48 protein-coding genes, 1 tRNA gene and 2 pseudogenes (1 of these 51 only partly in view) are annotated in these 57,327 nt (G+C 70.6%); 25 read left to right on the top strand and 26 right to left on the bottom strand.

Annotated features, from left to right (window positions below; all coding sequences use genetic code 11):
* Nucleotides 1-25: 25 nt before the first annotated feature.
* Nucleotides 26-367: a hypothetical protein gene (locus AMK33_RS32810; protein WP_073936652.1), complete on the bottom strand. Its 342-nt coding sequence runs from the start codon at nt 365-367 to the stop codon at nt 26-28.
* Nucleotides 368-486: 119 nt separating this feature from the next.
* Nucleotides 487-1,497: a PucR family transcriptional regulator gene (locus AMK33_RS32815; RefSeq protein ID WP_073936787.1), complete on the bottom strand. Its 1,011-nt coding sequence runs from the start codon at nt 1,495-1,497 to the stop codon at nt 487-489.
* Between the two features lie 772 nt (nt 1,498-2,269).
* Here AMK33_RS32815 and AMK33_RS32820 point away from each other — a divergent pair.
* From AMK33_RS32820 to AMK33_RS32850, 6 genes are all read left to right on the top strand, one after another.
* Nucleotides 2,270-4,309: an SPFH domain-containing protein gene (locus AMK33_RS32820; protein ID WP_073936653.1), complete on the top strand. Its 2,040-nt coding sequence runs from the start codon at nt 2,270-2,272 to the stop codon at nt 4,307-4,309.
* Between the two features lie 77 nt (nt 4,310-4,386).
* A complete protein-coding gene (locus AMK33_RS32825) occupies nt 4,387-9,264 on the top strand; it encodes a DNA repair ATPase (RefSeq protein ID WP_107425283.1) in 4,878 nt (1,625 codons plus the stop codon).
* A 163-nt stretch (nt 9,265-9,427) separates the two neighbouring features.
* Nucleotides 9,428-9,784: a hypothetical protein gene (locus tag AMK33_RS32830; RefSeq protein WP_073936654.1), complete on the top strand. Its 357-nt coding sequence runs from the start codon at nt 9,428-9,430 to the stop codon at nt 9,782-9,784.
* Nucleotides 9,781-10,257, top strand: coding sequence for a hypothetical protein (locus AMK33_RS32835; protein ID WP_073936655.1), 477 nt, complete (start codon nt 9,781-9,783; stop codon nt 10,255-10,257). The genes AMK33_RS32830 and AMK33_RS32835 overlap by 4 nt, the downstream gene beginning before the upstream one ends.
* Nucleotides 10,258-10,342: 85 nt before the next feature.
* Nucleotides 10,343-11,590, top strand: coding sequence for a cation:proton antiporter (locus tag AMK33_RS32840; RefSeq protein ID WP_073936788.1), 1,248 nt, complete (start codon nt 10,343-10,345; stop codon nt 11,588-11,590).
* Between the two features lie 267 nt (nt 11,591-11,857).
* Nucleotides 11,858-12,325 (top strand): hypothetical protein, encoded by a 468-nt coding sequence (locus AMK33_RS32850; protein WP_143203885.1) that lies wholly within the window; start codon nt 11,858-11,860, stop codon nt 12,323-12,325.
* Nucleotides 12,326-13,541: 1,216 nt separating this feature from the next.
* On the opposite strand, the gene AMK33_RS32860 is transcribed toward AMK33_RS32850, so the two are convergent.
* From AMK33_RS32860 to AMK33_RS32870, 4 genes and pseudogenes are all read right to left on the bottom strand, one after another.
* The gene (locus AMK33_RS32860) at nt 13,542-14,483 is read right to left on the bottom strand and encodes an IS3 family transposase (RefSeq protein WP_201263123.1); all 942 of its coding nucleotides are present in this window, start codon (nt 14,481-14,483) and stop codon (nt 13,542-13,544) included.
* On the bottom strand, nt 14,450-14,605 hold the full coding sequence (locus AMK33_RS44220) for a hypothetical protein (protein WP_235618270.1): 156 nt from the start codon (nt 14,603-14,605) through the stop codon (nt 14,450-14,452). Before AMK33_RS44220 ends, AMK33_RS32860 begins: the two co-directional genes overlap by 34 nt.
* Before the next feature lie 27 nt (nt 14,606-14,632).
* Nucleotides 14,633-14,818, bottom strand: a pseudogene (locus AMK33_RS44225) (transposase); the annotation flags it as partial.
* 99 nt (nt 14,819-14,917) lie between these two features.
* A complete protein-coding gene (locus tag AMK33_RS32870; protein ID WP_235618266.1) occupies nt 14,918-15,712 on the bottom strand; it encodes an alpha/beta fold hydrolase in 795 nt (264 codons plus the stop codon).
* A 316-nt stretch (nt 15,713-16,028) separates the two neighbouring features.
* On the opposite strand from AMK33_RS32870, the gene AMK33_RS32875 reads away from it, so the two are divergent.
* Nucleotides 16,029-16,631 (top strand): restriction endonuclease, encoded by a 603-nt coding sequence (locus tag AMK33_RS32875; RefSeq protein ID WP_073936659.1) that lies wholly within the window; start codon nt 16,029-16,031, stop codon nt 16,629-16,631.
* Nucleotides 16,632-17,192: 561 nt separating this feature from the next.
* Here AMK33_RS32875 and AMK33_RS32880 read toward each other — a convergent pair.
* From AMK33_RS32880 to AMK33_RS32890, 3 genes are all read right to left on the bottom strand, one after another.
* Nucleotides 17,193-17,266, bottom strand: a tRNA-Pro gene (locus AMK33_RS32880).
* Nucleotides 17,267-17,299: 33 nt separating this feature from the next.
* Nucleotides 17,300-18,088 (bottom strand): Pr6Pr family membrane protein, encoded by a 789-nt coding sequence (locus AMK33_RS32885; protein WP_073936660.1) that lies wholly within the window; start codon nt 18,086-18,088, stop codon nt 17,300-17,302.
* Between the two features lie 110 nt (nt 18,089-18,198).
* On the bottom strand, nt 18,199-19,125 hold the full coding sequence (locus tag AMK33_RS32890; protein WP_073936661.1) for a metallophosphoesterase: 927 nt from the start codon (nt 19,123-19,125) through the stop codon (nt 18,199-18,201).
* A gap of 116 nt (nt 19,126-19,241) precedes the next feature.
* Between AMK33_RS32890 and AMK33_RS32895 the strand changes: the two genes are divergently transcribed.
* A complete protein-coding gene (locus AMK33_RS32895) occupies nt 19,242-19,706 on the top strand; it encodes a GatB/YqeY domain-containing protein (RefSeq protein ID WP_073936662.1) in 465 nt (154 codons plus the stop codon).
* A gap of 1,464 nt (nt 19,707-21,170) precedes the next feature.
* Here AMK33_RS32895 and AMK33_RS32900 read toward each other — a convergent pair.
* The 5 genes and pseudogenes from AMK33_RS32900 to AMK33_RS32925 all read right to left on the bottom strand — a co-directional run bounded on the left by AMK33_RS32900 (nt 21,171) and on the right by AMK33_RS32925 (nt 26,286).
* A complete protein-coding gene (locus tag AMK33_RS32900) occupies nt 21,171-21,533 on the bottom strand; it encodes a hypothetical protein (RefSeq protein WP_079195056.1) in 363 nt (120 codons plus the stop codon).
* 172 nt (nt 21,534-21,705) lie between these two features.
* Nucleotides 21,706-22,521 carry a hypothetical protein gene (locus AMK33_RS40830; RefSeq protein WP_143203886.1) on the bottom strand — a complete coding sequence of 272 codons (816 nt, stop codon included), beginning with the start codon at nt 22,519-22,521 and terminating at the stop codon, nt 21,706-21,708.
* A 267-nt stretch (nt 22,522-22,788) separates the two neighbouring features.
* Complete coding sequence (locus tag AMK33_RS32910; protein WP_079195058.1) at nt 22,789-23,124, bottom strand: response regulator transcription factor; 336 nt, start codon at nt 23,122-23,124, stop codon at nt 22,789-22,791.
* 183 nt (nt 23,125-23,307) lie between these two features.
* Nucleotides 23,308-23,867, bottom strand: a pseudogene (locus AMK33_RS41825) (hypothetical protein).
* Nucleotides 23,868-23,970: 103 nt separating this feature from the next.
* Nucleotides 23,971-26,286, bottom strand: a complete 2,316-nt coding sequence (locus tag AMK33_RS32925; RefSeq protein WP_073936665.1) for a transglycosylase domain-containing protein — start codon at nt 26,284-26,286, stop codon at nt 23,971-23,973.
* Between the two features lie 430 nt (nt 26,287-26,716).
* On the opposite strand from AMK33_RS32925, the gene wblA reads away from it, so the two are divergent.
* Nucleotides 26,717-27,055 (top strand): transcriptional regulator WblA, encoded by a 339-nt coding sequence (gene wblA, locus AMK33_RS32935; RefSeq protein WP_201263129.1) that lies wholly within the window; start codon nt 26,717-26,719, stop codon nt 27,053-27,055.
* Nucleotides 27,056-27,111: 56 nt separating this feature from the next.
* Here the strand turns inward: wblA and AMK33_RS32940 are convergent, their stop codons facing one another.
* Nucleotides 27,112-28,530: an ArsA family ATPase gene (locus AMK33_RS32940; protein ID WP_073936667.1), complete on the bottom strand. Its 1,419-nt coding sequence runs from the start codon at nt 28,528-28,530 to the stop codon at nt 27,112-27,114.
* A gap of 142 nt (nt 28,531-28,672) precedes the next feature.
* The gene (locus AMK33_RS32945) at nt 28,673-29,650 is read right to left on the bottom strand and encodes an ArsA family ATPase (protein WP_073936668.1); all 978 of its coding nucleotides are present in this window, start codon (nt 29,648-29,650) and stop codon (nt 28,673-28,675) included.
* A 127-nt stretch (nt 29,651-29,777) separates the two neighbouring features.
* Between AMK33_RS32945 and AMK33_RS41830 the strand changes: the two genes are divergently transcribed.
* The 4 genes from AMK33_RS41830 to AMK33_RS32965 all read left to right on the top strand — a co-directional run bounded on the left by AMK33_RS41830 (nt 29,778) and on the right by AMK33_RS32965 (nt 32,831).
* On the top strand, nt 29,778-29,939 hold the full coding sequence (locus tag AMK33_RS41830; protein WP_003975360.1) for a DUF4177 domain-containing protein: 162 nt from the start codon (nt 29,778-29,780) through the stop codon (nt 29,937-29,939).
* Nucleotides 29,936-30,403: a RidA family protein gene (locus tag AMK33_RS32950; protein ID WP_073936669.1), complete on the top strand. Its 468-nt coding sequence runs from the start codon at nt 29,936-29,938 to the stop codon at nt 30,401-30,403. The genes AMK33_RS41830 and AMK33_RS32950 overlap by 4 nt, the downstream gene beginning before the upstream one ends.
* Before the next feature lie 719 nt (nt 30,404-31,122).
* Nucleotides 31,123-32,004 (top strand): NUDIX hydrolase, encoded by an 882-nt coding sequence (locus AMK33_RS32960; protein ID WP_073936671.1) that lies wholly within the window; start codon nt 31,123-31,125, stop codon nt 32,002-32,004.
* Nucleotides 32,001-32,831 (top strand): MBL fold metallo-hydrolase, encoded by an 831-nt coding sequence (locus AMK33_RS32965; RefSeq protein WP_073936672.1) that lies wholly within the window; start codon nt 32,001-32,003, stop codon nt 32,829-32,831. Before AMK33_RS32960 ends, AMK33_RS32965 begins: the two co-directional genes overlap by 4 nt.
* Nucleotides 32,832-33,073: 242 nt before the next feature.
* On the opposite strand, the gene AMK33_RS32970 is transcribed toward AMK33_RS32965, so the two are convergent.
* Nucleotides 33,074-33,748, bottom strand: coding sequence for a Crp/Fnr family transcriptional regulator (locus AMK33_RS32970; protein WP_004928297.1), 675 nt, complete (start codon nt 33,746-33,748; stop codon nt 33,074-33,076).
* A gap of 335 nt (nt 33,749-34,083) precedes the next feature.
* Here AMK33_RS32970 and nth point away from each other — a divergent pair, with 335 nt between their 5' ends.
* The 3 genes from nth to AMK33_RS32985 all read left to right on the top strand — a co-directional run bounded on the left by nth (nt 34,084) and on the right by AMK33_RS32985 (nt 37,126).
* Nucleotides 34,084-35,088: an endonuclease III gene (gene nth / locus AMK33_RS32975; RefSeq protein WP_073936673.1), complete on the top strand. Its 1,005-nt coding sequence runs from the start codon at nt 34,084-34,086 to the stop codon at nt 35,086-35,088.
* A gap of 91 nt (nt 35,089-35,179) precedes the next feature.
* A complete protein-coding gene (locus AMK33_RS32980; RefSeq protein ID WP_073936674.1) occupies nt 35,180-35,881 on the top strand; it encodes an NUDIX hydrolase in 702 nt (233 codons plus the stop codon).
* Nucleotides 35,882-35,926: 45 nt separating this feature from the next.
* Nucleotides 35,927-37,126 (top strand): MarP family serine protease, encoded by a 1,200-nt coding sequence (locus AMK33_RS32985; protein WP_073936675.1) that lies wholly within the window; start codon nt 35,927-35,929, stop codon nt 37,124-37,126.
* 14 nt (nt 37,127-37,140) lie between these two features.
* Here the strand turns inward: AMK33_RS32985 and AMK33_RS44230 are convergent, their stop codons facing one another.
* From AMK33_RS44230 to AMK33_RS33015, 6 genes are all read right to left on the bottom strand, one after another.
* A complete protein-coding gene (locus AMK33_RS44230; RefSeq protein WP_073936676.1) occupies nt 37,141-37,323 on the bottom strand; it encodes a hypothetical protein in 183 nt (60 codons plus the stop codon).
* A 105-nt stretch (nt 37,324-37,428) separates the two neighbouring features.
* On the bottom strand, nt 37,429-38,379 hold the full coding sequence (locus AMK33_RS32995) for an alpha/beta fold hydrolase (protein ID WP_073936677.1): 951 nt from the start codon (nt 38,377-38,379) through the stop codon (nt 37,429-37,431).
* Entirely contained in the window at nt 38,376-38,864 is a 489-nt protein-coding gene (locus tag AMK33_RS33000) for a phage holin family protein (protein WP_073936678.1), read from the bottom strand. The genes AMK33_RS32995 and AMK33_RS33000 overlap by 4 nt, the downstream gene beginning before the upstream one ends.
* 71 nt (nt 38,865-38,935) lie before the next feature.
* Nucleotides 38,936-40,372, bottom strand: coding sequence for a Na+/H+ antiporter NhaA (gene nhaA, locus AMK33_RS33005; protein WP_073936679.1), 1,437 nt, complete (start codon nt 40,370-40,372; stop codon nt 38,936-38,938).
* A 175-nt stretch (nt 40,373-40,547) separates the two neighbouring features.
* Nucleotides 40,548-42,503: an acetate--CoA ligase gene (gene acs / locus AMK33_RS33010; RefSeq protein ID WP_073936680.1), complete on the bottom strand. Its 1,956-nt coding sequence runs from the start codon at nt 42,501-42,503 to the stop codon at nt 40,548-40,550.
* A gap of 197 nt (nt 42,504-42,700) precedes the next feature.
* Entirely contained in the window at nt 42,701-45,142 is a 2,442-nt protein-coding gene (locus AMK33_RS33015) for a SulP family inorganic anion transporter (RefSeq protein ID WP_073936681.1), read from the bottom strand.
* A 248-nt stretch (nt 45,143-45,390) separates the two neighbouring features.
* Here AMK33_RS33015 and AMK33_RS33020 point away from each other — a divergent pair, with 248 nt between their 5' ends.
* Nucleotides 45,391-46,662 carry a polysaccharide deacetylase family protein gene (locus AMK33_RS33020; protein ID WP_073936682.1) on the top strand — a complete coding sequence of 424 codons (1,272 nt, stop codon included), beginning with the start codon at nt 45,391-45,393 and terminating at the stop codon, nt 46,660-46,662.
* 3 nt (nt 46,663-46,665) lie between these two features.
* Here the strand turns inward: AMK33_RS33020 and AMK33_RS33025 are convergent, their stop codons facing one another.
* Nucleotides 46,666-47,646: an ATP-binding protein gene (locus tag AMK33_RS33025; protein ID WP_073936683.1), complete on the bottom strand. Its 981-nt coding sequence runs from the start codon at nt 47,644-47,646 to the stop codon at nt 46,666-46,668.
* Between the two features lie 101 nt (nt 47,647-47,747).
* On the opposite strand from AMK33_RS33025, the gene AMK33_RS33030 reads away from it, so the two are divergent.
* The gene (locus AMK33_RS33030) at nt 47,748-48,572 is read left to right on the top strand and encodes an oxidoreductase (RefSeq protein ID WP_073936684.1); all 825 of its coding nucleotides are present in this window, start codon (nt 47,748-47,750) and stop codon (nt 48,570-48,572) included.
* Between the two features lie 392 nt (nt 48,573-48,964).
* Here AMK33_RS33030 and AMK33_RS33035 read toward each other — a convergent pair whose 3' ends face one another.
* Nucleotides 48,965-49,798, bottom strand: coding sequence for an HAD family hydrolase (locus tag AMK33_RS33035; RefSeq protein ID WP_073936685.1), 834 nt, complete (start codon nt 49,796-49,798; stop codon nt 48,965-48,967).
* Between the two features lie 560 nt (nt 49,799-50,358).
* On the opposite strand from AMK33_RS33035, the gene ssd reads away from it, so the two are divergent.
* The 7 genes from ssd to AMK33_RS33070 all read left to right on the top strand — a co-directional run bounded on the left by ssd (nt 50,359) and on the right by AMK33_RS33070 (nt 55,456).
* A complete protein-coding gene (ssd, locus tag AMK33_RS33040) occupies nt 50,359-51,486 on the top strand; it encodes a septum site-determining protein Ssd (protein WP_073936686.1) in 1,128 nt (375 codons plus the stop codon).
* Nucleotides 51,483-52,688, top strand: coding sequence for a TadA family conjugal transfer-associated ATPase (locus AMK33_RS33045; protein ID WP_073936687.1), 1,206 nt, complete (start codon nt 51,483-51,485; stop codon nt 52,686-52,688). The genes ssd and AMK33_RS33045 overlap by 4 nt, the downstream gene beginning before the upstream one ends.
* Complete coding sequence (locus AMK33_RS33050) at nt 52,685-53,560, top strand: type II secretion system F family protein (RefSeq protein ID WP_073936688.1); 876 nt, start codon at nt 52,685-52,687, stop codon at nt 53,558-53,560. Before AMK33_RS33045 ends, AMK33_RS33050 begins: the two co-directional genes overlap by 4 nt.
* Nucleotides 53,557-54,345: a type II secretion system F family protein gene (locus AMK33_RS33055; protein WP_073936689.1), complete on the top strand. Its 789-nt coding sequence runs from the start codon at nt 53,557-53,559 to the stop codon at nt 54,343-54,345. Before AMK33_RS33050 ends, AMK33_RS33055 begins: the two co-directional genes overlap by 4 nt.
* A gap of 67 nt (nt 54,346-54,412) precedes the next feature.
* Complete coding sequence (locus AMK33_RS33060; RefSeq protein ID WP_073936690.1) at nt 54,413-54,622, top strand: DUF4244 domain-containing protein; 210 nt, start codon at nt 54,413-54,415, stop codon at nt 54,620-54,622.
* Complete coding sequence (locus AMK33_RS33065; protein ID WP_073936692.1) at nt 54,609-54,974, top strand: TadE family type IV pilus minor pilin; 366 nt, start codon at nt 54,609-54,611, stop codon at nt 54,972-54,974. Before AMK33_RS33060 ends, AMK33_RS33065 begins: the two co-directional genes overlap by 14 nt.
* Complete coding sequence (locus tag AMK33_RS33070) at nt 54,971-55,456, top strand: Rv3654c family TadE-like protein (protein ID WP_073936694.1); 486 nt, start codon at nt 54,971-54,973, stop codon at nt 55,454-55,456. The genes AMK33_RS33065 and AMK33_RS33070 overlap by 4 nt, the downstream gene beginning before the upstream one ends.
* A 296-nt stretch (nt 55,457-55,752) precedes the next feature.
* Here the strand turns inward: AMK33_RS33070 and AMK33_RS33075 are convergent, their stop codons facing one another.
* Nucleotides 55,753-57,327 carry the 3' portion of a DEAD/DEAH box helicase gene (locus AMK33_RS33075; RefSeq protein ID WP_079195060.1) on the bottom strand. 933 nt of this gene lie beyond the right edge of the window, so only the last 1,575 of its 2,508 coding nucleotides appear in the window; its start codon lies off the right edge, out of view; its stop codon occupies nt 55,753-55,755.

The following is a 57,327-nucleotide window of genomic DNA, read 5'->3' on the forward strand; positions in this document are numbered from 1 at the left end:
CCCACCAAAGTCACCGGTATTGCCCCTAGTGCTGCGGTCGCGCAGGTTCGACGCGGCCGACCTCCCGAGCTGCTTTGTCCTTGCGCTCCGAGAGCAGGAACAGGACCACGGCGGCGGCGATGGGGGCGAAACCGGCATTGGTGCAGGCCATGACGGTTCCGTAAGAGGCATCGGTGATCCGGGGGAGGACGTTGAGGAGTGCGAAGGCGTAACAGCACAGCGAACCGTAGGCGCGGAGCCGCATCCCGGCCTGTCGCTTCCGCAACCACGGCGGTGTCCACCCCGCCAGGATCGCTATCGACATCGGCGGGATGAGCGCGGTCGACACGACCACCGCCATCCAGTAGTACAACGGATCGCCGTTCAACCCGCCCCCTCCGTGTGTGGCTACCAGCCTATGGAGGGGAGCTGCGCGCCGTCCATGCGGACGTCTGGAGTTCCCCGGTGATACGTCCTGCTCGGTTTCCGAGTCCTGTCAGCCCGTGCTCACACGTCGTCGGGCCAACCGAGCAGTCGGGCGCCGATCACCGCTGTCTGCAAGGTGTACCGGTGGACGGAATCGGAGGGGTCGGCCCCGGTCAGTTTGTGGATGCGTTCCAGCCGATAGGTGAAGGCTCGCACGCTCAGACCGAGACGCCGTGCCGCCTCTGCGGCGACGCAGCCCGCGTCGAAGTACGCCGTCAGCGTCTCGACCAGCGGACGAGCGCCACCGCGCGCGTCCTGCAGCGGCCCGAGGGCGCTTTCCACGAGGTCTGCCATCGCCTGCCGGTCCCGCGTCAGGACCGGGTAGACGAGAAGATCGGCCGCGCGCAGCACCGGCTCCTGGATGTCCAGCCGCTTGGCGAGATCGAGGGCGTTGAGGGCCTCTTCGTAGGAGTGGACGACCCCACCGGCGCCCGGGTGAGGACGCCCGATGGCGACTCGCCCTCCGTCGGTGGCCGCGTATGCCTGTTTGGCGAAGAACGACAGTACGTCGTCCTGTTCACCGGGTGCGACGCAGACCAGTCGGCCGTCCTTGGTCGTGAGCAGGATGCGTCGCTCGCCGAAGCGGGCGACCACGGCACTCTCCACCTGCCGGGCGGCAGGGTGAGTGTCCTCGACCGGCGTCCCGCCCTGAGCGACGGCGACAGCGTGGGCGCGGGAGAGCAGCAGGCCGAAGTGCTCGGCGCGCTCGGCGAGGCGACCGAGGTCGCTGCGTCCGTAGAGCAGGTCGTCGATGAACTCCCGGCGTACCGCTTCCTCCTGCCGTACGGCGAGCAGCTGGGCGCGCTCGTGTCCCTCTGCGAAGGCGTCGATCGCCTGCTCGACGGCGGCGAGTACGTGGCCACCCGACGTGGGCGCCAGCGTGGGCCAGGTGTCGCGGGCCACGGACACGTGCCGGCGTACGAGAGCCCGCAGCCCGAAGCCGGCTTCCGCGGCGCGCTCACCACGGGCTCGCAGAGACTCCAACTCCTTGCGGGTGAGGCGACGGCCCGTCGCACATACCTCGGCCAGCATCTGGGCGTACCCCTCCAGATAGTCGTCGGGTATCTCCCGCCCTGCCACTCGTCCTCCTGTTTTCTTGACGCCTTGCGAACGTTCTCCTGACGCACGCCGGACAAGAGTGACAGATCGTGGGGGCGCGAGGTGATACGGAGGGGGCGCCGATCCGGGAGACGAGGACAGACGGCCGTACTGCGCGGAAGTCATGGTGCCGCCCTGCAATCGGGATCGTGGCCGTGGTCCTCCCGTGTGCTGTGCACCTCCGCCTTCCCCGGACATGAGCGCGGTCACGCCCCGCTCGTGCCGTCGCCCGGCATCAACAGGGCGTAAAAATTGCCGTATTGCGGCAATGCGGCATGGAGCATGCCTAGGTCAAGATGAGTGCGGCAGAAGCAGGGGGTGGCCCCGATGCCGGGGCCCGGCAATGGGCGTCGGCACCGGGACCCGTGGACCGGATCGGGGGTGAGGACGTGGCACGGGTTGACGATGCCGCCGTACAGTTCCTCACCTTCCCCGGCATCACGCCCTCGGTGGCCGGGCCCTGCGTACCGTCGGCGCTCCTGTCAAGCCGGGACTGGGCACGGTCGCGTGCCTTTCCTGCCGGGCTGGGCCACGCATACCGCGGGCGACGACGGCTGGGCACGGCGAACAGTTCACCGTACGACCCTGGCAGTCGCCACCACCGCGGCTGAGCCGTAGCCGACGCGGACGCGTCCGCCCTCAGCCGAACGGGCCGCCCCGCCTCTTCGCGGAGGCGCCAACTCTTCGCAGACTTCGAGGACTTCCTATGGATTACCGCACCCTGGGCATCGGCGTGCTCGTTTGCATCCTGATCGCAGCCGCTGTGCTGTTCGTCGTCGCCCGGTTGTTCCGCAAGGTGGAGCAGGGCAAGGCGCTGATCGTCTCCAAGATGCGCAAGGTCGACGTGACCTTCACCGGGCAGGTCGTGCTGCCGGTGCTGCACAAGGCCGAGGTGATGGACATCTCGGTGAAGACCATCGAGATCACCCGGGCCGGCAAGGAAGGGCTGATCTGCCGGGACAACATCCGCGCGGACATCCGCATCTCGTTCTTCGTCAAGGTGAACAAGACGGTCGACGACGTCATCAAGGTCGCCCAGGCCGTCGGCACCGCGCGGGCCAGTGACCGCAACACGCTGCAGGAGCTGTTCCACGCCAAGTTCTCCGAGGCGCTGAAGACCGTCGGCAAGCAGATGGACTTCACCGACCTCTACACCAAGCGCGAGGAACTGCGGTACCGGATCATCGAGGTCATCGGCGTCGACCTCAGCGGTTACCACCTCGAGGACGCGGCGATCGACTACCTGGAGCAGACGCCGCTGACCCAGCTCGACCCGGCCAACGTCCTCGACGCGCAGGGCATCCGCAAGATCACCGAGCTGACGGCGGTGGAGCACGTCCGCACCAACGAGGCCCAGCGCAACGAGCAGAAGGAGATCACCCGGCAGGACGTCGACGCCCGCGAGGCGATCCTGGAACTGGAGCGCCGGCAGGCCGACGCCGAGAGCAAGCAGAAGCGGGAGATCGAGACCGTCCGCGCGAGGGAGCAGGCCGAGACGGCGCGGGTGGTGGAGGAGGAGCGGCTGCGGGCGCAGTCCGCCTTCCTCAAGACCGAGGAGCAACTGGGTATCCAGCGCGAGAACCAGGGCCGCGAGGTCGCGGTCGCGCAGAAGAACCGCGAGCGGGTCATCGCCATCGAGAACGAGCGCATCGAGAAGGACCGCCTCCTCGAGGTCATCGCCCGCGAGCGGGAGACCCAGCTGACCCGGATCGCTGCCGACAAGGAGGTCGAGGCGGAGAAGCGGGAGATCGCCGACGTCATCCGGGAGCGAGTGGCCGTGGACCGTACGGTCGCCGAGCAGGAGGAGGCCATCAAGAAGCTCCGTGCCGTGGAGGAGGCGGAGCGGCAGCGGCAGGCCGTGATCATCGCCGCGGAGGCCGAGGCGCAGGAGAAGCTGGTCAAGGACATCAAGGCCGCCGAGGCCGCCGAGCAGGCAGCCACGCACCGCGCCGCCGAGGAACTCACCCTCGCCGAGGCCCGGTTGAAGACCGCAGACCTCGACGCGCAGGCCAAGCTGCGGCTGGCCGAGGGCATCCAGGCGGAGTCCGCGGCCGAGGGACTGGCGGCCGTGCAGGTCCGCGACAAGGAGGCCGACGTCATCGAGAAGGCCGGCCGTGCGGAGGCCGGGGCCACCGAGGCACGGCTGCGGGCGGAGGCCGAGGGCGCCAAGGCCAAGGCACTCGCGGAGGCCGCGGCCGTCGGCGAGAAGCTGAAGGCGGAGGCCGCCGGCCTCACCGAGAAGGCGGCGGCGATGGCCGCCCTCGACGAGGCGTCCCGTGGCCACGAGGAGTACCGGCTGCGGCTGGAGGCCGAGAAGGACATCCGGCTCGCCGGCCTGGACGTGCAGCGTCAGGTGGCCGAGGCGCAGGCGACGGTTCTGGCGACCGGACTGGAGAACGCGGACATCAACATCGTCGGCGGCGAGTCGGTGTTCTTCGACCGCCTGATGTCCTCCATCGCGCTCGGCAAGAGCGTCGACGGCTTCGTCCAGCACTCCGAGACCGCTCAGGCGCTGGCGAAGCCCTGGCTGGACGGAACGTCGAGCTTCACCGACGACCTCAGCCGTGTCCTCGGCTCGGTCTCCACGGCCGACGTGCAGAACCTGACCGTGTCCACGCTGCTGATGAAGCTCATGAAGACGGGCGGTGCCGACTCCGGGGCTCTGGAGCAGTTGCTGAGCAAGGCCGGTGAGCTGGGCCTCGCCGACACCCGGCTGATGGCTCTGAACGGCAGCGCCAAGGGCTGATGGACCGCGGTCGTGGAGCTGCCGCGCGGGGGGCGGCAGCTCCACGACCGCTCTTTTCGACTTCCTGAGAGGACCTCATGACCACCGCCCTGGACACGGGTACGTACGAGGTGCTGCGCGACCGCCTCACCGCACAGGCGGCCGAACTGGCCCGCCGCGCCGAGGCGCTGAACGCCCGCCGCGTCGAGGAGTTCGGTTCCCTGCGCCTGGAGCTGGCCGGCACCGAACAACTGCGCACCGAGTCGGCGTGCGTGCCGCGCGACCTCGTGTCCGTCGGTGACGTCCTGCTCTTCGGCTACAACGCAGTCCCCGGCCGCGGGGCCGATACCACCGTCGGTGACGTCTTCGCGCTGCACGACCGCACCCTGAACAGGCTGTCCGACGACGCCGTGCCCGGCCTGCTCGACGACCCCGCGTTCGTCCGGGAGTTCGCCGCGCTGCACCGGTACTTCCACCAGGCCCGGCTCCTCCGGCTCCGCCGGGTCGAGGACAAGGTGCTCGCCGTCTTCCGGACCGGCGAGAAGGCCGACGACATCCGGGTCCTGCGCTGGGCACTGTCCGACGACGGCCGGGTGTCCTTCCTGGACGCGCGTGGTGACCGCGACCACGTCCTGCCGCCCGCGCACGACTTCGCGTGGACGGTGACGACCCGCGAAGACCATGTCCTGGGCCGGCATCCGCACGTCTCCATCGAGGGTGAGGTGTTCGTCGAGACGCTGGGCGGGACGCTGACGGTCAAGGCCGAGGACGACACCGAGACGGACGACGGCGTCTACGCGGAGCCGGTGGCCGAGCCGCTGCAGTCGCTCGCCGACGCGCACATCGCGTACGCGCGGGTGGGCGACCTGATCCTGGTGGACGTCCTCCCCTACAAGGAGGACGCCCACCGCTACCTGGTGTTCAACACCCTCACCAGAACCGTCGTCCGCCTCGACGGCATCGGGCAGGCGTGCCGACGGCTGCCCGAGGACCAGGGGATCGTCTTCCCCGGTGGTTACTGCCTGGCCACCGGAACCCACCGGACGTTCGACGGTGTCGGCACCGAGGGCATGGAGTTCGAGCGGGTGGTCCGCTCCCCGAACGGCGAGGACGTCCTCTTCGCCTTCCACGCCCGCGTGGCGGGGCGCAGTCTGCTCCTGCCCTACAACGTCATCCGCAAGGAGGTCGCAGCCCCGCTGTCCTGCCAGGGCTGGGCCCTGTTCGACGACGGAGCCCTGCTCGCCCTGCGGGCGGCCGGCGCCGAGCCGCAGCGCGTGCACCCCGCTCAGCGCTGGATCTCCCCGTACGTCTCCGACACCCACGCCGCGGCCCAGCCGGCCGGCACCGGTCCGCTCGCCCGCGTCGGCAACGCCGACCTCGTGCGCGGCATCTCCGACTGTCTGTCCGTCACGCGCGCGGTCACCGAGACCACCCCGACCGGCGAGGTGTACGAGGCGCTCGTGGGGGCCTGCGCGCGGGTCGCGGACTCCCACCACTGGCTGGCCGAAGCGGACCTCGGCGCCCTGCACGAGCCGCTCACGCAGGTACGGGCCACCGCCGAACAGGTGCTGGCCGAGTTCGAGACCGTGCAGACGCTCACCCGGCAGGCGGCCGACGCGCTCACCGGGGCGGCGGCACGCGTCGCCACCGTCGTACGGCGCCTGCGCGGCGAGGCCCCGCGCAGCGCCGCGGCATGGGTCGCCGGGCTCACAGAGCTCCGGCAGGCGCAGGGACACCTGCTCACCCTCAAGGACATGCGGTACTCGGACCCCGACCGCATCGACGAGCTGGCCGCGGACATCGAGCGTGACCTCGCCTCGTTCGGGCAGCGGGCCGTGACCCACCTGGCGCACGAGGACGCCTTCGCCGACCACCGGGCCGACGTCGAGCAGCTCGTCGCCGACGCCGAGGCGATCACCACCGTGGCCGAGGCGGAGCCCGTCGCGGCCCGTCTCGACGAGCACGCCGACAACCTGCGCACGGTGACCGACGTCGTCTCCGGGCTGGACATCGGTGACGCCACCGTCCGCACAGCCGTCCTGGAGCGGATCGCCGAGGTCCTCGGAGGCGTCAACCGCGCCCGTGCCACGCTGGACGGCCGCCGCCGTGCCCTGCGGGACCGCGAGGGCCGGGCCGAGTTCGCCGCCGAGTTCGCGCTGCTCGGCCAGGCGGTCACCGGTGCCCTCGCGGCGGCCGGCACCCCCGAGGAGTGCGACGAACAGCTGGCCCGCCTGCTCGTACGGGTGGAGGACCTGGAGTCCCGGTTCGCCGAGTCCGACGACTTCCTCGCCGAGCTGGCGGACAAGCGCGACGAGGTCCACGAGGCGTTCTCCGCCAGCAAGCAGACCCTCGCCGACGCCCGTGCCCGACGTGCCGAGCGCCTGGCCGAGTCGGCCGACCGGGTGCTGGGCACGATCGTCCGCCGGGCGTCGGCACTCGCCGACACGGACGCCGTCACCACGTACTTCACCTCCGACCCGATGCCCGCCAAGGTCCGCCGTACGGCCGACGAGCTGCGCGGACTCGGGGACCAGGTCAGGGCGGAGGAGCTGGACGGCCGCCTGAAGTCCGCCCGGCAGCAGGCTCTGCGCGCGCTGCGCGACCGCACCGATCTGTACGCCGACGACGGCCGCACCGTCCGCCTGGGCGGTCACCGCTTCGCGGTCAACACCCAGCCCCTCGACCTCACCCTCGTGCCCCGTGGCGAGGGTCTGGCCTTCGCCCTGACCGGCACGGACTACCGTGCCCCGGTCACCGACCCCGAGTTCGCCGCGACCCGCCCGTACTGGGACCGACCGCTGCCCTCGGAGTCGCCCGAGGTCTACCGCGCCGAGCACCTGGCCGTCCGCCTGCTCGACGAGCACGGTTCGGCCGTTCTCGCAGCGACCGAGGACCTGCCCGCCCTGGTCCGGCAGGCGGCGGAGGCGACCTACGACGAGGGCTACGAGCGCGGTGTCCACGACCACGACGCGGCCCTGATCCTCGCCACCCTCCTGCGCCTGTACGAGGGCGCGGGTCTGCTGCGTCACGAGCCGGCCGCGCGCGCCGCCGCCCAGCTCTTCTGGGCGCACGGCACGACGGCCGAGGAACGTGACGGCTGGACGCGGCGGGCGGTGTCCCTGGCCCGGGCCCGTGACACCTTCGGACTCACCCCCGCGATCGCCGATCTGGAAGCCGAACTCGCCGGGGCGATCGGCACGCGGGCGGCAGCCGCCTACCTCTTCGAGGAGCTGACGACCGGCCCCGACGGGTTCGTGCTCAGCGCGGGCACCCGGACCCTGCTCGACAAGTTCCGCCGCACGGTGGGTGACTCCGCCTACGACGACGACCTCACCGCCCTCACCGACCCGGCCGCCCGCAGGCAACTCGTCGAGGCGTGGCTGACGTCGTACACCACGGCGACCGGCACCGACCTCGCCCCAGGCGATCTGGCCGAGGCGGTGGCCGCGGAGCTGTGCCCCGGCCTGCCCCGCTACGAGTCGGACGCGCCCCTGACCGAGACCGTCGAGGGCCTGCTCGGTACCCACCCGCGCGTCCACCACCGGACCCTGACCGTCCGCGTCGACGAGCTCATCGCCCGCGTACGGGAGTTCCGCGCCCGGGAGGTTCCCGCCCACCGGGCCTACCAGCGCCGCCGCGCGACACTGGTCGCGGCCGAGCGCAGCCGCCTCCGCCTGGACGAGTACCGGCCGCGCGTGATGCAGGCGTTCGTGCGCAGCAGGCTCATCGACGAGGTCTACCTTCCTTTGATCGGCGACAGCCTCGCCAAGCAGATCGGCACCACGGGCGACACCAAGCGCACCGACACCGGCGGACTGCTGCTGCTCATCTCCCCGCCGGGCTACGGCAAGACGACCCTCGTGGAGTATGTCGCCGACCGGCTCGGCCTGCTGCTGGTGAAGGTCAACGGCCCGGCCCTGGGCCACACGGTGACCTCCCTCGACCCGGCCGAGGCCCCGAACGCCACCGCCCGGCAGGAGATCGAGAAGATCAATTTCGCGCTGGAGGCGGGCAACAACACGCTGCTCTACCTCGACGACATCCAGCACACCTCGCCCGAGCTGCTGCAGAAGTTCATCCCGCTGTGCGACGCCACCCGGCGGATCGAGGGCGTACGAGACGGTGAGCCGCGCACCTACGACCTGCGCGGCAAGCGCTTCGCGGTGTGCATGGCGGGCAACCCGTACACCGAGTCCGGCAGCCGCTTCCAGGTCCCCGACATGCTCGCCAACCGCGCCGACGTGTGGAACCTCGGCGACGTCCTCACCGGCAAGCAGGACGCCTTCGCTCTCAGCTTCGTCGAGAACGCCCTGACCGCCAACGCGGTCCTCGCTCCGCTCGCCGGCCGTGACCGCGCCGACCTGGAACTGCTGCTCCGGCTGGCCGGGGGCGACCCGGCCGTACGCGCCGACCGGCTGGCCCACCCGTACGCGCCGGCCGAGCTGGACCGGATCACCGCGGTCCTGCGCCATCTGCTCACCGCCCGCGAGACCGTCCTCGCGGTCAACGCCGCGTACATCGCCTCGGCCGCCCGGACGGACGCCACCCGGACCGAGCCGCCCTTCCGGCTCCAGGGTTCCTACCGCAACATGAACAAGATCGCCCAGCGCATCCAGCCGGTCATGAACGACGCCGAGCTGTCCGCCCTGGTGGACGACCACTACACGGCCGAAGCCCAGACCCTGACCACCGGCGCCGAGGCCAACCTGCTGAAGCTGGCCGAGCTGCGGGGCACCCTCGCCGCCGGCCAGGCCGCCCGCTGGACCGAGCTGAAGGCGGCGTACGTCCGCACCCAGATCCTCGGCGGTTCCGAGAACGACCCCCTCACCCGAGCCGTCGCCGCCCTGGGACTGCTGGCCGACCGGGTCGCGGCCGTCGAGTCGGCCATCAACCGCGCCGTCGACCCGCGTCACCACATCGCCAACCCGGCAGCCCGGCACGCCGTCCGCCCGGCGCCGGGGAACCGGGAGGACTGACAGGGCCGCGCGGTGGCGGCAGCCACCTTCATTGCCGGATGCCGGCAAGCATCCGGCCCTGCTTTCTGCCCTGTCATGCGGATGATCTGCCGCCTCCGGACGGTCATCATGCCGAACCGGGGCGGCCCTCGCAGGGGACCCGCGTTGAGGGAGTGAGATTCGGATGATCAGTATCCAGACCGATGCGTTGGATACGGCCGAGGGAGTGCTCATGGCCGTCGCGGGGCTGGGTTGCGCATGCTTCGGAGGGCTGGCCGTGCTCCGGCCGGGCAGTCCACCGAAGCCGTTCGAGGGGCCTGTGTGGGTGGTCCGCGCCTGGGGGTTCGGTTACGTGCTGCTGGGGCTCGGTACGGCTGCCAGGATGGGTCTCATGCTGGTCGGCAAGGAGCCGGCCTGGCTGACGGCCGTGACCCATCTGGTTGCCACACCGCTGCTCATTTGCTCGATCACAGCAGCGTACGTGGTGCGGAGGCGGCGGCGCCGTCTGGCCGGGACCGCTGCCGTCGGGCGGCACAAGTGAAGCAGCCCGTCGTCTGGAGCGAGGCGGTCCTGGTGATCGCCGCCTGCTGGGTGGTCAACGGTCTGGGGTACGGGGTGTTCGCTGCCCTTGACGAGCCTCAGTTGTCCATGGCGCCTCTGATCTGCATGGGGCTGGCCCGGTGGTTCTTCGCACGTCACCGCTGTTGGCGGGCCGCGATCGCGGCGGGATTCACGGGGACTGCCGTGCTGTCCGGGCTCATGGACGTCCTGCGGCCGGGCCTGGACAAGTACGTGGCGGACGCCCTGGCCACGGGAGCGGCGGTGACGGTCGCCCTGACAGTCTTCACCTTGGCCGGCCGCGCAAGCGGCCGCAGTCAGGACTCGGCAAGCCGACTCCGGCCCGACCTGGCCCTTTCACCGACCGGCCGCTCCCCGGCCGCTCCGTTGTCTGCCGGAACGCGGCAGTGTGCGGTGGATGACGCTGCCCGCCAGGCACCTGTCAGGAAGGCGTAAGGAGCGTGTAAAGTCCGTCGCGGAGTGCCGGGAAGCCTGGTCGGCGACAGGGAACAGCTGTCTTCGTCGATCGGAGTTGGTCTTCGTGGTGCTCGTCGCGGTCTTCGGCGCCGCTCTGCTCATCGCGGTTCTTCTTTCCGGACTCGCGGCCCGGACCGTGCTGTCCACCTCCTTCCTCTTCCTGGTCGGCGGTGCGCTCGTCAGCGACGGCTTCCTCGGGCTGATCCACATCACCCCTGACAGCGACATCGTCGCGGTCACCGCCGATCTGGCGCTGTTCGCGGTGCTGTTCACCGACGGCATGCACGTGTCCTTCCCGAAGCTTCGGGAGAACTGGAAGAACCCGGCCCGTGCCCTTGGCCTCGGCATGCCCCTCGCCTTCGTCGGTATGGCGCTGATCACCCACTACCTGGTCGGGTTGGACTGGACGACCTCCTTCCTCGTGGGCGCCGTCCTGGCCCCCACGGACCCCGTGTTCGCCTCGGCGATCGTGGGCCGCAAGGAAGTACCGCCCAAGCTCCGGCAGTTGCTGAACGTGGAGAGTGGTATCAACGACGGGCTCGCCCTGCCGGTGGTGCTCGTCCTCATCGCCGTCGCAGGACCGACCAGCGGCCACGCGGAGGCGTCCTTCGGAAAGATCGCCCTGGAACTCGGGCTGGGACTGGCCTTCGGGGTGCTGCTGCCACTCCTGGTCAACGGACTCGTACGGTTCCGGCTGCTGGGAGCGGAGCCCAAGCTGCAGCCACTGCTGCCACTGGCCATCGGGATCATCCTGTACGGCGCGTGCCATCTGACCCATGCCAACCCTTACCTGGCTGCCTTCTCCGCAGGTGCCGTTCTCACCGCCGTCTCACCGGAGGCGAAGACGGCCTTCGAACCGCTGGGTGAGGCGCTCGCGGAACTGGCCAAGTTCGCCGCACTGCTGGTCTTCGGCGCACTGCTGACGCCCCAGCTCTTCGCCGACCTGTCCTTGGCCGGTTACGTGGCGGTGGTCCTGGCGATCGTGCTGGTGCGCCCGGCATCGATGATGATCTCTCTCGTCGGCACGCAGTTCGACCGACGGGAGAAGCTGGTGGCCGCGTGGTTCGGCCCCAAGGGGTTCGCGTCGGTGGTCTACGGGCTCCTCGTGCTGCAGGCCGGCATTCCGCAGGGGGAGCAGGCGTACACGCTCATCGCCGTCTGCATCGCCTTCTCGATCGTCGCTCACAGCAGCACCGACGTGCCCATCGCGAGGATCTTCGATGTCGAGGACCTGACCGGTATTCCAGAGTCGGCGAGCAGCGCGCAGACGCGGGTCGCGAGCGAGGAGAACGGGCATGTCCGTCGGCCGTGAGCACGGCGTGCGCCGACCGGAACGAGGGCTCGTGGGATGGCTGATCGGCGTGGGCGCACTGGCTGTCGTGGCCGGGAGCGTGATGTACGTGTTGCCCGGCCCCGGCTTGCCCCTCTTGGCCACGGGGGCGTTGCTCCTGCTCGGCGTGGCGGTCCTGTGGATCCTCGGACGGAGGTGGAGATGACCGCGGGGCCCTCGGAACCGTACGTGTGGCGTGCCGGATGGCCGGCCCGCGTGGCGGCTACGGGGTCGTGTCTGCTGTTCGTGGTGCTCGCTGAGCGTCCCCACGGCGGGACGCTGGCCGACCCGCGGCCCGGCGCGGTGTTCTTCGCGGTGTGGACGTCGCTGGTGGCTGGATGGCTGTGCTGCCGAGTGGGACTGTGGCGCATCACCGCGGACCGGGACGGGGTGCACATCCGCAGGATGTGGGCCGTGACGTTCCTGCCGTGGTCGAGGATCGGACGAGCGGAGCTGCGGCGCGACGGGCTGCTCGAGTTCGTGGGGGCGACGGAGATTCCGCTGGCGGGTCTGTTCGCGCCGTCATGGGCCGACAGGCTGGCGCGTCGTAGAGGAGCCGGAGTCCGAGCGGCACAGGTGCTGACCGAGATGGCGCGAAGCCCCGATCTGCGTCCGCAGGTTCGGGCAGGGCGGGCCGCGACCGGATCGGCGTTCGCTCCTCGGGCGCTGCCGCTGGCAGTCGCCGTGTTCGCCGTGGCGGAGTGCATCCACCGCTGACCCACCTGCCCGGAGGAGAGTTGGGGGCGATTACGTGAACTGGGGATTCCTGACCGGCTTCACCACGCTGTGGCTGCCCTTTGCGGTAGCCCAGTGCCGTGGCCGGACGCTTCCGTGGCTGCGTCACCGCGGGCCCGTGCGGCTGCTCGGTGCAGCGGGTCCGGCGCTGTACGGGGTGGTCGTCGTCAACACCGTTCCCCGGCTGGTCGGCGCTGTGCCGGGCACCCTGGCATACGTTATCCGGCTCGCGGGATGGGTGTCGTGGGCACGTGTCTTCCGGTCGGTCGGTGCTCCCGGAAGCCGCTGACGGCACGCACCCTCTTGACGCCTTCTTGGCGGTGGTCGGCATGGAGGGCCTGTCGAAGACTGCCGGAAGCAGGCAATGCGGGAGGCGTTCCGCATCGACACGATGGGACTGAGGGGAGCACGCGTCAGCTCCCGATGCCGGATGCCGGCGGCGGCACCGGGACGCTGACGTGCCGTGATGAGCGAGGCGGGGGACGGAGGAACGGGCATGCGAATGTTTGTCGAAGTCGCCACGACGTTCCCCGTCCTGTTCTTCACCGTCGCGTCGATCGTAGTCACGGGCTTCTGGCTGCTCGTCGTGGTGGGTGTCACCGACGCAGGGTGCTTCGACGAGGACGTCGACGCCGATGCCCTGGGACTTGGCGGGGTACCGGTCGCGGTCTCGTTCTCGGTACTGACGGCGGTTGCCTGGACCGGAAGCTTCGCTGCCGTCCTGCTGCTCGAAGCCGTTGTCTCCCGGGGCCCGGCGCGAGCGCTGACCGCCCCAGCGATCTTCCTTGCCGCACCTGTGGCCGGGTGGTGGGGGACCCGATTGCTCGTACGACCGCTGCGCCGCTGCTTTCCTCAGGGGCGTGCGCGGTGTCCTGGACACCGCCCGGAGCCCGCTGCGGGACGCTCTGCCGAATCGGCCCGTACGAGGTGGAAGGCGGGCAGCAGTGGTGACCACCCGCGGCCTGCGGGACACGCGACGCCGGACGCACGTCTTCCGTGATCGGTTCCGGTGGGACCACGACAGGGAAACCATGGACAGATGCGTCGAGGAGCGCATCGCCTGCGCACAGGCGTGTACCCGCGCGGGCGGACGCCCGTTTGTCGGAGGGCATGGTCGGCGATCTGATCGAGTGCATCCGCATCGACATGGACTGTGCCGACGAGTGCACTGTCAATCCCCTCGCAGCGTGGAGACGATCTATGCGGCCAGTCCCTCGGCGAGGGTGGCTCGGTAGTCACGTTCGTAGTCGATCGGGCTCTTGAACCCGCACACGCTGTGTAGCCGCCTGGCGTTGTAGAAGTCGGTGATCCAGGTGGCAATCTTGATGCGGGCCTCGGTGCGGGTGCGGAAGGTATGGCGGTGGACGTACTCGACTTTGAGGACGCTGTTGAACGCCTCGCTCACGGCGTTGTCGAAACAAGATCCGACTCTGCCCATGGACTGGACGATGCCGAGCTTTCGGCAAGCCCGCTTGAACCGTCGTGAGCAGTACTCGCTGCCCCTGTCCGTGTGCATGATCACGCCGCGCACGTCGCCGCCGCGGGTGGCCGCGGCCATGTTCAGGGACGCGACGACCAGGTCGGCGTCATGCCGCTCGGCCATCGCGTAGCCGAGAAGGCGACGGGAGAACAGGTCGATGACCGTCGCCAAGTACAGCTTGCCCTCGCCGGTTTCGATCTCGGTGAGATCGCCCGCCCAGACGAGACCGGGCTCCTCGGCGGTGAAGTCCCGGCGTACGAAGTCCGCGGCGGCTGGCCGCTTGCCCGGCCTCGTCAGCGACCGGCGGCGACGCACTTTCCGTCCAGCCAGCCCGAGTTCGGCCATGACCTTCGCAACCGTGTTCACCGACACTCGCCAGTCTCTGCGTACCAGCTCGATGAACACCTTCGGCGAGCCGTAGGTGCCGCCCGAGCCGTGGAAGATCTCTTCAATCTCCTCGGCCAGCTGCCGCCGGCGCACCTCACGCGCTGTCGGCGGACGATCCCGCCACTTGTAGAACCACGACTCGGACACTCCCAGCGCCCGGCAGGCGGTGCGGTAGGGAATCTTCTGCTCGGCCTTGCAGCTGCTGATCACCCGGACCGCAACGGCCGGGTCTGCCTCAGCTACTTCACCCACAAGGCCACGAATCGCTTGCACACATCACGCTCCATCTCCAACTCGCGGATGCGCTTGTCCTTCTCCCTGGCCTCGGCCCGCAGCCGCTCCAGCTCAGACCGCTCGCTCTCCCGCAGACGACCGCCGGGTGATGGCTCGGCCACCGGCCGATCCGACGACGGCGGCCCGTTGCGCCGCGCCCGCGACACCCAGCTATGCAACGTCCCCGGGTGGATGCCCAAATCCTCAGCCACTTCCGGAATCGGCTTCCCGGTCTCCGTTACGAGCGGAACTCGGCGTCGTAGATGCGCTTCCTGGATGCCATGACCCCAACTATCCCTCCGGTCACGGTCTCCACAGTAGGAGGGGAACCTCATGCCTTCACTACCCCGGAAATGTCCACGCAAGCATGGGTTGCTGACGACTCCAAGTGCTACTCTGCGTAACCGTTCGTTGGTGCGACCATCAGTGACCAGTCACCGCCCGCTGCCCTCGTCCCCGTTCATGAACGCTGCCGTCAGGGCGACCATCGCTGCCGGCTCTTCCTCGACCACGAGGTGTCCCGCTCCAGGCACGGTGATCACCGCCACGCCGAGGTGACGGGAGGCGGGCGAAGTCAGCCGGGACGGCGGCAGGAACACGTCCTGCTCGCCGGCGACCACCAGATTCGCTACTCGCCGGGATCGGGCGAGTGTCCCTTTCGGCAAGGGAAAGGGAGCGAGGCTGGAGTGGCAGGACCGGGCCACGAGCGTCATCCACTCCACATGTCCGGCTGACGGTCCATGGCCGGGCCCGTGCATCTGACGCAGGAGCGTTGCGCTGCGAGTGTTCGTGGGGCAGATGAGCCAAGGCACGGTGGCGGCGAGAACGCGGCCGGTGACCTTCAGCCGGGCAAGTCCCGCCGGCGAGACCAACAACCGTCCGCTCAGTCGGGGTGCCTCGCAGGCGAGGGCTATGGCACCGCCGAGGGAATGCCCCACCACGACGGTCGGCCCCGTGCCGACCGCGTCAAGGACGTCCTCGAGCCACCGTCCGTAGAGAGTCGGCCGGTTCGGCCCAGGGCGTTCGGGGGCACTCAGCCCCGGCTGTCCGGGCACGTCCACGGCATAGGTGGGCCACCGTGCTGCCAGTGCGGTGATCAGCGGCAGGCTCGTGGCCGCATTGAAGTTGGTGCCGGGAACCACCACCACGCAGGGAGTACGTCGACGCTGATCGGCATCCTCACCGGCCGCGACCACATGGGTCGGGCCTACGCGGGTGGACAGTGTCATGGTCCGGTGCGGCACCGGCCACCGCGCGAGTCGCTCAGCGCACCACCTGCCGACCTCTCGACGGGCAGCAGCGCTTCTGTAGATGCCGTGCATCGCCCCAGTATCGGCTCGGCTACGCCGTTCGATCCGGCCAATGGCCGACTCCGTGCTCTACACGTGCCGACCGACGTTGGTCAGACTGCCGTACCGAGGTGGCTGGGGGCGGGAGGCATGCATGACAGCTCGGCGTGGACGAGGTGCGGCTACGCGAAGGCGGAGGGCGGTCTGGCTGCAGCGGGCGTCGGCGTGTGGGGTCACCGCGATAGTCCTCCTGGTGATGTTCTGGTCGGTGGTCTGGCCCTACGTCACCGGGGCACTGCTGCTGGGTGGCGTGGGAGCGGCTGCTTGGTGGCTGTGGCGCGCTGACCGGCTGGTGCGCGAGCGGGACCGCCTCTGGCGTCAGGCCGACATGATCGATGCCGGACGACGGACGCTGACCGAGGTGGACGCGATGACCGGCACGGAGTTCGAGGAACTGGTCGCGAACCTCTGCCGACGAGACGGGTGCTCCGAGGTACACAGGGTGGGTGGCGCCAACGACAACGGAGCCGACGTCGTCGGCCGTCTTCCGGACGGCCGGAGCATGGTGATCCAGTGCAAGCGGTACGCGCCGACCAGCACGATCGCGAGCCGTGAACTGCGCGATCTGCTGGGAGCCCGGGTGCATTTCGGTGCTGACCTGGCCGTGTTCGTGACGACCACGCGGTTCAGTCGCCCGTCCGAGAAGTTCGCGTTACAGCATGGGATCCTCGCCGTACATCGTGATCACCTGGGGATGTGGAACGGGGGAGCCTCCTTGATGTCACTCGCCGAGATCAACGGTGCCGGCCAGGGGGACGCCCGGCATCGCACCCGCTGGAAGCGGGCTTACAGCAAGTAACCCCTGTGTCAGGGCAGGGAGGCAGGACCACTCCTCGTTCAGCTCCCACTCGTGTCGTACAGCCTCCATGTCGGTCAGCGGATGGCTTCCCTTCCTCGCGTCCGCCGTTCAGTGGGTTCCGCTGGTGCAGCGTCAGCCGCAGACGATGTGCCGCGTCGGTTTTCTCTTCCGGTCCCCGATTGAGCAGTACGGCCGATACCGGTGCGCTGGCGCAGCGGAGACGTTGGGGGCGATCTGCACCGGTGGGATTCGTCGAGCGCGGATCCGCGCGTGGAGCGCATGCCGGAGGCGGCGAAAAGGCTTGATCGCTTCGAGTGACGGAGGCTATTGCGGGGAGGGGTGCGGACTCACGGCCGCGGGGAGGGCTGTTGGCCGACGGTCTGGATTCGCGGACGCGCACGGCCACGACCGCTGACGCGAGCCGCGGTGCTCGGCTGCGATTGCCTCGTCCGGGAGAAGCTCATCAAGATCTTCTCCCGGATTTCTCCCAAACGATCTCCAGGAACCACTCAGGGGCCCGACCCGCTGTGCGGATCAGGCCCCTGACCTGGTACTTCACTGTCGGGGTGGCGGGATTTGAACCCACGACCTCTTCGTCCCGAACGAAGCGCGCTGCCAAGCTGCGCTACACCCCGATCGTCGCTGCTCTCGCGGCGACGACGTTTACTTTAGCCCACTGGGGGCCGGAGGCGAAATCCGGTTTTCGGGCGGTGGCGGACCGGGTTCGGGCGGGTGTGGTCCAGGGCAACGAGGAGGACGGCCAGGGCGTAGAAGGCGAGGCCCAGGAGGAGGGCGTTGGCGAGGACGTTCCGGTAGCCGTGCCGGGCGACGTCGAGGAAGGGGTAGAGGTAGCGGGCGGGGGAGCCGGGGAGGAGTTCGCCCCGGATCAGGGTGAAGGCCAGGTAGGCCAGGGGGTACAGCATCCAGGTGGCGGCCTGGCGGAGGCGGGTGCGGGCCGGCGGGGTGAGGAGGAGCCAGTCCAGCAGCGCGGCGACGGGGAGCACCGTGTGCAGGGTGTGGGCGGCGAGCGGTTCCAGCCAGCCTGCCGTCCCGGCGGTCCCGTCCGTCACCGAGAAGCGCGGGGCCGCGTCCGCCAGGAGGACGTGGTGGACCAGGGACGCCGTGATCACGTACAGCAGGGCCGCTCCCGTGATCGCGCCCGGCAGGGGGTGACGGGCGCTCCAGGCGCGGCGGGCCGAGGCGAACGTGACCACGGCCAGCAGGACCGCGCTCTGGACCGCGAAGTGGCTCAGGACCCGGGCCGGGCTGCCGAGGAGGGTCTCCAGCAGCACCGCCCCCGCCGCCAGCAGCGCCAGGACCAGGCGGTACGTCGCTGCCAGCGGGCGGCGTACCAGGGGTACGACGGCTCTGGCGGGGGCGAAGAGGGCGGCCGACGCCGGATGCGTCCGCGGCAGGGCGGGGATGTCCGGGAGGTCCCTGGGTATCGGGGCGGTCATGCACCCCAGCGTGGGGGGATGTCCGGTCCGGGGCGATGCGGGTGGGCCGGACGGGTGATCTCGGTCCCGGCCGAGGTGGGTGATCTAGGTCCCGGCCAGGACGAGTGGTCTCAGTCCCGGCCGACCAGGGTCAGCAGCGTCGCCTCCGGAGGGCAGGCGAAGCGGACCGGGGTGTAGCGGCTGGTGCCGCAGCCCGCGGAGACGTGGAGGTAGGACGTGCGGCCCTCGGACGTGTGCGTGGACAAGCCCTTCACGCGGTCCGTGTCCAGGTCGCAGTTGGTGACCAGGGCGCCGTAGAAGGGGATGCAGAGCTGGCCGCCGTGGGTGTGGCCGGCCAGGACCAGCGGGTAGCCGTCGGCCGTGAAGGCGTCCAGGGCGCGCAGGTACGGGGCGTGGACGACGCCCATCGAGAAGTCCGCCCCGTCCGACGGGCCGCCCGAGACCTCCGCGTACCGGTCGCGCTTGATGTGAGGGTCGTCCAGGCCGGTCAGCTCGATCGACGTGCCCTCGATCTTCAGGGTGCCCCTGGTGTTCGTCAGGTTCAGCCAGCCGGCCGCGTCGAAGCCGTCCCGCAGGTCCTCCCACGGGTTGTGGACCACGCCGACCGCCTGGGCGTTGCCGTTCAGGCCGTGGCGGCCCTGGACCTTCTCGATCAGGTAGCGGCCGGGGTTGCGCAGGGTGGGGCCGTAGTAGTCGTTGGAGCCGAAGACGTACGCGCCCGGGAACTCCATCAGGGGACCGAGCGCGTCGAGGACCTCGGGCACGCCCTCGGGGTCGGACAGGTTGTCGCCCGTGTTGAGCACGAAGTCGGGACGCAGGCCCGCCAGGGAGCGCAGCCAGCGCTGCTTCTTGCGCTGGCCGCCGACCATGTGGATGTCGGAGACCTGGAGCACGCGCAGGGGGCGCATCCCGGACGGGAGGACGGGGACGGTCACCCGTCGGAGGCGGAAGGAGCGGGCCTCGAAGCCCGCCGCGTACAGCAGCCCGGCGGCGCCGGCCGCCGTGATTCCCAGGGGGATTCCGTATCGCGCGCGCATGGGCCCATCGTGTCAGATCTGACGGGGTCCCTCCGAACGGCCCCAGGGAACCCTCCGGGGGAACAGGGCCTTAAATCAGTAGGCGTTCGTCGTCGCGTACCTGCGACAATCGAGCCATGACCACGCTCAAGTCGAAGCTGCAGGATGACCTCAACGCCGCGATCAAGGGGCGCGACGAGCTCCGCTCCTCGACGCTCCGGCTGACGCTCGCCGCGATCACCAAGGAGGAGGTCGCGGGCAAGGAGAAGCGCGAGCTCTCCGACGACGAGGTGCAGAAGGTGATCACCCGCGAGGCGAAGAAGCGCCGTGAGGCGGCGGAGGCCTTCGCTCAGGGCGGCCGCCCTGAGCAGTCCGAGCGGGAGAAGGCGGAGGGCGAGGTGCTGGCGCAGTACCTGCCCAAGCAGCTGTCCGACGAGGAGCTGAACGCGATCGTCGCCCAGGCCGTCGAAGAGGCGAAGGCCGCCGGGGCCGAAGGGCCGCGTGCCATGGGTCAGGTCATGAAGATCGTGAACCCGAAGGTCGCGGGTCAGGCGGAGGGCGGCCGGGTCGCCGCGGTGGTCAAGAAGCTGCTGGCCGGCTGAGGGGCCTAGCGGAGGGGGAACTGTCGACTTGTGGTCCGCCACCGGTCGTCGACACGGTCCGCTCGCCGCGGTCTGTCATACCCCTCCGGGTGCCGCCGGGGAAGCGAAGGCGTAATTACGCCAGGCTTCACCGAACCATCACTCCAGAAGATCTTCCGTGGTTGACTGAATGGAAAATGAATCAGTTGTGATTCACCTACAGTCTCCTGTTCTCGGTGCCGCGCTGAATGGATATCGGGGATGGATTTGATCTATCAGGAGTGATGCTGGTCATGCGTAGGTCCATCGGATATATCGCAGCCGTCGGTATGGCTGTCGCCGGACTCAACCTCGCGGCTGCCCCAAGTGCATTCGCCGGCGCATACGGCTGTCCTGGATCCCAAGTCGGGTCGTACAACTTGATAGGGACCAACAACGAAGTATGGTCCACTGCCTACCTGTACTACTCCTCTGCCAACGGCGGTACCAACTGTGCCGTCCTGGTGGCCAAGAAGTTCGCCGGAACGCGTCACCAGATGAAGGTCGGCATCAGACTCGGAGACGGTGCCCGCACAGAGGACGATGGAAATTACACCACGTACGCGGGGCCGGTGAGCAAGACATCGTCGAACGGTCGCTGCGTTACGCTCTCACTCTCCGAGACGGACCCGCGGAACGGCAACTGGGCCGGCAGAAGCGTGGACGACGTGGCGTGCGGATAATGCGGGCAGTGAAGTCGTCCCGGCGACATTGAGGCTGCGGTGCTGATGACGCGCCGGTCACTCGTGCGCTGAACCGAAAGCGCAGGGCGTGAACTGCTTCGACGGCGGGCGGGAGTGCGGCATGCGCGGGGCGGTCCTGGAGGGCCGCCCCGCGAACGCGCGTCCGCGTCGAAGGCCTCGATCTTCCAGCGGCACCCGGTGACGCGGACCGGTTCCCGCACTGTGGCCCGGTTCCACAGCGGCCCGCCGATCGACAGCTTCTGGCGCTGTCGTCCGCCATCGCCTGGACCGGTGTGCCCCGCTCCTTCTCACTGATCAGCCCGTGCGGTCCCGGACGCCGGGTGTGCCGCACCACCTCCCGCGCCGAGGGCGACAGCCGAGGCGCGTCCTCAACCTCGATCACGCCCTGCCAACGAGCAGGTGACCCGACCGTCCCGGCTCAAGAGGTCGTCTCTGTGAGTCGGCGGTTTCCCTGCGGTCTCCCGCTCAACCCTGTCCGGCGTAATTACGTCAATTCCCCTGTGAGGATTGATGCGTCATTCCGGGCCTGGCCCGATTGTGCGTCGGATGCGCGGACAGAATTCAATGCATGTGATTCGGGGATGATCACCTTGCGTAAGGCTCTTGCGGCCGTGTCCGGTCCGGTGGTCGCGGCTGGACTGAATCTCATGGCGGCCCCTTCGGCGTCGGCGGCCGCCGACGCGCCGTGTGCACCACGGATTCGGGTGGGCACACGGCTCTTCTCCCTCGTGCGCTCGCGCTGTCAGCAGATCAGCGACTGCGACGCGTTCTCGTTCTTCAGCGTGGAGTTGAGGTTGCCGTTGGTGCCGGCCGAGAACTTGTCCTGAGCGCCGCCGTATCCCGAGTTGTAGTGGATTACGGCGGTGCAGCTGGCCAGGTTGTTGCCGACAGCGGCGGCGTTGTTCTTGACCGGCTGGTCCGCGCCGTTGCCGCCCCAGCAACCGCTTGTCCCGTAGTGCAGGCTGTACTGGATCTGATGGGTGTTGAAGACGTAGTGGACCTGGATTCCGTCACCGGCGTAGTGGCCGGAGTAGTTTGAGATCTCGGTGTTCGAGAGGAAGCAGGCACTCAGCCACCCGCCGTTCCCGGAGTTGTAATTGAGCATGATGCAGCGACTGTTTCCGCTGGAGCTGCATTGATCTGACGAGTAGACAGTCGCCGCCGATGCGGTGGTGGGGAAGCCGAAGCTCATGGCGGCAGCAGCCGTGGTGGCGACCGCGATTACTCCTGTTCTTGCCCGGAAGCTCACGTATTTTCCTCTCTTGGCGGGTGGATGGTCAGCGGTACTCTGCTGCACGCTTAATGATCGTTTCGTTCTTCGACTTCTGTTCGTCAAGAACGAGTTGCTCTTCCTCGATCCGTTTCTTCTGCATGGTGGTCTCGGTCGAGAAATACACGTCGATCAAATGCGTGGACTTCTTGCACTCGATATCGGCGATCGCCATGGCTATCTCGGATTGAGAAGCCTCTGCGGTGCCGTTGGAGAATGCTTGGTTGAGTGCCTCCAGTGGTGTGCCGACCCGGTACCCCTTTTCCTTCATGCAGGAGGACCACTTACGGTTCACCGCCAGAACCCTGGGGTCTTGCTTGGCCCGCTGGAACGTCTCGACATTGATCTCGGCGGCCAGACTGTCGTCGTACGATCCGAGCTTGCGGTCCGTTTCGCCCCGGCAGCCGCCCTCGGGGATCCGATCGCCCTCGTACGCTCCGCCTGCGGGTGGCTTCTGTCCTGAGGCCGTGGTCAGGTCGAAGACATAATTGGCGGCAGGTCCCTGTGGCTCGTACGGCTTCCAGTCGTCGGTGGGCTCCTGCGGGAGCCGGTAACCGTGCTCTCTGGCCTCCGCCGGATCCGTGATGCCCCAACGGCGCTTCATATTTGCCGCGTTGTAGCTGTGCGGAGGGCGATTACCAGGAGCCGGAGGGTCGTAGTCGAAGCCGAATCTCTTCATGCACGCGCGATTCAGTACGTTCTTCGCATGCTGGATCGCCACTTCTTCGGGATAGGTCTGGAGATAGGGTTCGATGGGCAGAGCCAAGCCTTTGACCAGCCCTCTCTCGACCTCTGCCGCCGGCCAGTTGCTCTTGTCGGCCACGTCTCCGCTAGATTTGTCATCTCCCGCGGTTCCTTCGGCGTCCGGCGTACAGGAGACAAGACCGAGCGCGCAGACAAGAATCGCCAACCCGGCCAGGGGTGAGAAGCGGGGAACGTCTCGTCGATCCGATCTGGTCCGTGTCATACCTTTACGTCCACATGTCTATGCCCTGGAAAGCGGTCAGGTCAGAAGCCGGGAGTACGGTGTCGGCTCGGCGTCGACGCACTCGACTCCGTGTGTGAGCTCAACTGCGACGGCGGAATGTGCTCACGCCGCCCCCCGGTTCGACCTGCCGAGCAGGCCGAATTCCTGAGCCCGGGCGCCCAGGGCGACCCGCCCCGCCGCCTCCAGGCGGGTCATCAGGCCCTGTACGTGACGTTGGACGGTGCGGTGCCCCAGATTCAGACGCCTGGCAATCGAGGCATCGTCGAGGCCTGAATACAGCAAACTGAGGATCTTGAGCTCTGTCTCGCCTATGTCCGGCTTCTCGGACAACTTCGCCCCCTCGCCACCCGTCCCGTTCACATGCGTGATCACCTTACGGGGGAGCTCGGCATTCCTGAAAGAGGTACAAACTTTCACGAAGGGAGCCACATAGGTCATTAATGTTGGCGTAATTGCGCCAGCCGGGGAGGTCCATCCGGATGTCGGTCGTCCCGAAGGCATCGCCGCACTGACGCCCGGTCGGCGCGTCTCACGTAGGGCGTTCACCGTGAGCAGGAACCCTCTGTTACGGGGAGTGGAAGCGTCCCGAGAGCCGCCAGGTCATGCTGCTATGACGTCATTTCAGTTGGTGAGCCTGCGGTGGCATATGAGGGTTGCGGAGATGGCGGTGAAGGTGAGGAAGTGTTCCGGCTTGCGCTCGTAGCGTCGGTGCAGGCGTCTGCGCCGGACGGCCGGCGTCGCGGGCCGCGACGTGAGCGGATGGGCGGGATGCCGCGGACCAGTGGGGCGAGGGCCTGGCTGCCCTGGAGGTCGGCGGCGGAGACGCCGACCGACAGAGGCAGGCCGCGTCGGTCGACGATGAGGTGGATCTCCGATCCCTTCTTGCCGCGGTCGGTCGGATCCGGTCCCGTCAGCAGCCCCCTTTGAGGGCCCTCACGCTGACGGAGTCGATCGCGCACCGCGACCAGTCCAGCTCACCTCGGGCACCGGGTTCGTCCGGGACCAGGCGGTGCAGCCTGGCCCACACCCTGGCCCCGGTCCACTCGGTGAACCGCCGGAAGGCGGTCACCTCGCCGACGGTGTCCTCCACCCTGCGGGCGAACCGGTGCCGACGGCACCACCCGCTGGAACAGGGGCCACAGGTCTTCCGGCACCATCCGTTCCACAAGCGCAGCGGCCATCGCCCCGGACTGCCGCAAGATCACACCAACTGAAATGGCGTCTGAAGCTCGGTGTCAACGAGCAACTCTCCCGTGAACGGACGGCTGGAGGTGCGGAGACGGCTCAGTCGCGTCCTCCGGGGCCGGTGCCCGCCCCCCGGATGAAGCCCTCCGGGGCGGAGAAGCCCGGGTCCGGCTCGGTGTCTCCCGCGCCGCCCGATCCGTTGCCGCCCCCGTTGCCGTTGCCGCCGCTGATCAGACCGCCGATGAAACCGCCGTCGCCGTTGTCACCGTTGTTGCCGTCGTCGTCACGGTTGCCGTTGCCGTCGCCGTCGCCGTCGCCCTCGTCCTCGTCGCGGTCCTGGGCGTCCGGGATGTTGACGAGGTTGAAGGACGGGGACTCCTTGCCCGACAGGGCGCCGGTCATGGCGTCCTTCCAGATGGGGCCCGGGACCGCGCCACCGAAGACGAGCGCGTGGGGGACGCCGCCGATCGTGATGTCCTTCATCTTGACCTTCTGGGTCGCGCTGCCCACCCACACGGCGCCCGACAGGTTCGGCGTGTAGCCGACGAACCAGGCGTTCCTGCGCTCGTCCGTCGTACCCGTCTTACCGGCGTTGGCGCGGTCACTCAGGCCGGCCGCCTGACCCGTACCGGAGTCGACCACGCCCTGCAGCAGGGTGTTCACCGTGTCCGCGGTCTGCTCGCTCATCGCGCGCGAGCACGTCGACTTCGGGACCTCGAGCGACTTCTGCTCGTTGCCGATCTTCTGGGTGATCGACTCGATGGCGACCGGCGTGCAGTACATGCCCCGGGAGGCGAAGGCGGCGTACGCGCTCGCCATCGTGAGCGGCGAGAGGCCGGTGGAACCGAGGGTCATCGAGGAGGGGACCTCGGGGATCTTCTCCCCGTTGCCCTGGACCACGCCGAGCTTGTCGGTCATCGTCACCACGGGGCACATGCCGATGTCCTCGATCATCTGCACGAAGTAGGTGTTGACCGACTTGGCCATCGCGTCCTTGAGCGCGTACGGCCCCACCTCGGACTCGTTCTCGTTCTCCAGCTTCCAGTTCTTGTCGTTCACCCAGGGCTTGTCGCAGCCGCGCACGGTCGCCGGGTACGGCATCTCGAACGGGGCGGAGTAGCTCTGTGTCGGCGGCCTTCCCTCCTCCAGCGCGGCCGCCGCCACGAACGGCTTGAAGGTGGAACCCGTCGGGAAGCCGTAGTTGGAGCCGCCCATGGCGAAGTCGACCGAGTAGTTGATCACGGTCTCGTGCTGCTTGGCGTTGGTGCCGTACGGCTTCGACTGCCCCATCGCCACGATCTTGCCGGTGCCGGGTTCGACGAGGGTGGTCGCGGCGGCGACCTCGTCACTCGTGTAGATGTGGTCCTTCAGCGACTGCTGGACGGAGCTCTGGGCCTGCGGGTCGAGCGTCGTACGGATGGTCAGGCCGCCCTGGTTCCAGACCCTGGCCCGGTCCTCCTTGGTCTTGCCGAAGACCGGATCGTTGAGGAAGACGTTCCGCACGTAGTCGCAGAAGAACCCGGCGTCGTCGACCGCGGTGATGCAGCCGTTCTTCGGCCTGCTGACCTTCAGGCCCAGCGGGGCCTCCACCGCCTTGTCGGCCTCCGCCTGCGAGACGGCGCCGACCTGGGCCATCCGCCGGAGGACGACATCGCGCCGCTTCTTCGCCTCCGCCTCGTCGTTGACGGGGTCGTAGCGGCTCGGTGACTGGACGAGGCCGGCGAGGAGGGCGGACTCCTGGAGGCTGAGGTCCTTGGCGGACTTGGAGAAGTAGCGCCGGGCGGCGGCCTCGACGCCGTACGCCTGCTGGCCGAAGAAGGTGATGTTCAGGTAGTTCTCGAGGATCTTCTTCTTGCCCAGCTCCTCCTCGACCTGGATCGCGTACTTCAGTTCGGCGATCTTGCGGCCGATGGTCTGCTGGGTGGCCTGCGCGACCTTCGTCGGGTCGTCGCCGGCCTCCTCGACGAAGACGTTCTTCACGTACTGCTGCGTGAGCGTGGACGCGCCCTCGGATACCTCGCCGCTACGCGCGTTCTTGTTGAGCGCGCGCAGGACGCCCTTGAGGTCGATCGCGCCGTGCTCGTAGAAGCGCGAGTCCTCGATCGCGACGATCGCCTTCTGCATGTACGGCGAGATGTCCTTGAGGTCGACCACCGTGCGGTCGCGCGAGTAGACGGTGGCGATCTGGCCGCCGTCGGCGTCGAGGATGGTGGTGCGCTGGCTCAGCGGCGGCGTCTTGAGGTTGGCCGGGAGCTCGTCGAAGCTCTCCACCGACCCTTTGGCCGCCAGGCCCAGCGCGCCCACCGCGGGCAGCGCGATGCCGGCCATGACGGCCCCCGCGAGGACACTGACACCGAGGAACTTGGCGGCCTGCTGTGCGGGGGACAGACCACCGCCCGAGCGCTTCTTTGGCATGGGAGCAGCCTACGTTCTCATTCGCCGGACAAGCGTATATGCCTTGGCCTAAGCTGCTCTCAACTGTCACAGCAGTGAGGCCACGTATCAATACGTCCGGCGACCCCGAATCGTTCCGGATCTCCTCGATTTTTTTCGTACGAGTTTGTGTCGAGGGATGTTGAACCCGTGTCCGGATCCACCTCATGTGTCATGCGGTGTCCGTTGTGACGCAACTGAACTGACCTGAAATGCCGGGTTCGTCACGCATGTCGTCCCCTCACTCCCCCGGGTGATCTGCCGCTTACCCATAGTCCGTTCGGACCATTCAAGATTGGGCCCGCTGGGGGTGTTGCGCTGTGCCCACCTTCCGTAACGTCCTCAACTGGCGGCGGTGAATATGCCGCTGCCGCCGTGGGGGAGCCTCGATTCGGGAGAGGACGGCGCCGGTATGGGCTGGGTTACCGACTGGAGTGCGCAGGCTGCCTGCCGCACTACCGATCCGGATGAACTGTTCGTTCAGGGAGCAGCGCAGAACAGGGCCAAGGCGGTGTGCACCGGATGTCCGGTACGCACCGAATGCCTGGCCGATGCGCTCGACAACCGCGTCGAGTTCGGCGTATGGGGAGGCATGACGGAGCGTGAGCGCCGCGCACTGCTGCGCCGGCGGCCGACCGTGACCTCCTGGCGCAGGCTGCTGGAGACCGCGCGCTCGGAGTACGAGCGGGGGCCGGGTGTCGTACCGCTCAACGACGACGAGGTGTACGAGAACTACGCGGCGGTGAGCTGAGGGCCCTCGGGGGGTTCTTGCGTTCCCCTGTTTCCTCTTCTCCCCGCGGTGCTGGTCTAGGGCGTTTCGGGCAGCTCCGGCCGGTCGGCCGCGAGCCGGTCGCCGATGTCCCGCAGTCCCGCGAGGTCGTGCACATCGCCGGGCAGCGCGGCCACCTCGGTCACCGCCACCTCGGGGTGGAGCGCGGTGAAGCGGTCGCGTGTGCGCTGCTCGCGCGAGAGCAGCCGCATCCGCTCGGCGTGCAGCCGCAGCAGGCCCGCGGTGAGCCGGTCGACGGACCGGTCCGCGTCGGCGTCCGTGGTCTCAGGGCTGTCGGCGTCAGCCGTGTCTTCGGTGTGCGCAGGGGATTCGGCGGGATCGGGAGATCCGGCGGGATCGGGGGATCCTGTGGGAGCAAGGGACCCGGTGGGAGCAAGGGATTCTGAACTGCCGTACGTTTCGGGAGAGTTACGAAGTCCAGCTTTCCCGTCCACCTGATCCACAATGCGGGAGTCCTCAAGATTTTCCGCGGCGGCCAGCGCCCGCTCGGCCGACAGCCGGTCCGCGCCGCTGCCGTGCACCCGGTTGAGCACCAGCCCGGCCAGCGGCATCTCCTCCGCCGCCAGCCGCTCCACGAAGTACGCGGCCTCGCGCAGCGCGTCCCGCTCCGGGGCCGCCACCACCAGGAACGCCGTCCCGGGCGCCTGGAGCAGCTTGTACGTGGCGTCCGCGCGCGTACGGAACCCGCCGAACATCGAGTCCATCGCGGCCACGAAGGTCTGTACGTCCTTCAGCAGCTGGCCGCCGAGCACCTTGCCCAGGGCGCCCGTCATCATCGACATCCCGACGTTCAGGAACTTCATCCCCGCGCGGCCGCCGACCTTCGCCGGGGCCAGCAGGACACGGATCAGCTTGCCGTCGAGGAAGGACCCGAGCCGCTTGGGGGCGTCCAGGAAGTCCAGGGCGGAACGGGAGGGCGGGGTGTCGACCACGATGAGGTCCCACTCGTCCCGGGAGCGCAACTGGCCCAGCTTCTCCATCGCCATGTACTCCTGCGTGCCCGCGAAGCCCGCAGAGAGCGACTGGTAGAAGGGGTTGCCCAGGATCGCGGCGGCCCGGTCGGGGTCCGCGTGCCCCTCGACGATCTCGTCGAAGGTGCGCTTCATGTCGAGCATCATCGCGTGCAGTTCGCCGCCCGCGGAGTCGTCGATGCCCTTCACCCGGCGCGGGGTGTTGTCGAGCGAGTCGATGCCCATGGACTGGGCGAGGCGGCGGGCCGGGTCGATGGTGAGGACCACCACCTTGCGCCCCCGCTCGGCCGCGCGCAGGCCGAGCGCCGCCGCGGTGGTCGTCTTGCCGACCCCGCCCGAACCGCAGCACACCACGATCCGGGTGGCGGGGTCCTCGATCAGCGGGTCGATGTCGAGCGTGCGGGTGGGGGAGAGGCGGTGACGGGCCGGGTCCTGGGCCTGCGCCGGTTCCGGACGACGACTCATGACATCCCCTGCTTCCGGTGCTTCCGACTCGTGACGGGGTCGGTACGGCGGTGGTGTGTGGCGGGGCCGGTACGGCGCTGACGGTGACGGTGACGGAGGTGACGGCCGGTACGGGGCCGGGACGTACGGGCGTGGTGCTCGGTCATGACATGCCCTGTTCGCGCAGCTCCCTGGCCAGTTGGTACAGGCCGGCCAGGTCCATGCCCTCCGCGAGCAGCGGAAGCTCGTGCAACGGCACGTCGAGGTCCGTCAGCACGGCGCGCTGCTCGGTCTCCAGCGCGTACCGCTCGGCGTACTCCTCCGCCTGCGCGAGCAACGGGTCCACCAGACGCTCGGCGTGTCCCCCGCGCCGCGCGCCACCGAGGCCGGCGGACGACAGTGCCCGCGCGATGGAGGAACGAGGCACCGCCGTCGCGAGTTCCAGGCCGTCCCCGTCCAGCACCTCCGGCCGGACCATGTTCACCACGACCCGCCCCACCGGCAGCCGTGCGGCACGCAGTTCCGCGATGCCGTCGGCGGTCTCCTGGACCGGCATCTCCTCCAGCAGCGTCACCAGGTGCACGGCCGTCTCCGGAGATTTCAGCACCCGCATGACCGCCTGCGCCTGGTTGTGTATCGGGCCGATCTTGGCGAGTCCGGCGACCTCGTCGTTGACGTTGAGGAAGCGGGTGATGCGGCCGGTCGGCGGGGCGTCCATCACGACGTAGTCGTAGACGAACCGCCCGTTCCTGTCCTTGCGACGGACCGCCTCGCACGCCTTGCCGGTGAGCAGGACGTCCCGCACACCGGGCGCGATGGTGGTGGCGAAGTCGATCGCGCCGAGCTTCTTGAGGGCCCGGCCGGCGCCGCCGAGCTTGTAGAACATCTGGAGGTAGTCCAGAAGGGCCAGTTCGGCGTCGATGGCGAGGGCGTACACCTCGCCGCCTCCCGGAGCGACGGCGATCTTCCGTTCCTCGTAGGGCAGCGCCTCCGTTTCGAAGAGCTGCGCGATTCCCTGGCGGCCCTCGACCTCGACGAGGAGCGTCCGCTTCCCCTCCGTGGCCAGGGCCAGCGCGAGGGCCGCGGCCACCGTGGTCTTGCCGGTTCCGCCCTTGCCACTGACGACCTGGAGCCTGCTCACGCCTTCGAGCCTAAATGCTCGCCCCGCACCCCGGCGGCTCCGGGTGGCGGTTCCCGGACGTCGCGCCCCGCGCGAGGGGGCGGGACGGGGGCCGCGTCCCACGCGGGCGGGGGCTAGAGTCGGCCGCATGACCAAGTGGGAATACGCGACTGTGCCGCTGCTCGTCCACGCAACGAAGCAGATTCTGGACACCTGGGGCGAGGACGGCTGGGAGCTCGTCCAGGTCGTGCCCGGGCCGAACAACCCCGAGCAGCTGGTGGCCTACCTGAAGCGCGAGAAGCAGGCATGAGCGCCGTCGAGGCGAAACTGGCCGAGCTGGGCCTGAGCCTGCCGGAGGTCGTCCCGCCGCTGGCCGCGTACCAGCCGGCCGTGCGGTCGGGGCGGTACGTCTTCACCGCCGGCCAGCTGCCCATGGTGGAGGGCAAGCTTCCGCTGACCGGGAAGGTCGGCGCGGAGGTCACCCCGGAGGAGGCGAAGGAGCTGGCGCGCACCTGCGCGCTGAACGCCCTCGCCGCGGTCAAGTCCGTCGCCGGGGACCTGGACCGGGTGGCGCGCGTGGTGAAGGTCGTCGGCTTCGTGGCCTCCGCCGCGGACTTCACCGGCCAGCCGGCCGTCCTCAACGGCGCGAGCGAGCTGCTCGGCGAGGTCCTCGGCGACAAGGGCGTCCACGCCCGCAGCGCGGTGGGCGTCGCGGTACTGCCCCTGGACGCTCCGGTGGAGGTCGAGATCCAGGTGGAACTCACGGAGGCGTAGCCCTCGGTCGGCCGGGCCCGCCCTGTCGGTGGGGTTCGCCTGATGGCAGGGCTCGCCCCGTCGGCCGGGTCCGCCCCGTCAGCCGGGCCTGCCCTGTCAGCCGGGCCCGCCACGTCGGCCGGGCCCGCCACGTCGGCCGGGTTCGCTTGGCGGCAGGGCACGCTGTTTCGGCGCGGCGCGCCGACAGGACGGGGTCCGGGCGGATCGCCGTCGGCTTGTTCCGGTGGGCCCCGCCGCGCTGTGAGAAGCCGGGGTACTCGTCCTGCCGGACGTGCCGCCCCCCCGCCCGCGCGGGCGAGAAGCCGGGGTGCCTGTCCTGCCGGACGTGCCGCCCCCGCCGCCGCGCGTACGAGAAGCCGGGACGGCGGCGTCCCGCTGCCGGGCTGCGCCCCGGGACGCCGCCGTCGGACCCTTTCGTCGGCTTCCCCGGCCGGCTGCCGGGGTGGACGACGGGTGGCTCCTTCATGTGTCCCGGGCTCCGGCGTGGCCGTACCGGTCGCCGATGCGCACCGCGCGGGGGATGTCAGCGCGCACCGCGCGGGAGGTGCCGGTGCTGCCCCCGCACCGCGGCGGTCGGTGCCGGACGCCCTCCGCGCGGGGCCCGCCCCATGTCCGTACCGCCTCCGCGCGGGGCCCGCCCGCGTCCGTACACCGTTCGGTGGCCCCGCCGTCCCCCATGGGCACTCGAACATCCGCCCGTCACGGGATAGCCTCCGGCCATGGGGAATGCGCAGGCCGGCGGGCAGTGGTACCCGCCCGAGTGGCCGGAGCGGATCCGTGCGCTGGCGGGCGGCGGCCTCACGCCGGTCGTGCCGAGGCGCGCGGCCACCGTCATGCTGCTCAAGGACACCGGTGACGGGCCCGCCGTGCACATGCTGCGCCGGCGTACGTCCATGGCGTTCGCGGGCGGCGCGTACGCCTATCCCGGCGGCGGCGTCGACCCGCGGGACGACGACCGGCACGTCCGCTGGGCGGGTCCCACGCGCGCGTGGTGGGCGGACCGGCTCGGCGTCGACGGGACGGGGGCCCAGGCGATCGTCTGCGCGGCCGTGCGGGAGACGTACGAGGAGGCCGGCGTCCTGCTCGCCGGGCCCACTCCCGACACCGTGGTCGGCGACACGACCGGCGACGACTGGGAGGCGGACCGTGCCGCGCTCGTCGCGCGGGATACGTCCTTCGCGGAGTTCCTGGACCGCCGCGGACTGGTCCTGCGCTCGGACCTGCTCGGCGCGTGGACGCGCTGGATCACCCCCGAGTTCGAGCCCCGCCGCTACGACACCTGGTTCTTCGTCGCCGCGCTCCCCGAGGGCCAGCGCACCCGCAACGCCTCCACGGAGGCCGACCGCACGGTGTGGATCACACCCCGCGCGGCGGCCGAGGGGTACGACCGGGGCGAGCTGCTGATGATGCCCCCGACCATCGCCACACTGCGCCGGCTCACGGCGTACGGAACGGCCGCGGAGGTCCTCGAAGCGGCGCCCGCGCGGGACCTCACGCCGGTGCTGGCCACCGCGCGCCTGGTGGAGGGCGAGATCGTGCTCTCCTGGCCGGGGCACGACGAGTTCACGAAGCACATCCCGACCGGTGGAGCCCCCGCATGACGGACGCAAGCACCCTTCCGGGCCAGCCGCGGGGCGGTGTCCTCTCCGGCCCCGCCACCGCGCGTGCCGTCAACGTGCTGGCCCCCAACCCCTCGGCGATGACCCTGGACGGCACCAACACCTGGATCCTGTCGGAACCGGACTCCGACCTCGCCGTCGTGGTCGACCCCGGCCCGCTGGACGACGGACACCTGCGGCACGTCGTCGGGACCGCCGAGCAGGCCGGAAAGCGCGTCGCCCTCACCCTGCTGACGCACGGTCACCCCGACCACGCCGAGGGCGCCGCCCGTTTCGCCGGGCTGACCGGCACGAAGGTGCGGGCACTGGACCCGGCGCTGCGGCTCGGCGACGAGGGACTGGCCGCCGGGGACGTCATCACCGTCGGCGGCCTGGAGCTGAGGGTCGTACCGACCCCCGGCCACACGGCCGACTCCCTGTGCTTCCATCTCCCGGCCGACCGGGCGGTCCTCACGGGCGACACCATCCTGGGGCGCGGTACGACCGTCGTGGCCCACCCCGACGGCCGTCTCGGCGACTACCTGGACACGCTGCGCCGGCTCAGGTCGCTCACGGTCGACGACGGCGTCCACACGGTGCTGCCCGGCCACGGGCCCGTCCTGGAGGACGCCCAGGGCGCCGTCGAGTTCTACCTCGCCCACCGCGCCCACCGCCTCGCCCAGGTCGAGACGGCCGTCGAGGACGGCCACCGCACCCCGGCCGAGGTCGTCGCCCACGTCTACGCCGACGTCGACCGCTCCCTGTGGCCGGCCGCGGAACTCTCGGTCCGCGCGCAGCTGGAGTACCTCCGGGAGCACGGGCTCATCTAGGAGGCGTCGTTTGGATCTTGCCGGGGTCGCGGGCCCTGGCACCGCTCCCCCACGCTCGGCTTCTCCCCACTGCCTGAAGGGCGTGGAAGGCACCCCCACCACCAGACCCCGCTCGGCTCAGTCACAAAGCACCGCTCCCTGGAGCCGGCCTGATCCGAACGACGCCCCCTGACCCGCGGACACGGCGAGGCCCCGCTTCCCACGGGGCGGTTTCTAGGGGGCCTCGATGCCGGGTCCAGGTGTCAGCGGGAGCGCTTCGCGAGGCGTTCGACGTCCAGGAGGATCACCGCGCGGGCCTCCAGGCGGAGCCAGCCGCGCTGGGCGAAGTCCGCCAGGGCCTTGTTGACCGTCTCGCGGGACGCGCCGACCAGCTGGGCCAGCTCCTCCTGCGTGAGGTCGTGCACGACGTGGATGCCCTCCTCGGACTGCACGCCGAAGCGCCGGGAGAGGTCCAGCAGGGCGCGGGCGACACGGCCCGGGACGTCCGAGAAGACCAGGTCCGACATCGCGTCGTTGGTCTTGCGCAGCCGCCGCGCGACGGCCCGCAGCAGCGCCGTGGCCACCTCGGGGCGGGCGCTCAGCCAGGGCGTCAGGTCGCCGTGGCCCAGGGCGAGCAGCTTGACCTCGGTGAGCGCCGTGGCGGTCGCGGTGCGCGGACCGGGGTCGAACAACGACAGCTCACCGATCAGCTCGCCCGGACCGACCACCGCGAGCATGTTCTCGCGGCCGTCGGGGGACGTGCGGTGCAGCTTGACCTTGCCCTCGGTGACCACGTAGAGGCGGTCTCCGGGGTCGCCCTCGTGGAACAGGGAGTCGCCCCGTGCGAGGGTCACCTCACTCATGGAGGCGCGAAGCTCGGCGGCCTGCTCGTCGTCGAGCGCCGCGAAGAGCGGATTCCGCCGCAGAACGTCGTCCACGAGTTCTCTCCTTGTCGACCTGCTCAGGGGAGCTTGTTCCCCCACGTACCAGGGGACCGTGGTTCCCATTTTGCCGGACGGTCCAAACAGTGTGATCTGTCACAAGGATGCCGTACGGGCCGGTCGGGGTAAGCGGCAGGGGTCCAATTGGACGCCGATCTTCGGGGTCCGGGGCGGATGTCGGTGCCGGGCCGTAGGCTGGCCGGGTGTCCAATTCGCCGGTGAGAGCACAGGCCTAGGGAGCTGCGGGAGTGGGTGTACGTCGTGATTCCGCTGTGGGCGAACAGGGCTCCGATGGCGGTAGGGAAACGGCGAAAACGACAAAGAGGCCGCCGTTGAAGAAGAAACCGACGACCCGCGCGAGCGGGGCGGCCGAGGCGACCGGGGAGACGGACGCGCCGGTGAAGAAGACGGCGAAGAAGACGGCGGCGAAGAAGACGACCGGGGCGAAGAAGGCGACCGCCGCCAAGAAGGCGACCGCCGTGAAGAAGCCGCTCGTCGCCCCCGGGAAGGCGACCGCCTCCGTGAAGGCCGCCCCGGTGAAGACCGCCGTCAAGCCGGCCGGGGACGAGTCGCGCACCGCGCTGGTCCGCCGCGCGCGCCGGATCAACCGCGAGCTCGCCGAGGTGTTCCCGTACGCCCACCCGGAGCTGGACTTCGAGAACCCCTTCCAACTCGTCGTCGCCACCGTGCTGTCGGCCCAGACCACCGACCTGCGCGTCAACCAGACGACCCCCGCCCTCTTCGCGAAGTACCCCACCCCCGAGGACCTGGCCGCCGCCAACCCCGAGGAAGTGGAGGAGATCCTGCGCCCCACCGGCTTCTTCCGGGCCAAGACCAAGTCGGTCATAGGCCTGTCGAAGGTGCTCGCGGAGGACTTCGGCGGCGAGGTGCCCGGCCGGCTCGAGGATCTCGTCAAACTGCCCGGCGTCGGCCGCAAGACCGCCTTCGTGGTGCTCGGCAACGCGTTCGGCCGCCCGGGGATCACCGTGGACACCCACTTCCAGCGCCTGGTGCGCCGCTGGCGCTGGACCGAGGAGACCGACCCCGACAAGATCGAGGCGGCCGTCGGCGCGCTCTTCCCCAAGAGCGACTGGACCGACCTGTCCCACCACGTCATCTGGCACGGCCGCCGCATCTGCCACGCCCGCAAGCCCGCTTGCGGCGCCTGCCCCATCGCGCCGCTCTGTCCGGCGTACGGCGAGGGCGAGACGGACCCGGAGAAGGCGAAGAAGCTGCTGAAGTACGAGAAGGGCGGCCTCCCGGGCCAGCGGCTGAAGCCCCCGCAGGCCTACCTGGACGCCGGCGGCAGGCCCGCGCCGCCGCTGGGGGCCGGATGAAGGGGCCGCGCACGCGGCGGCGGCCGGTGGAACGATCTCGGGGCCGCCGGGCGTTGGACCCGTGGGACGCGGCCGGACGACGGGGGTGGCGATGACGCGGACGAGCGGTACCCAGGGCGGCCCGGTGACGCTCAGCCGGGAAGGGCTGCCCTCCTGGCTGGACCCGGTGGCCCACGCGGCGGAGACGGTCAGACCGACACAGCTGAGCCGCTTCCTGCCCCCGGAGAACGGCACGGGGCGCCAGTCCGCCGTCCTCATCCTCTTCGGTGACGGCGACGGTGAGCGCGGCCCGGAGCTGCTGCTCATGGAGCGCGCCAGCTCACTGCGCTCGCACGCCGGGCAGCCGTCCTTCCCCGGCGGCGCCCTCGACCCCGAGGACGGCGACCCGCAGGGCGACGGCCCGCTGCGGGCCGCCCTGCGCGAGGCCGAGGAGGAGACCGGACTCGACCCGTCCGGCGTCCAGCTCTTCGGCGTACTGCCGAAGCTCTACATCCCGGTCAGCGGCTTCGTCGTCACACCCGTGCTCGGCTGGTGGCGCGTCCCCAGTCCGGTGGGGGTCGTCGACCCGAACGAGACCGCGCGGGTCTTCACCGTCCCGGTGGCGGATCTCACCCACCCGGACAACCGTGCGACCACGGTCCACCCCAGCGGTTACCAGGGTCCGGCATTCCTGGTCGAATCAGCCCTCGTATGGGGCTTCACCGCCGGGGTCATCGACCGGTTGCTGCACTTCGCGGGGTGGGAGCGGCCCTGGGACCGGGACAGGCGGGTCCCGCTGGACTGGCGGTCATGACAGGGTGGGCGCCGTGCTGGGTCGGACGAGGCGAGGCTTGAAGCGGTGAACGTGCTGGACATCCTGTTGCTCCTCGCCGCCGTGTGGTTCGCGGTCGTCGGCTACCGCCAGGGCTTCGTCGTCGGCATCCTGTCGGTGATCGGCTTCCTGGGCGGCGGTCTCGCCGCCGTCTACACGCTGCCCGTCATCTGGGACGCCCTGACGGACGACTCCGAGGTCGGTACGACGGCCGCCGTCGTCGCGGTCGTCGTCGTCATAGTCTGCGCCTCCGTCGGCCAGGCCCTGACCACCCACCTCGGCAACAAACTGCGCCGCTACATCACCTGGTCCCCGGCCCGCGCGCTGGACGCGACGGGTGGCGCACTCGTCAACGTCGTCGCGATGCTCCTGGTCGCCTGGCTGATCGGCTCGGCCCTCGCCGGTACGACGCTGCCGACGCTCGGCAAGGAGGTCCGCGGCTCCAAGGTGCTGCTCGGTGTCTCCCGGGCGCTGCCCGGCCAGGCCGACACCTGGTTCGCCGACTTCTCCTCCGTCCTCGCGCAGAACGGCTTCCCGCAGGTCTTCAGCCCCTTCGCCAGCGAGCCGATCACGGACGTACGGCCCCCGGACCCGGCCCTGGCGAACAGCCCCGTCGCCCTGCGCGCGCAGCGCTCCATCGTCAAGGTGATGGGCACCGCCGCGAGCTGCGGCAAGGTCCTGGAGGGCACAGGCTTCGTCTTCGCCGAGCGCCGCGTCATGACCAACGCGCATGTCGTGGGCGGTGTCGACGAGCCGACCGTGCAGATAGGCGGCGAGGGCAGGAAGTACGACGCGACGGTCGTCCTCTACGACTGGAAGCGCGACATCGCCGTCCTCGACGTACCCGATCTGAAGGCGCCCGCGCTGCGGTTCACCACCGAGGACGCGAGCAGCGGCGACGGAGCGATCGTCGCCGGCTTCCCGGAGAACGGGGCGTACGACGTCCGCGCCGCGCGTCTGCGCGGACGCATCACGGCCAACGGCCCCGACATCTACCACCGCGGCACGGTCCGCCGTGACGTGTACTCCCTGTACGCGACGGTCCGTCAGGGCAACTCGGGCGGCCCGCTGCTCACCCCCGAGGGGGAGGTCTACGGCGTGGTCTTCGCGAAGTCGCTCGACGACGCCGAGACGGGTTACGCGCTCACCGTGGACGAGATCCAGGAGGACATCGCCGCGGGCCGTACCGCGAACCAGCAGGTGGACAGCGACAGCTGCGCGCTGTGAGGTGAGGCCGCGGGTCAGCCGCGGGGGTGGCGCAGGCGGACGGAGACCCAACGCGCCCTGCGGCGGAGGATGCGCGGGATTCCCACCCTGAGGTCCGTACCTGCCATCTGTGGTGCACCGCCTCGCTGGTGGGAACCCATACCGCCCGCCGTGCGGCGGTCGCGGCTTGCGTCACTGTAGTCGTGCGTCCAGCCCATACCCCGACGTCTGCCCCCGCCCCAAGGTCGATAACCACCTCGCGCGCCCCCAATTGGCCTATGCGCCGGGCAATTGGCCGATCGTCAGACGAACGCTCGATTCGGTCACCGATCGGGCTCGGGATCCTTCAGCCAATTGATCAGTTCGGTGGAGAAAGTGACCGGGTCCTCCTCGTGCGGGAAGTGCCCCAGCCCGTCGAACAACCGCCAGCGGTACGGCGCTTCGACGTACTCCCCGGACCCCGCGGCACTGCGCGTGCGGACCACCGGGTCCAGCGAGCCGTGCAGGTGCAGCGTCGGCACCCGCACCGGACGCTTCATCCTGCGGTTGAACTGGATGCCGTCCGGGCGGGCCAGGGAGCGCACCATCCAGCGGTACGGCTCGATCGAGCAGTGCGCCGTGGACGGGATGCACATCGCCCGCCGGTAGTTCTCCAGCGCCTCCTCGTCCGGCAGGTGCGGCCCGGACCAGTCCCGGATGAGCTCGGCCACCAGCGCCCCGTCGTCCGCGGTGAGCCGGCGCTCCGGGATCCAGGGCCGTTGGAACCCCCAGATGTGGGACAGGGCGGCGGACTGCCTGGCGTCGGAGACCAGCGCCGAGCGCCAGCGCCGCGGATGCGGCATGGAGGCGACCGCGAGCCGCCGTACGAGCTTGGGGCGCATCGCCGCGGCCGTCCAGGCCAGATACCCGCCCAGGTCGTGCCCGACCAGCGCGGCGTCCGGCTCGCCGAGGGAGCGGATCACCCCGGTGATGTCCAGCGCGAGGTTGGCCGGGTCGTAGCCGCGCGGTGTGCGGTCGCTGCCGCCGACGCCCCGCAGGTCCATGGCGACGGCCCGGAAACCGGCGTCGGCGAGCGCCGTCAGCTGGTGCCGCCAGGTCCACCAGAACTGCGGGAAGCCGTGCAGCAGCAGCACCAGGGGGCCGTCGCCCAGCTCCGCGATGTGGAAGCGGGCGCCGTTGGCGGCGACGTCCCGGTGCGTCAGTCCGGTGCCGCCCGGGATGTCGAGGCGTACGACCGAAGCGGGCTGCGCCGGAGGAGTGGCGGGATCCGTCATGAAGATGAGCGTGCCACAGCCTCGATGGCCTGGGGGACCCGGTCCTCGGGCAGTTCGGGGCGCGGGTGCGGCTTGGCCTTCTGCAGCACGCCCGCCGTCTCCTTCACGGAGGCGGCGACCTTCTGCGGACCCCGGCCCTTCTTCGCCTTCTTCGCGAAGACGACGCCGATCAGCGCGAGGAACAGCGCGATCAGCACGTTCGCCGCGAAGGAGAGCAGGAAGCAGACCGCGAGGTTCCAGTCGCTCCAGGTGCGGATGCCGTAGGCCAGCGCGAAGTTCAGCATCGGCAGGGAGAACACGAGCAGCACACCGGCCGCCGTGAACGCGCCGCCGCTGGTCGCGCCCCGCTTGACGTCCTGCTTGAGCTGCGCCTTCGCCAGCGCGATCTCGTCGTGCACCAGCGCCGACATGTCGGCCGTCGCCGAGGCGAACAGCTGGCCGATGCTGCGTTCGGCGCCGACCGGGCTGCCGTCGGGTGCGCTCATCGCGGTCTCCCTCTCCTGCGTACGCTTTGTGTCCGCGCGTACGGTTCAGTCTTTTGTACCGTCTCGTCAGATCATGCCGGACCGTTGCGTTCCTCGCCTGCCCCGCCCGTCACTTCGGCAAGCGCGTCCCGCTCGGCGGCCTTCTCCCGGGCGAGCCGCCGGTGCTCGGCGGCCTTCCGCTCGTGGATCTCCGCCATGCGCAGGTGGTACGCCGGGTCGTCCTGTTCGTAGACGTCCGGGACGCCGCTGAGGTCCTCGTCGCGCTCCTCTTCCTCGGTCAGCCTGCGGTACTTGGTGTTCCGTATCTTCAGCAGCACCGTCGCGACGGCGGTGGCGATCAGCGAGCCGGCCAGGACGGCCGCCTTGACGCTGTCGGTCATCACCGCGTCGTCCTCGAAGGCGAGTTCCCCGATGAGCAGCGAGACGGTGAAACCGATCCCGGCGAGGGTCGCCACCGCGAACACGTCCGCCCAGGCGAGGTCGTCGCTGAGCGAGGCCCTTGTGAAGCGCGCCGTCAGCCACGTACCGCCGAAGATGCCGAGCGTCTTGCCGACGACGAGCCCGAGCACCACGCCGAGCGTCTCGGGCTGGGTGAACACGTCCGCGAGGGCGCCGCCGGAGATCGCCACGCCCGCGCTGAACAGGGCGAACAGTGGCACCGCGAGGCCCGCCGAGAGCGGCCGGACGAGGTGCTCGATGTGCTCGCCGGGGGAGTGCTCCTCGTCCTCGCGGCGGTGGCAGCGCAGCATCAGGCCCATGGCGACACCGGCGATGGTGGCGTGGATGCCGCTGTTGTACATCAGCGCCCACACGACCAGCGCGAGCGGCACGTACACGTACCAGCCGCGTACGCCCTTGCGCAGCAGCAGCCAGAAGACGGCCAGGCCCGCGACGGCGCCGCCGAGCGCCGCGAAGTTCAGGTCGTCGGTGAAGAAGACCGCGATGATCAGGATGGCGAACAGGTCGTCGACGACGGCGAGGGTGAGCAGGAAGGCGCGCAGCGCGCTGGGCAGGGAGGTGCCGATGACGGCGAGCACGGCGAGCGCGAAGGCGATGTCGGTGGCGGTGGGCACGGCCCAGCCGGCCAGCGAGCCGCCGCCCGCGCCGCTGGTGAGCGTGTAGACCAGTGCCGGTACGGCCATGCCGCACAGGGCGGCGACGACGGGGAGCGCGGCGGCCTTGGGGTCGCGCAGATCACCGGCGACGAGTTCGCGTTTGAGCTCGATCCCCGCGACGAAGAAGAAGACCGCGAGCAGTCCGTCGGCGGCCCAGTGTGCGACGGACAGGTTCAGCCCGAGGGCCTCGGGGCCGAAGTGGAAGTGGCTGACGCTCTCGTAGCTGTCGTGCAGACCGGGTACGTTCGCCCAGATCAGCGCGGCGACGGCGGCGAGGAGCAGCAGGACGCCGCCGACGGTCTCGGTGCGCAGCGCGTCCGCGACGTACGACCGCTCGGGCAGGGAGAGGCGTCCGAAGGCCTTGCGGGGGCTGGGGGTGTGGGGCGCGGTCACGGGGGAGTTCCTCTGGTCGACGGGCAGCACGAATCGTGTGCCGACCAGACTTCCCGGCGCCCCATGAGACAGCTTTTTGTTTAGTTTAGCTAACGTGCTCCTGGGGCGCACCAGGAGCACACGGCGGCACCCGGCGCAGGGGTGCGCCGGGTGCCGCTGTCCGGACGGTGTCCGTTCAGTCCTCGCTGGGTGCTGCCGGGAGCTTGTCCTGGATCAGCTGCATCACGCTGCTGTCAGTCAGCGTGGTGACATCGCCCAGGGCCCGGTTCTCCGCGACGTCCCGCAGCAGGCGGCGCATGATCTTGCCGGAGCGGGTCTTCGGCAGCTCGGCCACCGGCAGGATCCGCTTGGGCTTGGCGATCGGGCCGAGCGTGGCGCCCACGTGGTTGCGCAGCTCACCGACGAGGTCCTCGCTCTCCGCCGCCGTGCCGCGCAGGATCACGAAGGCGACGATCGCCTGACCGGTCGTCTCGTCCGCCGCGCCGACCACGGCCGCCTCGGCGACCGACGGGTGCGAGACGAGCGCGGACTCGACCTCCGTGGTGGAGATGTTGTGCCCGGACACCAGCATCACGTCGTCGACCCGGCCGAGCAGCCAGATGTCGCCGTCGTCGTCCTTCTTGGCGCCGTCACCGGCGAAGTACTTGCCCTCGAAGCGCGACCAGTACGTGTCGATGAACCGCTGGTCGTCGCCCCAGATGGTGCGCAGCATCGACGGCCACGGCTCGGTGAGGACCAGGTAGCCACCGCCGCCGTTCGGTACCTCGCCCGCCTCGTCGTCGACGACGGTCGCGGCGATGCCGGGCAGCGGGGTCTGGGCGGAGCCCGGCTTGGCGTCGGTCACGCCCGGCAGCGGCGAGATCATGATGCCGCCGGTCTCGGTCTGCCACCAGGTGTCCACCACCGGGGTGCGGTCCGCGCCGATGTTCTTGCGGTACCAGATCCACGCCTCGGGGTTGATCGGCTCGCCCACCGAGCCCAGCACGCGCAGGCTGCTGAGGTCGAACTTGGCGGGGATGTCGTCGCCCCACTTCATGAACGTGCGGATCGCGGTGGGCGCCGTGTAGAGGATCGTCACGCCGTACTTCTGCACGATCTCCCAGAAGCGGCCCTGGTGCGGGGTGTCCGGCGTGCCCTCGTACATCACCTGGGTGGCGCCGTTGGCGAGCGGGCCGTAGACGATGTAGGAGTGCCCGGTGACCCAGCCGACGTCGGCCGTGCACCAGTACACGTCGGTGGCCGGCTTGAGGTCGAAGACGGACCAGTGCGTGTACGCGACCTGGGTGAGGAAGCCGCCGGAGGTGTGCAGGATGCCCTTCGGCTTACCCGTCGTCCCCGAGGTGTAGAGGATGAACAGCGGGTGCTCGGCCCCGAACGCCTGAGGGGCGTGCTCGGCGCTCTGCCGCTCCACCAGGTCGTGCCACCACACGTCCCGGCCCTCGGTGAAGGCGACGTCCTGGCCGGTGCGGCGGACGACGAGGACGTGCTCGACGGTGCCGGCCTTGGCGATCGCCTCGTCCACGGCCGGCTTGAGCGCGGAGGGCTTGCCGCGCCGGTAGCCGCCGTCGGCCGTGATGACGACACGCGCGTCGGCGTCCTGGATACGGGTGGCGAGCGCGTCCGCCGAGAAGCCGCCGAAGACGACGGAGTGCGCGGCACCGATGCGGGCGCAGGCCAGCATCGCGACCGCGGTCTCCGGGATCATCGGCATGTAGACGGCGACCCGGTCGCCCGCCTGGACGCCCAGCTCCAGCAGGGCGTTGGCGGCCTTGGAGACCTCGTCCTTGAGCTGGGCGTAGGTGATGGCGCGGCTGTCGCCCGGCTCGCCCTCGAAGTGGATGGCGACCCGGTCGCCGTGCCCGGCCTCCACGTGCCGGTCCACGCAGTTGTAGGCGACGTTGAGCTCGCCGTCCTTGAACCACTTGGCGAACGGCGGGTTCGACCAGTCCAGGGTCTCGGTGGGTTCGGTGGCCCAGGTCAGTCGGCGGGCCTGCTCGGCCCAGAAGCCGAGCCTGTCAGCCTTGGCCTGTTCATACGCCTCCGCGGTGACGTTGGCGTTCGCGGCCAGGTCGGCGGGGGGCGTGAAGCGACGCTCCTCCTTCAGAAGGTTGGCCAGGCTTTCATTGCTCACGGCATCTGCCTTTCCCAGGGTGTCCGTTGTGTCCCAGGCCACAGCTCATCAGACCCGGGGGTGCGCTGACAAGGGCCGACGGGAAATTGGTTTAGACCTGTCGGGTGGAGTGGCGCGGTGTGCGACACCTCTTCCCACGGGGCCCGGCGTAAGCCGGTTCAAGGTGTGTAACGCCTCTCACACCCGGACGGGTCGCCTCACATCGCCAGGTCCGGGGAACGGACCCGGTCGAACACCCTCTCCTCGTCCCGCTCGGTGAGGAGATACGCCTGGGCCTCACCCACATGGAAGTACATGCCGTGCAGCTCCAGGGCCCCGTCCTTCATGGCCCGGGCCACCGATTCATGGGCGCGCAGATGCTCCAGCTGCTGCACCACGTTCGTCAGGCAGAGCTGCTCGACCGCGTCGGTGGGGGTCCGCCCGGCCAGCCGCGACGGGGGCAGGCTGCCGTCGCCCATGCGCCGCAGGCTCGGCCGGCCGTGCCGCAGCCAGCGTCTCAGCGGTGTGCGGGCGCCGTCCGGCTCGGTGTCGAGCAGCGCCTGCATCGCACTGCACCCCGAGTGCCCGCACACCGTGATCGACCGGACAGCCAACATCTCCACGGCGTACTCGATGGCGGCCGCCACCGAGTCGTCGCCGCTCTCCGCGCCGGGCGGTGGCACGAGGTTGCCGACATTGCGCACCACGAACAGGTCTCCCGGACCACTGGCCGTGATCATCGAGGTGACCACCCGGGAGTCGGCACAGGTCAGGAACAGCTGTCCGGGTCGCTGTCCCTCGCGCGCCAGCCGGGCCAGCTCACCGCGGACCAGGGGAGCGGTGTTGCGCTGGAACGCGCTGATGCCGCGCCTCAGTTCGTGTCCGCCGGTTTCGGCCGGCTCCGGTTCGCCTTCAGCGGCTCCGTCCGTTCCATCTGCTCCCTCCGTTCCGTCGGTCCCGCCCGGTCGTGGGTCGCCGCCCGGCCGGGGGCGTGGGCGTTCGCACTGGTGGTTGCGCCAGGCCGTCCAGGGTCGGCAGCGGCAGTCGGCGTCGGAGGCGCCGGCCTCCTCGCTCCCGTCGGGCGAGTGCCCGGAGGTGAGGGCCGCGGGCTCGGCGATCCGGACCCCGGCGCGCCGGCCGGTGATCTCGACGGTGCCGCCCCGCGCGGTGTGCGTGCTCTGCCAGTCCTGCAGCGTCTCGTACGCCGCGTGGTCCATGAAGGAGCCGTCCAACGCCACGACCACGTCGGCCCCTTGGGGGACGAGGTGCAGGGCCCGGCTGAGCCGTGGCACCGCGAGGAACGTCAACTGACCTCGTACGTGTACGTGATGGACTCCTTCCTCCTCATCGTGCGTGATCCGGGTGCGGGTGAGCCGGTGCAGGGCCACGCCGACGGCGACGGCGATGCCCAGTGCCACGCCCTCCAGGACGCCGAGGGACACGACGCCGAGGGTGGTCACGGCGTAGACCAGGACTTCACGGTGGCGGGTCACCGTGCGGATGTGGTGCAGGGACACCATCTGGATGCCGACGGCCATCACCAGGGCGGCGAGCGAGGCGAGCGGGATGAGCTCCAGGAGCGGGACCATCAGCAGCGCGGCGATCACTACGAGAACGCCGTGCAGCATCGTGGAGTTCCGGCTCACGGCACCCGCTTTGACGTTCGCGGAACTGCGGACCGCCACGCCGGCCACCGGGAGCCCGCCGAGCGAGCCGGAGACGATGTTGGCCGCGCCCTGACCGAGCAGTTCACGGTCCAGGTCGGAGCGCCCGATCTGGCCGGGGCCGGGGCGGCCGGACACCAGCTTGTCCACGGCCACGGCGCCGAGCAGCGACTGCACGCTGCACACCAGCGTCGTGGTGAGCACGGCGGCGGCGAGGCCGAGCACGGGTCCCTCGGGCAGCCCGGCCAGGGCGTGGTTGCGCCAGGACGGCAGGTCCACCTTGGGCAGGACGAGGCCGGCCGCGGCGGCGACCGCGGTGGCTCCGGCGACGGCGACGAGCGCTGCCGGAACCGTGCGGAGAACACGTCCGGGGCGGCCCGGGATCCGGGGCCAGAGCAGCAGCAGGGCCAGGGTCAGCAGGCTCACCGACAGGGCCGCGGGGTGCAGGTTCGCCAACTGGGAGGGAAGGGCGAGGAGGTTGTCGGGGACGGAGCTCTGCGGGGTGCCGCCGAGGACGATGTGGAGCTGGGCGACGGCGATGGTGACGCCGATGCCGGCGAGCATGCCGTGCACGATCGCGGGGCTCACGGCGAGCGCGCCGCGTGCCACGCGCAGGCAGCCGAGGCCGAGCTGGGAGATTCCGGCGAGGACGGTGATGGCGCAGGTCGTCCGCCAGCCGTAGTGCTGGATGAGGTCGGCGGTGACGACGGTGAGTCCGGCGGCGGGACCGCTCACCTGGAGCGGGGAGCCGCCGATCCGCCCGGCGACGATTCCGCCCACGGCGGCGGCGACCAGGCCGGCCTGGAGCGGCGCGCCGGTGGCGAGGGCGATGCCGAGGGAGAGCGGGAGGGCGATCAGGAAGACCGCGACCGAGGCCGACAGGTCGGCTCCCGCGATACGCGGGCGCGGGGGGCCGGCCGGTGGCGGGCTGTGAGGTGGGTGGGCGCGCTCGGTCCGATCCGAGTCGGCGGCGCGGGCGGGCACGCAGGCTGACATGGTTTCCCTTCTCTCGTACATCAACAATCCGTAAACGGATCGTAATTGAGAGTAAAGGACTGGCATAGACTTTCCGGGCAAATGGATGAATCTATCACTCCAGCGAGTGATGTAGCCATTTCGTCGGCTTGTCGTATTAACCCCTTCTTCATTCCGTGCGACTTTGACGGCGCTGTCGGCGTGGACCGGCACAGCACCAGACAAAGCCCTCATCGAGCTCGGCCCGAGAGAAGGAAGAAGGTGGGCGGATGGCCGCCACCCACGGAATCGCCACGGGCACCTTGATCGCCGCGGTCTGCGTCGCCTCGCTCGCCGGGTGCGGGACCGGCACCGACAGCACCGGCGAGCAGGCGCGTGACCAGGAGAAGGCCAAGCCGGCCCCGGCACCGAAGAACGTCGTCCGGCTGATCGGAGACGGCTCCACCGCGTACACCGGGGCACAGCCGCACCTGCCCCGGCCCGAGCGGCTGAAGCGAGGCGAGAAGCCCCCGCAGTTCGTGGTCTTCTCCTGGGACGGCGCGGGCGAGGACGGCCAGAAGCTCTTCTCGCATTTCCGCAAGGTCGCCAAGGAGAACAACGCGACCATGACGTACTTCCTGAGCGGCGTGTACCTGCTGCCGGAGGGGAAACGCGATCTGTACCGCCCGCCGCAGCACTCCCCGGGCCGCTCCGACATCGGCTTCAACGACCGGGAGGGCATCGCCGACACCGTGAAGCAGCTGCGCCTCGCGTGGCTCGAGGGCAACGAGATCGGCACCCACTTCAACGGGCACTTCTGCGGCAGCGACGGTGGGGTCGGCGAATGGTCGGTGGCGGAGTGGAAGGACGAGATCGCCCAGGCCAAGCGCTTCGTGAAGACCTGGAAGACCAATACCGGCATGAAGAACTCGGCCCCGCTGCCCTTCGACTACGACAAGGAGCTGATCGGCGCCCGCACCCCCTGCCTGGAGGGGCAGAAGAACTTCATGAAGGCCGCCCGCGACCTGGGCTTCCGCTACGACACCAGCGGGGTCAACGACCAGGTGTGGCCGAAGAAGAAGCAGGGCCTGTGGGACCTGTCGATGCAGCTCGTGCCCTTCCCCGGGCACTCCTTCGAACAGCTCACCATGGACTACAACTTCATGGTCAACCAGTCCGGCACCACCACCCAGGGCGACCCCGCCAAGCACGAGATGTGGGGCGACCAGATGCGGGACGGCCTCCTCCAGGGCTTCGAGCGGGCCTACGAGGGCAACAGGGCGCCCCTGATCATCGGCAACCACTTCGAGTCCTGGAACGGCGGCACCTACATGCGGGCCGTCGAGGAGGTCATCGAGGAGGTGTGCACCAAGTCCGACGTGCGCTGTGTCTCCTTCCGGCAGCTGGTGGACTGGCTGGACGCCCAGGACCCGGGGACCCTGGCGAAACTGCGCACGCTGGACGTGGGTGAGGCCCCGAAGAAGGGCTGGAAGCCCTTCCTGTCCGGCGATTCCGCACCGGCTCCCAAGGGGGTGCCCGGAGCCCCGGCCGAGAAGCGGTGAACGTCAGGCGGACGCCGTGACGTTCTCGCCGAGCACGAAACCGGGGTCGATCTGGGCCGCCAGGTCGACCCCGGTGCGCTCGTCGCCCCACGACCGGGCGTTCTTCAGGTGGAAGTGCGCCATCTGGCGGGTGTAACGCTCGTGGTCGCGCGACTCGTACGTCGCGTCGGCGGCCGAGTGCAGCAGGCGCAGCGCGTGCCGGTTGGGCTCCTCCAGGAGGTCGAACCGGGGCGGCCGGCCCTTCTCCATGGCCCGGACCCAGTCCGAGTGCCCCACCGTCACCAGCAGGTCCTCCCCGGCCTCCGCGCGGAGGAAGTCGAGGTCGTCCGGGCCCTGCACCTTGTTGCCGACGACCTTCAGGGTGACGCCGAAGTCGCGGGCGTACTCCTTGTACTGGCGGTAGACGGAGACCCCCTTCCGGGTCGGCTCGGCCACGAGGAACGTGATGTCGAAGCGGGTGAACATGCCGGAGGCGAAGGAGTCCGAACCGGCCGTCATGTCGACCACGACGTACTCGCCGGGGCCGTCCACCAGGTGGTTCAGACACAGCTCCACCGCTCCGGTCTTGGAGTGGTAGCAGGCGACCCCCAGGTCGGCGTCGGTGAAGGGGCCGGTGACCATCAAACGGACGGCCCCGCCGTCGAGTTCCACCGGCCGCGCACAGGCGTCGTAGACCGGATTGTCCTCGCGTACCCGCAGCAGCCGGGAGCCCTCACCGGGCGGAGTGGTCTTGATCATTGTCTCGGCGGACGCGATGCGCGGGTTGGTGCCGCGCAGATAGTCCTTGATCAGCGGCAGGTGCTCGCCCAGCGCGGGCAGCGCGGCCGCCTCCGCCTCGTCCAGGCCCAGCGCGGCCCCGAGGTGCTGGTTGATGTCGGCGTCCACCGCGACGACCGGGGCGCTGACGGCCACGAGATGACGGATGAACAGGGAGGACAGGGTCGTCTTCCCGCTGCCGCCCTTCCCCACGAAAGCAATTTTCATGTTCACCAAGCGTAATGGAATGGTAGCTGTATGTGGCAGTCGGACGTGAAGAAGGCCACTCCTTCGTGGGGTGGGCGCCGGGGGTGCGTAGTGTCGTACTCATGAGTACGACAGGTGCGACCGCCGACCCGCTCGCCGCCCTGGGCTCCCTGCCCGGAGTGGCCGACTCCGTGGAGTCCGTGCGCAAGGCCGTGGACCGGGTCTACGGGCACCGGGTCATGCGGCGGCGCAGCAACGAGATCACCTCCGAGGCGGCGCTGCGCGGCGCCCGTGGCTCGGCGGCGCTGTCGGGCGCGGACTGGGCCCTGGAGGAGGTGCGTCGGCGCAGTGACTTCAGCGGCGACGACGGCGCCCGCACGATGGGCGCGGCGCTGCGGCTGACCGCCGAGGCGGGGCAGTTGCTGTCCGTCTGGCGGCAGTCGCCCCTGCGGGTCCTGGCCCGGCTGCACCTGGTCGCGGCGGCCGACAATGCCGAGCGGGTCGGGCGCCCCCGGCAGGAGGGCGAGCCGGTCGACGAGCCCCTGATCGGGCTCGGCCTGCCGAGCGCGGCGGAGGCGCACGGCCGGCTGGACGGGCTGTCCGAGCTGATCATCGCGGGCGGTTCCGCCCCGGCGCTGGTGACGGCCGCCGTCGTGCACGGCGAACTTCTCGCACTGCGCCCCTTCACCTCCCACAACGGCCTGGTCGCGCGTACGGCCGAACGCATCGTCCTGGTCGGCAGCGGTCTCGACCCCAAGTCGGTCTGCCCGGCCGAGGTCGGACACGCCGAGCTGGGCCAGGAGGCCTACATCAGGGCGCTGGAGGGGTATGTCTCCGGCACCCCCGAGGGTGTGGCGGCCTGGATCGCCCATTGCGGGCGCGCGGTCGAGCTGGGGGCGCGCGAGTCGACGGCCGTGTGCGAGGCGCTCCAGCGCGGGGCCGCGTAAAAGGAGCCGGAGAAGAGCCCGGCAGAGATGCGGCGGTACGAATACTCGTACCGCCGCTGGCATGTCCACCGCGTTACCAAGCGTCCTCGATATGTGCCCATCAGGTCGGGGACTTCGCCCGTCACCTGGTGCGGCTGGCCCGTAATCGACGGGTCGACGTCGCGTGGGTTCCCGGTGTTCATGCTCGGTCCGTGGGGCCACACATGCGTTGGTGGGGGTGATCCTCGCGGATGCCCTTGGTCTCGCGGGCCGTTAAGTCCTTTGTACTCCGGGTCCGGAGCAAGCGGAAGTCCTCGCCCTGCTTCTTTACTTTTGCCCTCAAAGCCATCCCAAACGGGCGTCGCCGGGGTGTGTGCTGCCGGCGACCGGCGGGGCGGCTCGGCGGGAGGCGGTCAGGCCGCCGTCGTGCGGCGCCGGCTCGCGTACCAGACGAGGCCCGCGGTGGCCGCCGCGGCGCCTATGGCGGCTGCCGCGACCAGGGCGGGGCGCGGCGGTACGGAGAAGGCGGGGAGGCGCTGCTTGAGCCGCACCGGCCGGTGGAAGTCGAGGATCGGCCACTCCCGCGCGAGGGCCTCCCTGCGCAGCGCGCGGTCGGGGTTCACGGCGTGCGGGTGGCCCACGGACTCCAGCATCGGGACATCGGTCACCGAGTCGCTGTAGGCGTAACAACGGGCCAGGTCGTAGCCCTCCGACTCGGCCAGCTCCCGGACCGCCTCGGCCTTGGTCGGGCCGTACGCGTAGTACTCCACCTCGCCGGTGAAGCACCCGTCGTCGCCTACGACCATACGGGTGGCCACCACCCGGTCCGCGCCGAGCAGTTCGCCGATCGGCTCGACCACCTCGGCGCCCGACGTGGACACGATCACGACGTCGCGTCCCGCGGTGTGGTGCCGCTCGATGAGGGTGGCGGCCTCGTCGTAGATGATCGGGTCGATCAGGTCGTGCAGCGTCTCGGCGACGATCTCCCTGACCTGCTGGACGTTCCAGCCGCGGCACAGCGCGGACAGGTACTTGCGCATCCGCTCCATCTGGTCGTGATCGGCGCCGCCGGCCAGGAACACGAACTGGGAGTACGCGGTGCGCAGGACAGCCCTGCGGTTGATCAGGCCGCCTTGATAGAACGACTTGCTGAACGTGAGCGTGCTCGACTTCGCAATGACCGTCTTGTCCAGGTCAAAGAAGGCGGCTGTGCGGGGCATCGAGTGGTTTTCCACGTCCTTGAGCATAGGCGCAGCCCATTCGGCGTAAGGTGGGGCGTGTGGGTTTGCCTGAGAGGGCTCTCGGGTACACCATGGAAGTCACGGATCGTTCGCGACCGTGTCTAACCCGGTCCGACTCCTCCCCCCCCCGAGTCGGCCGTGGGGACGACCCCCGCTCTCCCCCCCGGCGGGGGTCGTCGCATGTCCGGGTGGGTTTTCCTCATTCTCCTCGCGGTTGGTGCACCGCGCGGGTGCCGTGCGCATGTTCATATGTCATGAACATGAGCAGTTACCCGAGGTAGTCGTCGGACTGCTCTGCGGAAGCCGCACAGGAGGTGTGCGGGACTCACCGGTTTGGGTGACCGCGATATTCACAGGCGTCGACCCGTCCACAGTTATCGACCAAGATCCACATGTTTTTCCGGATCGCCGCATCGTGATTCCGACGCGCCCGCTCGCCGAGAGTTCACGCCCGGTTCCGTTTGTCGGGTCGCGTACGGCCGGTTTCCGCCGGCCGTTCAAAGAAGAACCGCTTGCCGGCTCTTCACACGTCTGGGAATCGCGGGGCCGCAGGGGCTGCGCGAGAGATGCAGCAAAGGGGGACGAACGTGTCTGGAACCATCACCCAAGATCCGCCGCCGGCCACCGGAGGAGGCCGGCCGGGCGCACCGCTGATCCTCACCGAGGACGCCGGGCTCCTCGACGACCTGCTGCGCCTGTGCGCGGCGGCCGGCGCCACACCGGAGGTCCATCACACGGTGCCGGAACCAAGGGGCAGCTGGGAGGCCGCACCGCTCGTCCTGGTCGGGGACGACGCCGCGCGGCGGGTGCGCGGGGCGGCACGCAGGCCGGGAGTGGTGCTGGTCGGCCGCGACCAGGACGACTCCGGGATCTGGCGGCGGGCCGTCGAGATCGGCGCCGACCACGTGCTGATGCTGCCCGACGGCGAGCAGTGGCTGGTCGACCGCATCGCCGACGTGGCCGAAGGCGTCGGACGGCCCGCCCTGACCGTCGGTGTCATCGGCGGCCGGGGCGGCGCCGGAGCGTCCACGCTCGCGTGCGCGCTCGCCGTCACCTCCGCGCGTGAGGGGCTGCGCACCCTCCTCGTGGACGCCGATCCGCTGGGCGGCGGACTCGACGTGGCCCTCGGGGGCGAGACGGCCAAAGGGCTGCGCTGGCCGGCGTTCGCCGCGTCACACGGCCGGGTCGGCGGCGGCGCCCTGGAGGAGTCACTGCCGGAACTGCACTCGCTGCGGGTGCTCAGCTGGGACCGCGGCGACTGTCTCGCCGTACCACCCAGGGCCGTACGCGCGGTGCTCGCCGCGGCGCGGCGCGGGGGCGGCACCGTCGTGGTCGACCTGCCGCGCCGCGTCGACGACGGGGTCGCCGAGGTCCTCGCCCAGCTCGACCTCGGGCTCCTCGTGGTCCCCGCGGAGCTGCGCGCCGTCGCGGCGGCGGGCCGCGTCGCCTCCGCCGTGGGCATGGTCCTGCGCGATCTGCGAGTGGCGGTACGCGGGCCGTACGCACCGGGGCTGGACGACCGTGAGGTGGCCCGGCTGCTCGGGCTGCCCCTCGCCGGAGACGTGCCCGCCGAGCCCGCCCTGCGGCGCCCGGACGAGGCGGGCCGCCCGCCCGGGGCCTCGGGCCGGGGCCCGCTGGCCCGCTTCTGCAGGGAGTTCTGGGAGCGGGCGCTGGTGGAGGCGAGGGCGGCATGAGGAGGCCGGTGACGAGTGGATCGGTCATGCCTCCCGGCCTGCTCGACGGGGTGCGGCGGTGGCTGGCCGAGAGCGGGGCCGAGCCGACGCCCGCGCGGGTGGCACAGGCGCTGCGGGACCAGGGGCGGGTGCTCGGTGACGCCGAAGTGCTCGGAGCGGCCGAGCAACTGCGGTCCGAGCTGGTCGGCAGCGGGCCGTTGGAACGGCTCCTGTCCGAGCCCTCGGTGACCGACGTGCTGGTGTCGGCGCCGGACCGGGTCTGGGTGGACCGGGGCGGAGGACTGGAACTGACCGAGGTGGCCTTCCCCGACGAGTCGGCCGTCCGGCGCCTCGCCCAGCGGCTCGCCGCCGTGGCCGGCCGGCGCCTGGACGACGCCCGGCCCTGGGTCGACGCGCGGCTGCCCGACGGAACCCGACTGCACGCGGTACTGCCACCGGTGGCCGTCGGCGGCACTTGTCTGTCGCTACGGGTCGTACGACCGCGCGCCTTCACCCTCGACGAACTCGTGGCGGCCGGGACGGTCCCGCCGGGCGGGGACCGCGTGCTGCGGGCACTGCTGGACGCGCGGCTGTCGTTCCTCGTCAGCGGGGGAACCGGCAGCGGCAAGACGACCTTGCTGAGCGCGCTGCTGGGACTGGTCGGGCCGGACGAGCGCATCGTCCTGGCCGAGGACTCGGCGGAACTGCGGCCCGACCATCCGCACGTCGTGCGCCTGGAGACCAGACCCGCCAATCAGGAGGGCGCGGGCCTGGTCACCCTGGAGGACCTGGTGCGGCAGGCGCTGCGGATGCGGCCTGACCGGCTGGTCGTCGGTGAGGTGCGCGGCCCGGAGGTGGTCCATCTGCTGGCCGCCCTCAACACGGGCCACGACGGCTCGGGAACGGTCCATGCCAACGCCGCCACCGACGTACCGGCCCGGCTGGAGGCGCTCGGTACGGCCGCCGGACTCGACCGGTTCGCCCTGCACAGCCAGGCGGCGGCCGCCCTCTCGGTGGTGCTGCACCTCGTACGCGACCGGAGCGGGCGGCGGCGGATCGCGGAGGTGCATGTGCTGGAACGGGACCCGTCGGGGCTGGTGCGGACGGTGCCGGCGCTGCGATGGGGCTCACAGGCCTTCACCCGGGAGCGGGGATGGCAGCGCCTGCGGGAGCTGCTCCGGAACGCGAACACCGGCGGAGCGGACGAGGGGATCGGAGGATGAACGGGACGACCGAGGTGTCGACGGGTGCGGCCGTGGCGTGCCTGGGCACCGCGGCCTGGCTGCTGGGCGGCGGGCATGCCGGGGCCAGGCGGGCGATGTTGCTACTGGCCGGCGGAGGCGCGGTGGGCGGCGGGCCGCCGGGGTGGCCCCGGGTGACCCGCGCGTGGGGGCGGACGCGCGGGCGGCTGCGGGCCGAGTGGTGGTCGTTGGCCGCCGGCCTGGTGCTGGCGGTGCTGGGTGCGTCGCTGCTGCCGGTCGTCGCGGGGGCGGCCGGGGTGCCTTTGCTGAGGCGGGTGCGGCGGGCCGCCGGGGAACTTCGTGCGCGGGAGGGCCGCGGCGACGCGGTGATCGCGTTGTGCGGGGCGCTCGCCGGGGAGGTGCGCGCCGGACGGCAGCCGGGTGAGGCACTGCTGCCGGCCGCGCGGGACTCCGGCGGGCTCGGTGACATGCAGGCGACGGTGCTCGCGGCGGCGCGCTTCGGCGGGGACGTCCCGGAGGCGCTCGCGGAGGCGGCACGGCAGCCGGGTGCCGAGGGGCTGCGGGGACTCGCCGCGTGCTGGCGGGTGGCGGTGGACCAGGGAGCCGGGCTCGCGGCCGGACTCGACCGGCTGGAAGCGGCGCTGCGCGCCGAACGGGACCAGCGGGCCGACCTGCGCGCCCAGTTGGCGGGCGCCCGCGCGACGGCGGTGCTGCTCGCCGGGCTCCCGGTCGTGGGCCTGGCCCTCGGTGCGGCCCTCGGTGCCGACCCGCTGCACATCCTGCTGCACACACCGTCGGGACTGGTCTGTCTGGCGGCCGGCGGGGCGCTGGAGGGCCTGGGGCTGTGGTGGGCACTGCGGATCATGCGGGGCGCCGAGGAGGGGACGGTATGAGCGGGGACCTTGTCCACAGGCTGGGGGCAGTGGTGGGGACGGTGTTCGCACTCGCCTGGCTGACGGGGTGGTGGGGCCGCGCACGGCGCGAGCGGAGAGCACGGCGGCGACTGGCCGAGGTGCTGGCCCTGGAACGGACGGCGACCGTCTCGCACCTCACGCTGCTGCGTACCGCGCGGAGTTGGCTGCCGTACGCGGGTGTGGCGGGTGCCGGATGGGTGCTGGTGGGCGGTCCCGCCGGAGCGGTGGCGGGGCCGGCCGTCGCGGCCGGACTGTGGTGGTGGCGCCTGCGGCAGAGGGCCGCCGCTCCGCAAGCGCGGGAGACGGACACCGCCGGGGCGGAACATCAACTGCCGCTCGCCGCCGACCTGCTGTCCGCCTGCATCGAGGCGGGCGCCGGCCCGGTACTCGCCGCGCAGGCCGTCGGAGAGACCTTGGGCGGGCCGGTCGGGAAGGCGCTGGCGCGGGGCGCGGCGGAGGTACGGCTCGGCGGCGAACCGGCCGCGGCATGGCGCAGGCTGGCGTCGGTGCCGGGCGCCCGGCACCTGGCCCGGCTGCTGGAGCGGGCCGATGTGTCCGGACTTCCCCTGGCCGTTCCCGTGGCCAGGCTCGCCGCCGAGGCCCGCGCGGAGTGGACCCGCGCGGCGACGGCACGGGCCCGGCGGGCGGCCGTCATGGTCAGCGCGCCGGTGGGGCTGTGCTTCCTGCCCGCGTTCATCGCGGTCGGCGTGCTGCCCGTGGTGATCGGGCTCGCGGGCGGGGTGCTGGGAGGAGGTGGTGCCTGACGGGAGACGACCGGCGGTAACGGCAGGACTCACGAGATCAATGCGACTACTCCATACGGGGGTTGAGATGTATCAGGCGGTACGGGCACGACTGCGTGCCCTGGTGTGCAAGGTGCGTACGGCACGGAGGGACGCCGGGATGGTGACTTCGGAGTACGCGATGGGCGTCGTGGCGGCGGTGGCGTTCTCCGTCGTGCTCTACAAGGTGGTCACCAGCGGACCGGTCGCCGCGGCGCTGCGGAACATCGTGCAGCAGGCGCTCGATGGCCGGGTGTGAGCGGCGTGCGGACCGCGGGTTCGTGACGGCGGAGTCGGCCATGGTGCTGCCCGTGCTGGTGATGTTCGCGACGGCGCTGGTCTGGGGCCTGCTGGTGGTGGCGGCGCAGATCCAGTGCGTGGACGCGGCGCGCGCGGGCGCCCGCGCGGCGGCCCGGCAGGATCCCCCTGACGCCGTCGTCGAGGTGACCCGCGAGGCGGCACCACCCGGTGCGAGAGTCACGGTGAGCCGGGAGGCCGAGCAGGTCCGGGTGGTCGTCGAGGCCAGACCTCCGGTCCTGCACGGACTGCCCTTCGACCTGCGGGAGGAGGCCGTCGCCGCGGTGGAGGAGACGGTGGGGGCGGCGGCGTGAGGGCCCGGTTCCGGGAGCGGTGGCCGACAGGCGGGCGGCGGCCCGCGCGGTGTTCCGACCGGGGGTCGGCGACCGTCTGGGGCGTCGGTGTGATCGCCGTGCTGTGTGTGGTGTTCGGCGTCGTCCTCGCCCTGGGACACGCCGTCGTGGTCCGGCACCGGGCGGCCGGCGGCGCGGATCTGGCGGCGCTCGCGGCGGCGGACCACTGGACGCGGGGCGGTACGGCGGCCTGTGCCCGGGCGGACCGGGTGGCTCGGGCACAGGGCACACGGCTCGTACGGTGCGTGATCACCGGCGAGGTGTCGGACGTGTCGGTGGCGTCGGGCCGGGGGCCGTTCGCGGCGGAGATCAGGGCCAGGGCGGGGCCTGCGGGTCCGGCGGAACCTCCGCGCCCGGGTCCGGCTGACCCTCCGCGCCCGGGTCCGGCTTCGGGCGGATCCGGGGTGCCGGGGCCGGCTCAGGGTTCCGCTCGGGCGCCGTGACCGGCTTCGGTTCCGGATACGGCCCGGGTTCCGGATCAGGCGCGGAGCTGGATCAAGGCCTGGTTCCGGGGCAGGGCCCGATCCCGGAACAGGGCCTGGTTCCGGGGCAGGGCCCGATCCCGGAACAAGGCCCGGCTTCGGAACAGGGCCCGGCTTCGGAACAAGGCCCGGCTCCGGAACAGGACCGGTTCCGGAACAGGACCGGTTCCGGAACAGGACCGGCTCCGGAACAGGACCGGGTTCCAAGTCAGGGCCGCGTTCCGCACCAGCCTCAGGCGCCGGTGTCGGTTCACCGGCTACGCCCCAGCGGTCCCGGCCGCCCCCGCGGCATCCTCCGTGCCCTCCGGCTTCTCCGCCGGTGCGCCGCCCTCCAGCAGCACCGTGAGGAGTCGTACCGCGCCCCGCTTGTGCAGGGGATCGTTGCCGTTGCCGCACTTGGGGGACTGGATGCAGGAAGGACAGCCGGCGTCGCACTCGCAGGAGGCGATGGCCTGGCGAGTGGCGGTGAGCCAGGCGTGGGCGGTGTGGAAGGCGCGTTCCGCGAAGCCCGCGCCGCCCGGATGGCCGTCGTAGACGAAGACCGTGGGCAGCAGCGTGTCGGGGTGCAGCGGGACCGAGACGCCGCCGATGTCCCAGCGGTCGCAGGTGGCGAAGAGCGGCAGCATGCCGATCGACGCGTGCTCGGCGGCGTGCAGGGCACCGCCGAGGATCTCCGGGTTGATCCGGGCCCGGTCCAGCTGGTCCTCGGTGACCGTCCACCACACCGCGCGGGTGCGCAGCGTACGAGGAGGGAGGTCGAGCTTCGTCTCGCCCAGCACTTCGCCGGTGATGACCCGCCGGCGCAGGAAGGAGACCACTTGGTTGGTGACCTCGACGGAGCCGTAGCACAGGCGGCCGTCGCCCCACGGGATCTCGGTGTCCGTCTCCAGCACGGAGACCGACGTCGTGTCCCGGGCCACCGTCGTGTACGTCGGGGTCGCCCGTTCGACCAGGGCGACGGAGTCCTCCAGGTCGAGCGAGCGGACGAGATACGTCAGGCCCTGGTGCAGGTGGACCGCGCCCTCGTGGACGCTCGTGTGGGCCGCGCCCGCGTCGACCGTGCCGAGCAGCCTGCCCGTACCGGCCTCGACGACCTGGACCGGCCGGCCGCCCTGCCCCCGGATGTCGGTCAGGTCGGCGGCCCGCTCCCGGCGGGTCCAGTGCCAGGCCTTCGTCCGTCGGCGCAGCAGCTTCGCGGCCTCCAGCTGCGGGAGCAGCTCCTCGGTGGCCGGGCCGAACAGGTCCAGGTCCTCCTCGGTCAACGGCAGTTCCTCGGCCGCCGCGCACAGGTGCGGGGCGAGCACGTAGGGGTTGTCGGGGTCGAGGACGGTGGACTCCACGGGCCGGTCGAAGAGAGCCTCCGGATGGTGGACGAGGAAGGTGTCCAGGGGGTCGTCGCGGGCGACCAGGACGGCGAGGGCGCCCCGCCCGGACCGCCCCGCGCGCCCGGCCTGCTGCCACAGGGAGGCCCGGGTGCCCGGATAGCCGGCGATGACCACGGCGTCCAGGCCGGAGACGTCCACGCCGAGTTCGAGGGCGTTCGTCGCGGCGAGACCGAGCAGTTCGCCGGAGTGCAGGGCGCGTTCCAGGGCGCGACGCTCCTCGGGGAGGTAGCCGCCCCGGTACGCCGCGACACGCCGGGCCAGCGAGCGGTCGACCTCGGCGAGGCGTTCCTGGGCGATCACGGAGATCAGCTCGGCGCCGCGCCGGGAGCGTACGAAGGTGACCGAGCGGACGCCCTGCACGGTGAGGTCGGTCAGCAGGTCGGCGGCCTCGGCGGTGGCCGTACGGCGGACCGGTGCGCCCTTCTCGCCGTGCAGTTCGGTCAGCGG

The organism is Streptomyces sp. CB02400 (assembly GCF_001905725.1).
Lineage (GTDB): Bacteria > Actinomycetota > Actinomycetes > Streptomycetales > Streptomycetaceae > Streptomyces > Streptomyces atrovirens.

Excerpts from the sequence above, each read along its gene's own strand:
- AMK33_RS32890 (WP_073936661.1), bottom strand. The coding sequence starts at position 19,125 with ATGCGCGCGCGATACGGAATCCCCCTGGGAATCACGGCGGCCGGCGCC.
- AMK33_RS32965 (WP_073936672.1), top strand. The coding sequence starts at position 32,001 with ATGACGGACGCAAGCACCCTTCCGGGCCAGCCGCGGGGCGGTGTCCTC.
- AMK33_RS32895 (WP_073936662.1), top strand. The coding sequence starts at position 19,242 with ATGACCACGCTCAAGTCGAAGCTGCAGGATGACCTCAACGCCGCGATC.
- AMK33_RS44230 (WP_073936676.1), bottom strand. The coding sequence starts at position 37,323 with ATGGGCTGGACGCACGACTACAGTGACGCAAGCCGCGACCGCCGCACG.
- AMK33_RS41830 (WP_003975360.1), top strand. The coding sequence starts at position 29,778 with ATGACCAAGTGGGAATACGCGACTGTGCCGCTGCTCGTCCACGCAACG.
- AMK33_RS32980 (WP_073936674.1), top strand. The coding sequence starts at position 35,180 with ATGACGCGGACGAGCGGTACCCAGGGCGGCCCGGTGACGCTCAGCCGG.
- AMK33_RS32900 (WP_079195056.1), bottom strand. The coding sequence starts at position 21,533 with ATGCTCAATTACAACTCCGGGAACGGCGGGTGGCTGAGTGCCTGCTTC.
- AMK33_RS33060 (WP_073936690.1), top strand. The coding sequence starts at position 54,413 with ATGTATCAGGCGGTACGGGCACGACTGCGTGCCCTGGTGTGCAAGGTG.
- AMK33_RS33020 (WP_073936682.1), top strand. The coding sequence starts at position 45,391 with ATGGCCGCCACCCACGGAATCGCCACGGGCACCTTGATCGCCGCGGTC.
- AMK33_RS32995 (WP_073936677.1), bottom strand. The coding sequence starts at position 38,379 with ATGACGGATCCCGCCACTCCTCCGGCGCAGCCCGCTTCGGTCGTACGC.
- AMK33_RS32940 (WP_073936667.1), bottom strand. The coding sequence starts at position 28,530 with ATGAGTCGTCGTCCGGAACCGGCGCAGGCCCAGGACCCGGCCCGTCAC.
- AMK33_RS32885 (WP_073936660.1), bottom strand. The coding sequence starts at position 18,088 with ATGACCGCCCCGATACCCAGGGACCTCCCGGACATCCCCGCCCTGCCG.
- AMK33_RS32830 (WP_073936654.1), top strand. The coding sequence starts at position 9,428 with ATGATCAGTATCCAGACCGATGCGTTGGATACGGCCGAGGGAGTGCTC.
- AMK33_RS32825 (WP_107425283.1), top strand. The coding sequence starts at position 4,387 with ATGACCACCGCCCTGGACACGGGTACGTACGAGGTGCTGCGCGACCGC.
- AMK33_RS33065 (WP_073936692.1), top strand. The coding sequence starts at position 54,609 with ATGGCCGGGTGTGAGCGGCGTGCGGACCGCGGGTTCGTGACGGCGGAG.
- AMK33_RS32820 (WP_073936653.1), top strand. The coding sequence starts at position 2,270 with ATGGATTACCGCACCCTGGGCATCGGCGTGCTCGTTTGCATCCTGATC.
- AMK33_RS33045 (WP_073936687.1), top strand. The coding sequence starts at position 51,483 with ATGAGGAGGCCGGTGACGAGTGGATCGGTCATGCCTCCCGGCCTGCTC.
- AMK33_RS32870 (WP_235618266.1), bottom strand. The coding sequence starts at position 15,712 with ATGACACTGTCCACCCGCGTAGGCCCGACCCATGTGGTCGCGGCCGGT.
- AMK33_RS32815 (WP_073936787.1), bottom strand. The coding sequence starts at position 1,497 with ATGCTGGCCGAGGTATGTGCGACGGGCCGTCGCCTCACCCGCAAGGAG.
- AMK33_RS33030 (WP_073936684.1), top strand. The coding sequence starts at position 47,748 with ATGAGTACGACAGGTGCGACCGCCGACCCGCTCGCCGCCCTGGGCTCC.
- AMK33_RS33015 (WP_073936681.1), bottom strand. The coding sequence starts at position 45,142 with ATGTCAGCCTGCGTGCCCGCCCGCGCCGCCGACTCGGATCGGACCGAG.
- AMK33_RS32910 (WP_079195058.1), bottom strand. The coding sequence starts at position 23,124 with ATGACCTATGTGGCTCCCTTCGTGAAAGTTTGTACCTCTTTCAGGAAT.
- AMK33_RS32875 (WP_073936659.1), top strand. The coding sequence starts at position 16,029 with ATGTTCTGGTCGGTGGTCTGGCCCTACGTCACCGGGGCACTGCTGCTG.
- AMK33_RS33050 (WP_073936688.1), top strand. The coding sequence starts at position 52,685 with ATGAACGGGACGACCGAGGTGTCGACGGGTGCGGCCGTGGCGTGCCTG.
- AMK33_RS32925 (WP_073936665.1), bottom strand. The coding sequence starts at position 26,286 with ATGCCAAAGAAGCGCTCGGGCGGTGGTCTGTCCCCCGCACAGCAGGCC.
- wblA (WP_201263129.1), top strand. The coding sequence starts at position 26,717 with ATGGGCTGGGTTACCGACTGGAGTGCGCAGGCTGCCTGCCGCACTACC.
- AMK33_RS32960 (WP_073936671.1), top strand. The coding sequence starts at position 31,123 with ATGGGGAATGCGCAGGCCGGCGGGCAGTGGTACCCGCCCGAGTGGCCG.
- AMK33_RS33000 (WP_073936678.1), bottom strand. The coding sequence starts at position 38,864 with ATGAGCGCACCCGACGGCAGCCCGGTCGGCGCCGAACGCAGCATCGGC.
- AMK33_RS32950 (WP_073936669.1), top strand. The coding sequence starts at position 29,936 with ATGAGCGCCGTCGAGGCGAAACTGGCCGAGCTGGGCCTGAGCCTGCCG.
- AMK33_RS33035 (WP_073936685.1), bottom strand. The coding sequence starts at position 49,798 with ATGCTCAAGGACGTGGAAAACCACTCGATGCCCCGCACAGCCGCCTTC.
- ssd (WP_073936686.1), top strand. The coding sequence starts at position 50,359 with ATGCAGCAAAGGGGGACGAACGTGTCTGGAACCATCACCCAAGATCCG.
- AMK33_RS33025 (WP_073936683.1), bottom strand. The coding sequence starts at position 47,646 with ATGAAAATTGCTTTCGTGGGGAAGGGCGGCAGCGGGAAGACGACCCTG.
- AMK33_RS33055 (WP_073936689.1), top strand. The coding sequence starts at position 53,557 with ATGAGCGGGGACCTTGTCCACAGGCTGGGGGCAGTGGTGGGGACGGTG.